Origin of the sequence: Candidatus Macondimonas diazotrophica, from assembly GCF_004684205.1 — a bacterium.
In the GTDB taxonomy this organism is placed as follows: Bacteria; Pseudomonadota; Gammaproteobacteria; order UBA5335; family UBA5335; genus Macondimonas; species Macondimonas diazotrophica.
In genome coordinates this window covers 171,918-229,588 of record NZ_SRIO01000003.1, presented here as the reverse complement: position 1 = coordinate 229,588, position 57,671 = coordinate 171,918, and the positions used below count along the sequence as shown (strand labels likewise).

Annotated in this window: 51 protein-coding genes (1 of these 51 only partly in view); 33 read left to right on the top strand and 18 right to left on the bottom strand. The window is 63.8% G+C overall.

All coding sequences use genetic code 11. From position 1 onward, the window contains the following. The 5 genes from E4680_RS03790 to E4680_RS03770 all read right to left on the bottom strand — a co-directional run. Positions 1–1,170 carry the start of an Hpt domain-containing protein gene (locus E4680_RS03790; RefSeq protein ID WP_167792367.1) on the bottom strand. The gene continues 3,951 nt to the left of window position 1, outside the view, so 1,170 of the gene's 5,121 nt are visible here — the first part of the coding sequence; the start codon lies at positions 1,168–1,170; the stop codon falls past the left edge of the window. A gap of 43 nt (positions 1,171–1,213) precedes the next feature. Then, the gene (locus E4680_RS03785) at positions 1,214–3,268 is read right to left on the bottom strand and encodes a methyl-accepting chemotaxis protein (RefSeq protein ID WP_135281044.1); all 2,055 of its coding nucleotides are present in this window, start codon (positions 3,266–3,268) and stop codon (positions 1,214–1,216) included. Between the two features lie 129 nt (positions 3,269–3,397). Then, positions 3,398–3,964, bottom strand: a complete 567-nt coding sequence (locus E4680_RS03780) for a chemotaxis protein CheW (RefSeq protein WP_135281043.1) — start codon at positions 3,962–3,964, stop codon at positions 3,398–3,400. 2 nt (positions 3,965–3,966) lie between these two features. Further along, positions 3,967–4,332 (bottom strand): response regulator, encoded by a 366-nt coding sequence (locus tag E4680_RS03775; protein WP_135281042.1) that lies wholly within the window; start codon positions 4,330–4,332, stop codon positions 3,967–3,969. Between the two features lie 13 nt (positions 4,333–4,345). Then, complete coding sequence (locus E4680_RS03770) at positions 4,346–4,798, bottom strand: response regulator (protein WP_422666661.1); 453 nt, start codon at positions 4,796–4,798, stop codon at positions 4,346–4,348. 97 nt (positions 4,799–4,895) lie between these two features. Here E4680_RS03770 and gshA point away from each other — a divergent pair, with 97 nt between their 5' ends. The 12 genes from gshA (at position 4,896) to acs (ending at position 16,647) form a co-directional block, all read left to right on the top strand. Beyond that, positions 4,896–6,194: a glutamate--cysteine ligase gene (gshA, locus tag E4680_RS03765; RefSeq protein ID WP_135281041.1), complete on the top strand. Its 1,299-nt coding sequence runs from the start codon at positions 4,896–4,898 to the stop codon at positions 6,192–6,194. A 65-nt stretch (positions 6,195–6,259) separates the two neighbouring features. Next, complete coding sequence (gene gshB / locus E4680_RS03760; protein WP_135281040.1) at positions 6,260–7,231, top strand: glutathione synthase; 972 nt, start codon at positions 6,260–6,262, stop codon at positions 7,229–7,231. 24 nt (positions 7,232–7,255) lie between these two features. Next, positions 7,256–8,236 (top strand): energy transducer TonB, encoded by a 981-nt coding sequence (locus E4680_RS03755; protein WP_135281039.1) that lies wholly within the window; start codon positions 7,256–7,258, stop codon positions 8,234–8,236. A gap of 65 nt (positions 8,237–8,301) precedes the next feature. Further along, positions 8,302–8,865 carry a YqgE/AlgH family protein gene (locus tag E4680_RS03750; RefSeq protein WP_135281038.1) on the top strand — a complete coding sequence of 188 codons (564 nt, stop codon included), beginning with the start codon at positions 8,302–8,304 and terminating at the stop codon, positions 8,863–8,865. A gap of 2 nt (positions 8,866–8,867) precedes the next feature. After that, positions 8,868–9,284 carry a Holliday junction resolvase RuvX gene (gene ruvX, locus E4680_RS03745; RefSeq protein ID WP_240696107.1) on the top strand — a complete coding sequence of 139 codons (417 nt, stop codon included), beginning with the start codon at positions 8,868–8,870 and terminating at the stop codon, positions 9,282–9,284. Next, positions 9,281–9,832, top strand: a complete 552-nt coding sequence (gene pyrR / locus E4680_RS03740) for a bifunctional pyr operon transcriptional regulator/uracil phosphoribosyltransferase PyrR (protein ID WP_135281036.1) — start codon at positions 9,281–9,283, stop codon at positions 9,830–9,832. The genes ruvX and pyrR overlap by 4 nt, the downstream gene beginning before the upstream one ends. After that, entirely contained in the window at positions 9,810–10,781 is a 972-nt protein-coding gene (locus tag E4680_RS03735) for an aspartate carbamoyltransferase catalytic subunit (protein WP_135281035.1), read from the top strand. The genes pyrR and E4680_RS03735 overlap by 23 nt, the downstream gene beginning before the upstream one ends. Continuing rightward, positions 10,778–12,058, top strand: a complete 1,281-nt coding sequence (locus E4680_RS03730) for a dihydroorotase (RefSeq protein WP_135281034.1) — start codon at positions 10,778–10,780, stop codon at positions 12,056–12,058. Before E4680_RS03735 ends, E4680_RS03730 begins: the two co-directional genes overlap by 4 nt. Beyond that, entirely contained in the window at positions 12,055–12,930 is an 876-nt protein-coding gene (locus E4680_RS03725) for a dihydroorotate dehydrogenase electron transfer subunit (protein ID WP_135281033.1), read from the top strand. Before E4680_RS03730 ends, E4680_RS03725 begins: the two co-directional genes overlap by 4 nt. A gap of 496 nt (positions 12,931–13,426) precedes the next feature. Next, a complete protein-coding gene (locus E4680_RS03720) occupies positions 13,427–13,861 on the top strand; it encodes a hypothetical protein (RefSeq protein WP_135281032.1) in 435 nt (144 codons plus the stop codon). A 107-nt stretch (positions 13,862–13,968) separates the two neighbouring features. Continuing rightward, positions 13,969–14,571, top strand: a complete 603-nt coding sequence (locus tag E4680_RS03715) for a DUF938 domain-containing protein (protein WP_205688740.1) — start codon at positions 13,969–13,971, stop codon at positions 14,569–14,571. A gap of 135 nt (positions 14,572–14,706) precedes the next feature. After that, positions 14,707–16,647, top strand: a complete 1,941-nt coding sequence (gene acs, locus E4680_RS03710) for an acetate--CoA ligase (RefSeq protein WP_205688739.1) — start codon at positions 14,707–14,709, stop codon at positions 16,645–16,647. Between the two features lie 46 nt (positions 16,648–16,693). On the opposite strand, the gene metC is transcribed toward acs, so the two are convergent. From metC to E4680_RS03690, 4 genes are read right to left on the bottom strand one after another with little or no spacing between them, the layout of a single operon-like run. Continuing rightward, positions 16,694–17,875 (bottom strand): cystathionine beta-lyase, encoded by a 1,182-nt coding sequence (gene metC / locus E4680_RS03705; RefSeq protein WP_135281029.1) that lies wholly within the window; start codon positions 17,873–17,875, stop codon positions 16,694–16,696. A gap of 26 nt (positions 17,876–17,901) precedes the next feature. Next, the gene (locus tag E4680_RS03700; RefSeq protein ID WP_167792365.1) at positions 17,902–18,900 is read right to left on the bottom strand and encodes a lysylphosphatidylglycerol synthase transmembrane domain-containing protein; all 999 of its coding nucleotides are present in this window, start codon (positions 18,898–18,900) and stop codon (positions 17,902–17,904) included. 17 nt (positions 18,901–18,917) lie between these two features. Beyond that, entirely contained in the window at positions 18,918–19,670 is a 753-nt protein-coding gene (locus E4680_RS03695; RefSeq protein ID WP_167792364.1) for an N-acetylglucosaminyl phosphatidylglycerol deacetylase, read from the bottom strand. Further along, positions 19,624–20,778 carry an N-acetylglucosaminyl phosphatidylglycerol synthase gene (locus E4680_RS03690; RefSeq protein ID WP_135281026.1) on the bottom strand — a complete coding sequence of 385 codons (1,155 nt, stop codon included), beginning with the start codon at positions 20,776–20,778 and terminating at the stop codon, positions 19,624–19,626. The genes E4680_RS03695 and E4680_RS03690 overlap by 47 nt, the downstream gene beginning before the upstream one ends. 318 nt (positions 20,779–21,096) lie before the next feature. Here E4680_RS03690 and E4680_RS03685 point away from each other — a divergent pair, with 318 nt between their 5' ends. Beyond that, on the top strand, positions 21,097–21,519 hold the full coding sequence (locus tag E4680_RS03685) for a GFA family protein (protein WP_135281025.1): 423 nt from the start codon (positions 21,097–21,099) through the stop codon (positions 21,517–21,519). A 36-nt stretch (positions 21,520–21,555) separates the two neighbouring features. On the opposite strand, the gene E4680_RS03680 is transcribed toward E4680_RS03685, so the two are convergent. Together E4680_RS03680 and hrpB are read right to left on the bottom strand one after the other, a co-directional pair. After that, entirely contained in the window at positions 21,556–22,749 is a 1,194-nt protein-coding gene (locus tag E4680_RS03680; protein ID WP_135281024.1) for an alkaline phosphatase family protein, read from the bottom strand. Further along, entirely contained in the window at positions 22,746–25,241 is a 2,496-nt protein-coding gene (gene hrpB / locus E4680_RS03675; protein ID WP_240696106.1) for an ATP-dependent helicase HrpB, read from the bottom strand. Before hrpB ends, E4680_RS03680 begins: the two co-directional genes overlap by 4 nt. Before the next feature lie 102 nt (positions 25,242–25,343). Between hrpB and E4680_RS03670 the strand changes: the two genes are divergently transcribed. The 6 genes from E4680_RS03670 to E4680_RS03645 all read left to right on the top strand — a co-directional run bounded on the left by E4680_RS03670 (position 25,344) and on the right by E4680_RS03645 (position 31,252). Next, on the top strand, positions 25,344–26,672 hold the full coding sequence (locus E4680_RS03670) for an O-antigen ligase family protein (RefSeq protein WP_135281023.1): 1,329 nt from the start codon (positions 25,344–25,346) through the stop codon (positions 26,670–26,672). Next, positions 26,669–27,592 (top strand): glycosyltransferase family 2 protein, encoded by a 924-nt coding sequence (locus tag E4680_RS03665; RefSeq protein WP_135281022.1) that lies wholly within the window; start codon positions 26,669–26,671, stop codon positions 27,590–27,592. The genes E4680_RS03670 and E4680_RS03665 overlap by 4 nt, the downstream gene beginning before the upstream one ends. Beyond that, a complete protein-coding gene (locus E4680_RS03660; RefSeq protein WP_135281021.1) occupies positions 27,589–28,383 on the top strand; it encodes a glycosyltransferase family 2 protein in 795 nt (264 codons plus the stop codon). The genes E4680_RS03665 and E4680_RS03660 overlap by 4 nt, the downstream gene beginning before the upstream one ends. After that, positions 28,380–29,537 carry a glycosyltransferase family 4 protein gene (locus E4680_RS03655; protein WP_135281020.1) on the top strand — a complete coding sequence of 386 codons (1,158 nt, stop codon included), beginning with the start codon at positions 28,380–28,382 and terminating at the stop codon, positions 29,535–29,537. Before E4680_RS03660 ends, E4680_RS03655 begins: the two co-directional genes overlap by 4 nt. After that, positions 29,524–30,225 carry a lipopolysaccharide core heptose(II) kinase RfaY gene (locus E4680_RS03650; protein WP_135281019.1) on the top strand — a complete coding sequence of 234 codons (702 nt, stop codon included), beginning with the start codon at positions 29,524–29,526 and terminating at the stop codon, positions 30,223–30,225. Before E4680_RS03655 ends, E4680_RS03650 begins: the two co-directional genes overlap by 14 nt. A 166-nt stretch (positions 30,226–30,391) precedes the next feature. Then, positions 30,392–31,252: a lipopolysaccharide kinase InaA family protein gene (locus E4680_RS03645; protein WP_135281018.1), complete on the top strand. Its 861-nt coding sequence runs from the start codon at positions 30,392–30,394 to the stop codon at positions 31,250–31,252. A 5-nt stretch (positions 31,253–31,257) separates the two neighbouring features. Here E4680_RS03645 and E4680_RS03640 read toward each other — a convergent pair whose 3' ends face one another. Then, positions 31,258–33,021 carry an alkaline phosphatase D family protein gene (locus tag E4680_RS03640; RefSeq protein ID WP_135281017.1) on the bottom strand — a complete coding sequence of 588 codons (1,764 nt, stop codon included), beginning with the start codon at positions 33,019–33,021 and terminating at the stop codon, positions 31,258–31,260. Positions 33,022–33,116: 95 nt separating this feature from the next. On the opposite strand from E4680_RS03640, the gene E4680_RS03635 reads away from it, so the two are divergent. Then, a complete protein-coding gene (locus E4680_RS03635) occupies positions 33,117–34,100 on the top strand; it encodes an extracellular catalytic domain type 1 short-chain-length polyhydroxyalkanoate depolymerase (RefSeq protein ID WP_135281016.1) in 984 nt (327 codons plus the stop codon). Further along, positions 34,097–34,537, top strand: coding sequence for a YkvA family protein (locus E4680_RS03630; RefSeq protein ID WP_135281015.1), 441 nt, complete (start codon positions 34,097–34,099; stop codon positions 34,535–34,537). The genes E4680_RS03635 and E4680_RS03630 overlap by 4 nt, the downstream gene beginning before the upstream one ends. A 182-nt stretch (positions 34,538–34,719) precedes the next feature. Here E4680_RS03630 and E4680_RS03625 read toward each other — a convergent pair whose 3' ends face one another. Further along, the gene (locus E4680_RS03625; protein WP_135281014.1) at positions 34,720–36,045 is read right to left on the bottom strand and encodes a GGDEF domain-containing protein; all 1,326 of its coding nucleotides are present in this window, start codon (positions 36,043–36,045) and stop codon (positions 34,720–34,722) included. Continuing rightward, positions 36,042–37,292, bottom strand: a complete 1,251-nt coding sequence (locus tag E4680_RS03620) for a GGDEF domain-containing protein (RefSeq protein ID WP_167792362.1) — start codon at positions 37,290–37,292, stop codon at positions 36,042–36,044. Before E4680_RS03620 ends, E4680_RS03625 begins: the two co-directional genes overlap by 4 nt. Positions 37,293–37,667: 375 nt before the next feature. Between E4680_RS03620 and E4680_RS03615 the strand changes: the two genes are divergently transcribed. From E4680_RS03615 to E4680_RS03600, 4 genes are all read left to right on the top strand, one after another. Continuing rightward, positions 37,668–39,611, top strand: coding sequence for a serine protein kinase (locus tag E4680_RS03615; protein ID WP_135281012.1), 1,944 nt, complete (start codon positions 37,668–37,670; stop codon positions 39,609–39,611). A 129-nt stretch (positions 39,612–39,740) separates the two neighbouring features. Beyond that, on the top strand, positions 39,741–40,889 hold the full coding sequence (locus E4680_RS03610) for a DUF444 family protein (RefSeq protein WP_135281011.1): 1,149 nt from the start codon (positions 39,741–39,743) through the stop codon (positions 40,887–40,889). 16 nt (positions 40,890–40,905) lie between these two features. Further along, positions 40,906–42,297, top strand: coding sequence for a SpoVR family protein (locus E4680_RS03605; protein ID WP_135281010.1), 1,392 nt, complete (start codon positions 40,906–40,908; stop codon positions 42,295–42,297). 66 nt (positions 42,298–42,363) lie between these two features. Next, the gene (locus E4680_RS03600; RefSeq protein WP_135281009.1) at positions 42,364–42,639 is read left to right on the top strand and encodes a hypothetical protein; all 276 of its coding nucleotides are present in this window, start codon (positions 42,364–42,366) and stop codon (positions 42,637–42,639) included. 111 nt (positions 42,640–42,750) lie between these two features. On the opposite strand, the gene E4680_RS03595 is transcribed toward E4680_RS03600, so the two are convergent. After that, a complete protein-coding gene (locus E4680_RS03595) occupies positions 42,751–43,299 on the bottom strand; it encodes an NUDIX hydrolase (RefSeq protein WP_135281008.1) in 549 nt (182 codons plus the stop codon). A gap of 98 nt (positions 43,300–43,397) precedes the next feature. Between E4680_RS03595 and E4680_RS03590 the strand changes: the two genes are divergently transcribed. The 5 genes from E4680_RS03590 (at position 43,398) to lpdA (ending at position 50,488) form a co-directional block, all read left to right on the top strand. Further along, positions 43,398–44,297 carry a PaaI family thioesterase gene (locus tag E4680_RS03590; protein WP_135281007.1) on the top strand — a complete coding sequence of 300 codons (900 nt, stop codon included), beginning with the start codon at positions 43,398–43,400 and terminating at the stop codon, positions 44,295–44,297. A 330-nt stretch (positions 44,298–44,627) separates the two neighbouring features. Next, the gene (locus E4680_RS03585) at positions 44,628–44,978 is read left to right on the top strand and encodes a CidA/LrgA family protein (protein ID WP_135281006.1); all 351 of its coding nucleotides are present in this window, start codon (positions 44,628–44,630) and stop codon (positions 44,976–44,978) included. After that, on the top strand, positions 44,975–45,697 hold the full coding sequence (locus E4680_RS03580) for an LrgB family protein (protein ID WP_240696104.1): 723 nt from the start codon (positions 44,975–44,977) through the stop codon (positions 45,695–45,697). The genes E4680_RS03585 and E4680_RS03580 overlap by 4 nt, the downstream gene beginning before the upstream one ends. A 294-nt stretch (positions 45,698–45,991) precedes the next feature. Beyond that, a complete protein-coding gene (gene aceE, locus E4680_RS03575) occupies positions 45,992–48,679 on the top strand; it encodes a pyruvate dehydrogenase (acetyl-transferring), homodimeric type (protein ID WP_135281005.1) in 2,688 nt (895 codons plus the stop codon). A gap of 27 nt (positions 48,680–48,706) precedes the next feature. Further along, the gene (lpdA, locus tag E4680_RS03570) at positions 48,707–50,488 is read left to right on the top strand and encodes a dihydrolipoyl dehydrogenase (protein WP_135281004.1); all 1,782 of its coding nucleotides are present in this window, start codon (positions 48,707–48,709) and stop codon (positions 50,486–50,488) included. A 288-nt stretch (positions 50,489–50,776) separates the two neighbouring features. Here lpdA and E4680_RS03565 read toward each other — a convergent pair whose 3' ends face one another. Continuing rightward, positions 50,777–51,103 carry a BufA1 family periplasmic bufferin-type metallophore gene (locus E4680_RS03565; RefSeq protein ID WP_135281003.1) on the bottom strand — a complete coding sequence of 109 codons (327 nt, stop codon included), beginning with the start codon at positions 51,101–51,103 and terminating at the stop codon, positions 50,777–50,779. A gap of 334 nt (positions 51,104–51,437) precedes the next feature. Here E4680_RS03565 and E4680_RS03560 point away from each other — a divergent pair, with 334 nt between their 5' ends. Next, on the top strand, positions 51,438–52,319 hold the full coding sequence (locus E4680_RS03560) for a peroxiredoxin family protein (protein ID WP_135281002.1): 882 nt from the start codon (positions 51,438–51,440) through the stop codon (positions 52,317–52,319). Here the strand turns inward: E4680_RS03560 and E4680_RS03555 are convergent. Continuing rightward, positions 52,232–54,565, bottom strand: coding sequence for a YgiQ family radical SAM protein (locus E4680_RS03555; RefSeq protein WP_135281071.1), 2,334 nt, complete (start codon positions 54,563–54,565; stop codon positions 52,232–52,234). The two genes, E4680_RS03560 and E4680_RS03555, sit on opposite strands and share 88 nt — an antisense overlap. A 694-nt stretch (positions 54,566–55,259) precedes the next feature. Here E4680_RS03555 and E4680_RS03550 point away from each other — a divergent pair. Together E4680_RS03550 and E4680_RS03545 are read left to right on the top strand one after the other, a co-directional pair. Then, positions 55,260–56,000 carry a hypothetical protein gene (locus E4680_RS03550; RefSeq protein ID WP_135281001.1) on the top strand — a complete coding sequence of 247 codons (741 nt, stop codon included), beginning with the start codon at positions 55,260–55,262 and terminating at the stop codon, positions 55,998–56,000. Positions 56,001–56,242: 242 nt separating this feature from the next. Continuing rightward, positions 56,243–56,962, top strand: coding sequence for a hypothetical protein (locus tag E4680_RS03545; RefSeq protein ID WP_135281000.1), 720 nt, complete (start codon positions 56,243–56,245; stop codon positions 56,960–56,962). A gap of 64 nt (positions 56,963–57,026) precedes the next feature. Here the strand turns inward: E4680_RS03545 and E4680_RS03540 are convergent, their stop codons facing one another. Then, positions 57,027–57,665 (bottom strand): L-threonylcarbamoyladenylate synthase, encoded by a 639-nt coding sequence (locus E4680_RS03540; protein WP_135280999.1) that lies wholly within the window; start codon positions 57,663–57,665, stop codon positions 57,027–57,029. Positions 57,666–57,671 lie beyond the last annotated feature (6 nt).

Below are 57,671 nucleotides of genomic sequence, written 5' to 3'. Positions count from 1 at the left end.
GCGCTCCATCCAGCGTTCGAGACGTGTGGATGCAAGCGCCATCTCGTGCATCAGATCGGGCCGATCGAGAATCGCGAGCGTCCCACACAGATCGCTCGTGATTCCCGCCAACACCTTGAGTTCTTCGGCCGGTGGATGCGCGCTGCGAGACAGCACATCCAGCGATTCCTTCACCATCTGCAAATCTTCGCGAATCGTTCGGGTGACACCCTCGATGGCTTCACTGCTCGCATCACCGAGTGCCAGCCGCAGTCGCTCCTGCTCTTCCGGCGAAACGATCCAAGCCGATAAATCGTAGGTCTGTGTCACCGCCTTGGCCTCGTCGGCGACCAGCGAAGGCGAGCGCGCCAAGAGATACAGCGCCTGCGCCGCCACGTGACGATGTGTGTCCTGCATCTCCGCCGTTTCGCCTGTGTCTGCCAGGCCACCCAGCATCCGCTCGATGCGCAGCACGATCGGGCGAACCTCGCTACGCGAAACGCTTCCCTCGGCCAGCGCCATCAACAAGCCGCCCAGGATCCACCAGCTTCTTGCGACGGCTGGCGTACTTGCGGCGTGTTGCAACTTCTCTGCAACCCGAACCAAGCCTTTCAGCGGCTGCGCCCAATCGTCATCCCGCAAAGCTGAAACGGTGGCATGCATCACGCCGCTGCGATAGCGCTGCGCCAAAGATCGGATGACGGCTCGATTCGTCTCGGTCGTATCCGGACCGGTCTGGATGATCAGATCCGCCCCGCCCGTCAACGCGAAAACTTCCGCGGCGCAGACCGTGGGTCGGTGCGTCGCCAATCGCAGCGCATTGATCGGAAATACCAGTAAGGAGGGGCATTCCGGCTCGCCCCGTGCCCGTAGCGCGAGATAAGCGGACAACGCAACAAGCAGGCCTGCCAGAGCATCGCCGAGATTGTCTGCATAGGCATCCGGATGCGCGCAGGCGGTCAATGCAACCAGCGCCTGTCCGGCGGAATAAGCCGGCCCCCGTAGCCCCGCAAAGTAAAAGGTGTCGCGTAACTGCTGCCAACCCTGTCGCAAAGTGTCCAGTGCTTCGACCGTGACATCGCCGCGCCCCATGGTTTCCAAGAGCCCGCGCAATTGGTCAAAGTGCTCTTGGATCGCCGGCAGCAGGGTCTCGATTGCCTGAATCTGCGCGGCATGCGGGCTCCGGGGCATTTGATCGCTCGTCGATGTCGATGCCGGTTGCATCACCTGACCCTCACGTGGGTAGCTTGAAACCCGCGACCGAACGTCGAAGCTCGGTCGCCAGCTGAGCCAATCGGCCAATCGCATGTCCGGTTGCGCGGGTTCCCTTGGCTGCCTGCACAGTCACCTCCCGAATGGCGCGCATACTGATCGACATTTCCCCCGCCTTGGCTGTCTGCTGTTGAGCAGCCTCGGAAATGCTGCTCACCAGGACCGAAATCTGGCTCGAGACACGTTCGATCTCATCCAATGCATTGCCGGCATCTTCTGCCCGCTGGGAACCGGACACCACACCGGTGGTGCTCTTCTCCATGGAGGCCACCGCTTCCTGGGTATCGGCCTGAATCATGCGCACCAAAGCCTCGATTTGCCGCGTGGCGGCAGCCGAGCGTTCGGCGAGGCGCTGAACTTCATCGGCCACCACCCCGAAACCCCGGCCTGCGTCTCCCGCGGCAGAAGCCTGAATAGCCGCATTGAGCGCCAGAATGTTGGTTTGTTCGGCGATATCGTTGATGAGCCCAACGATGTGACCGATTTCCTGCGAGCTTTCGCCCAGCCGCTTGATGCGCTTGGAGGTTTCTTGAATCTGTTCGCGAATGACCTGCATGCCTTCGATGGTGCGCTGCACGGCGGCGCTCCCCTTTCCGGCAACATCCACCGCATGTTGCGCGACGCGCGCTGACCGTTGGGCATTGTCGGAAACCTGTTCGATGGACTGCGCCATGCTCTGAATGGCCGAGGTCGTGCTCTCGATCTGCCCACTCTGCCGCTCACTGGCCACCAACAGCCGCGTGGCGACATCCTGAGTCTCCGTCACCGCTGCAGCGACACGTTCAGCCGTTTGATTGATGGTGCGCACCAGTTCCCGCAACTGCTCGACGGTGTAATTCACCGAATCCGCGATGGCGCCCGTGATATCACCGGTGACCGTTGCCTGGACACTGAGATCCCCTTCCGCCAGATCGCCCATTTCGTCGAGCAGATTCAGGATTGCTTCCTGATTCTTTTCGTTCACATGGCGGGCCTCGCCCAGCAACTGTCGGACCCGAGTCACCAGGCGGTAGACCACCAAGGTGACCAGAACCACACTGATGCCGCTCAGGATGACCAGCAGGAACGGTTGCATGAATCGCGTATCAATGGCCGCTTTCAGGGCCAGCTCCTGCTGCGTCAGGCCTTCCTGAACCGTGGCAAGACCGATCACCAGCTGCCGCGATGCACGGTTGGCCCGATGCAAGGCCAATCCATTGGCGGCTATGTAGTCGACCTGCTGGTTGAGGAGAGCGTAGCGATTCATCATTCGGGTCAAGGTCTGCCGCATCGGCCCCGCAGCGGGCAATGCAGTGATACCCAGGCCACGATTGCCTTCGGACAACGCTTGCAGGCCATCGCCGAAGTGCGCCAGTGTGTCCGTCAGTTGGCCCGGCAACGCTTCGGGGGCACCGACACCGTCGAACAACGCATCGATCCACTCACGCATGCGCTGCAGATCGAGCCCCAGGCGAAGGGTGTAGTTCACCTGTTCCTGGGACAGCCGGGCAATCCGCATCTGATCCAGCAAGGTGTCCAGATCCGACATCCAATCGGGCAATGCACCCTGAAACTCGGCTTGGTAGGCTCGGGCGCCCGGCATCACAGCACGCACCGCCGTAAGGGATTGAAGATGGGGCTGGGCTTTCGTCCACGCCTCCACCACGATATCGACACGGGCCTGAACGCTATCCGGTACAGGAGCCAGCCCGATATCGGCTTCGCCCTGCTTGAGGATCCGACTGGCCTTGGTGAAACTTTCAATGCTGCGTGCCAACTCGCTGAACGTCTGCCGATTGGCCAGTTCATCGCTGAACGCATTGGTGACCTCGAAACTGCGCGCGGCAAGGCGCTCCGTCAAGATTTGCTGTTCACTGGTCAGTTTCAGATGCTGCTCGTCTCGCCATTCCAGGCCCGCGAGGTAGGCCCAGCTGCCAAGGGTGAGGAAAATTGCAATCGCGAGTCCGCCCAGCAGATAGGACGCGATACGCCGATCCAAAGAGCGACCACGGATGAATGCAAGGGATGGTTCAAGCATGACGCGGGTGGACTCCCCTCGGGTTGCGACTAACTCACAGGCTCGCTTTTTCGGCACTCAGCCTTTGGCATCGGCAACCTTGATCGGGTCTTGATAGTCACCTGAGTCGATGGAATGCAGGATGCGCCATCAGGTTACCGGGTTGACATGCGCCACCCGCAGTAACGTGGGCCAATCGGGCACGCCTGCCCAACGGCCATCCGACAGAACGACGCCCCCACACCAGATTGCTGGCTGCAGCAATCGCGGCGTGGGACCGTCGTGGCGCAATCCCGACGCGAGGGACTGCAAGCCATGAAGTGTCTGAACGCCCAATCCGAGGATTTGGGAACCCTGCGCGAGACACACGATGAGTGGGGGCGGGAGACCGCCCCCACGCCATCCCATCAGCGCGGTCACGGCAAGCACTGGAACGAGCATGCCACGCAGATTGGTCACACCCTGGATCGCATCGGGTGCATTCGGAATGCGCGTCAACCGGGGCCGTCGAAGCACTTCCACGACCCAGGGTTGAGGCAAGGCCAGCAGCCAACCATCCGTCTCGAAGACAAGTGCTTGCGCCATCTCCGGGGACTCCACCTCGGGCCAGGACGCTTCGGGCGACGGACGGATTGGCCCGGCGTGGCACAGCCGATCCAGGCGACACAGCGCCGCAAAGGGATCGACAGGTTCAAGAAGCGCGGCCGTCTCCGGCACGTTCACGTTCCGAGCACCGCATTCATGCGGGGGATGATGTCGTGCTCATTGACCGGCTTGAGTACATAATCCACCGCCCCCTGACGCAAACCCCAAACCCGATCACTTTCCTGATTCTTCGAGCTCACAATGAACACCGGAATGGACGCCGTTTGTTGATCACGGGCAAGCTTGCGGGTCGCCTGAAATCCACTCATGCCCGGCATGACCACATCCATCAGAATGAGATCGGGGCGTTCTCTACGGGCCAGATCGATGGCCTGCACCGCATCGTGGGCAACCAGAATCTGGTAGCCATGTTTTTCCAGCAAACGCCGCAGCACGTGCAGTTCGGTCGGCGAGTCATCGACGATCAGTATCCGCGCCATTTCCCCGACCCTCTTATTGAAGCCCCCGCCCCGTCGATGTTGTTTCACCAGCCTTGAACGCGGAAATCGCTTCAAGCAGCTCCTCGCGCGAAAAGGGTTTGGTCAGATATCGTTCGGACCCGACCAGGCGGCCACGGGCGCGATCAAACAATCCATCCTTGCTGGAGAGCAGAACGACGGGGATATGCCGAAAATCCGGGTGGCGCTTGATCAGCGCGCAGGTCTGGTAGCCGTCCAGGCGCGGCATCATGATGTCGACGAACACCAGATCAGGGCGATGACGAACCACGAGCCCCAGCGCTTCATAACCATCCTGCGCGGTAATGACCTCGAAGCCCTCGCGCATCAGTAACGTCTCGGCCGTCCGACGGATGGTTTTGCTGTCATCGATCACCATTACCCGCATTGCGAGTCGGTTAGCTCCGCCAGCTGCCTGGTCATCGATTTCTATTTGCTTGTTGTCCATGGCCACACTCATCTTCGTGTTTCTCTGACGCATCACGCCGCTTGACCGATCGATTCAGTATCATGGGCGCCTGATTGGCATTTTCAGGAAGTTTCCGATGGCCTTTGTCGAACCGACCGATCTCCCTCATCTCGATCGCGTGCCCCACGATCAGGTCCGGCAACTCGAAGCTGCGCTGCTCGCCCAACAAAGCACGATCGAATACTGGTTTCGCCGCCAATGGCGGCACACGCGTCCCCCGCTGTATGCGTCGGTGGATCTGCGCAATGCCGGATTCAAGCTCACACCGGTGGACACCAATCTGTTTCCAGCCGGCTTCAACAACCTGGCACCCGGTTGCCACGCGCTCTGCGTGCAGGCGATGCGCCAAGCCATTGAACGCAACTGCCCGACCGCCAGCCGAGTGTTGATCATTCCCGAAAGCCACACGCGCAACCCTTATTACCTGGATAGCCTGGGAACGCTGGCCAGCCTGGTATCCCAAGCCGGCTTCGAGGTGCGTATCGGCTCGCTACGGCCCGACTTGAACGCTCCCGAACCCTTGGGTACGACAATCGCCCCTCATCTGCAGCTCGAGCCCCTCACGCGCAATGGTGCCCGCCTCGGCGTGAGGAACTTCGACCCTTGCCTGATCCTGCTTAACAACGATCTTTCAGGCGGCATGCCGCCGATACTGGACGGACTCGAGCAGAACGTTCTGCCCCCTACGGCACTGGGGTGGACACACCGCTCCAAGCAGCACCACTTCGCCCTGTATGCAGAAGTGGCCGACGAATTCGCCGCTCAACTGGGATTGGATCCCTGGCTCATCACACCCGACTCACGCTACTGCGGTCAGGTGGATTTCCAGAAACGGGAAGGATTGGACTGTCTAACGGCCAACGGGCAAGCCCTGTTCGATCACATCCGAGCGCGCTATGCCGAACGCGACATCGACCATCCGCCCTTTCTGATCGTCAAGGCCGATGCGGGAACTTATGGTATGGGCGTCATGAGCATTCGCTCGATCGAAGAACTCACCCAGATCAATCGGAAAACCCGTTCCAAGATGAGCTCGGCGAAGGAGGGACTTCCCATCAGTCGCGTGCTGCTTCAGGAAGGCATCCCGACTGCCGAAACCTGGGGTGTCGAGGCCGCCGTGGCGGAACCTGTGGTCTACATGATCGACGCCACGGTGGTCGGCGGCTTCTACCGCGTACACGCCCAGCGCGGCCCGACCGAGAATCTCAACGCGCCTGGCATGGAGTTCCATCCGCTGCCATTTTGCGAGCCGTGTATCTGTCCGGACCTGAATCGCGAGCCGGATGCCGGCCCGAACCGGTTCTATACTTACGGCGTCATTGCGCGCCTTGCCCTCCTCGCCGCCGCGCGCGAAATGGCGGAGATCAAGGCATGAGCCCGCCATCTGCCCAACGCCAGCCCGTTCGACGCATCGCCTGTACTCATTGCGGAGGGTGATCCATGAGCCTGCGTATCGGCGTGGTGATGGATCCCATCGCCACCATCAAGCCCGTCAAGGACACCACACTGGCGCTGCTGCTGGAAGCGCAGCGCCGCGGCTGGTCGATCCTGTATATGGAACTGGGTGATCTATATCTGGCCGATGGCACCCCTTGGGCGCACCAGCGTCCCCTGACAGTCCAGGACAGCACTCAGAACTGGTTTCATCTCGCGCCCGGAAACGATGTGCCGCTCGGTGAGCTGGATGTGATCCTGATGCGCAAGGATCCGCCATTCAATATGGAGTACATCTACGCCACGTATATCCTCGAACGTGCGCAACTAGCCGGAACCTTGGTGGTCAACCGGCCCGAAAGCCTGCGCGATGTGAGCGAGAAGGCCTACACCGCATGGTTCGCGGACTGCTGCCCGCCCACAGTGATCGCACGCGATATGGCGCGGCTTCGGCGCTTTGTCGTGGATCAGGGCGAGGTCATCGTCAAACCCCTGGACGGCATGGGAGGCGCGTCTATCTTTCGCACCCGTCACGACGACCCGAATCTCAGCGTCATTCTGGAGACCCTGACCGATCATGGCCGCCGCTTCGCCATGGCACAGCGCTACCTGCCCGCCATCAAGGACGGCGACAAGCGCATCCTGGTCGTCGACGGCCAGCCGGTTCCCTATGCCCTGGCCCGCATCCCGGCCGCTGGCGAGGCCCGCGGTAATCTGGCGGCCGGCGGCCGAGGCGAGGGCCGCCCGCTCACTGACCGGGACTACTGGATCTGTGAGCAGGTCGGCCCCATGCTGCGCAAGAAAGGTCTGCTGTTCGTCGGCCTGGACGTCATTGGGGATTCACTGACCGAAATCAATGTCACCAGTCCAACCTGCGTGCGCGAACTGGACCGGCAGTACGGCCTCAACATCGCCGGTTTGCTGATGGATGCGATCGAACGCCGGCTTGGCGAATCTGCCGCCATCGCTGCACCCTGAACCCGACCGGCCGATAACGTCCCCATGTCCTCCCAAACCACCCAAGCACCCGCCAGCCAATCTCCGACGCCGCCCGAGATCGGCAGCCACGATCGGCTCATCGGCACGCTGTTCTTCGCCGCCGTGCTTCACGGCATTCTGATCCTGGGGATCGGCTTTCGCGAGCACCCCGCCAGCCCTGACTTGAATCAGAAACTGGAAGTCACGCTGGTCCGTGGCGCACCGACAGCGGCACCGGAAACGCCGCAATTCTGGGCCCAGATCGATCAGCAGGGTGCCGGTGAGCAGGACGCACTGGAGCGGCCGCGCAGTGACCTGCCCAATTCACAGGCAGCCATCAACCATGAAGGAATTCCCCAAGGCAATGAGGCCCTCAACGAGCTAAGTGGGCGCGACACAGCCGACCCCAATACGCCGCGTGATGAGGCACCACGACCCGCCAGCCGCCAAGTCCTCACCACGACGGCACCCAATGCGCGCATGCTGGCCAGCGCGCCACAGCCGGCCGCTACCCCAGACGGCCAGCGCCTGCGCATCTCCCGCCTGATGCTCGAAGCCGCCGACAGCAACAGCGCGCTGCTGCCGGATCCGGAAGCGCGCACGCGAACGCCGGGCAAGCCTGCGCCCGAGATCCGCATCGCCGTCAACACGCGCTCGCACATTTATGCGCCTTACCTCTACCAGTGGCGCCTGCGCATCGAAGCCATCGGCAACCTCAACATGCCCAGCGAGATCACTCAGCAGGGACCCTTCGGGGACGTCACGATGGAAGTCGCGATCGGGAGCGATGGTAAACTCGAAGATGTCCGCGTGGTGGTGCCCTCACCGCATCGCAAATTGGATCAGGCCGCTTTGCGCATTCTCCAACTCGCCGCACCGTTCGAGCCATTCAGCGAGTCGATGAAGCAACACACCGAGCGCATCCGCTTTATCTGGAAGTGGCGCTTCCTGCCCGGCGAGGAAGGTCTTCCGGAAGGTGGGGGGGGCGTCTATGTCGGCAACTGATGCGTGCCGGCGCAAACGCTTTCAGGCCGCTTGTCAGGCTGTAGCAGACTGCCTACCATGAAGCCATGATCGAAGGCAGCTACCTCCAACACCATTTGCTGATCGCCATGCCCGGCATGAGCGACCGTAATTTTTCGCAGACAGTTACCTATTTGTGCGAACACAATGCCGATGGTGCGCTGGGCATCATCGTCAATCGGCCCAGCGACCTGCGGCTCTCGCAGCTGATGGACCAGATGCAGCTGCCGGGCCCAGAACAGCCCGAATGGGATACCGTCGTCTACCATGGCGGACCGGTGAACGAGGAACGCGGCTTCGTGCTGCATGAGGAACCCGGCCCTTGGGACGCCAGCCTGTTCGTGTCCGAAGCCATGCATGTGACGACCTCGCGGGACATTCTCACCGCCATCGCCAAGGGGCAGGGACCCTCGCGCTATCTGGTGGCGTTGGGCTATGCCGGCTGGGGTGCCGGACAGCTGGAACAGGAAATGCGGGACAACGCCTGGCTGGCGGTGCCCTCGAGCAGCAGCATTCTGTTCGACCTGCCTGCTCCGGAGCGTCTGGCCGCCGCCATCGGCCTGCTGGGCGTCGATTGGCGCCAGCTGAGCAGTGAAGCGGGCCATGCGTGAATATGACCATCGGCGCCGGATGGCGCACACTGCTGGGCTTTGACTATGGCACCCGGCGTGTCGGCGTGGCCGCAGGACAGACCGTCACCAGCAGTGCCTCGCCCCTGACCGTCCTGAACAATCCGGCCTCCGTCGACTTTTGGCAGCAGCTGGACAAACTGGTGGCTGAATGGCGACCCGACGGCTTCATCGTGGGCATGCCATTGCATGCCGATGGGAGCGTCGGCAGAATCGCCCAGGCCGCCGCCGCATTTGCCGGGGAACTGACGGCCCGCTATGGTTTGCAGGTGATTTCCGTGGATGAACGACTGACCTCCTGGGAAGCCGACCAGCTCGCCCGGGATCTTCCCGCCGCACGCCGGGATGCCGTGGCAGCCAGCCTGATTCTGATGACCTACCTGGAAGGACGATCGGCATGATCCTTTGGGATACCCCCCGGGTGCAAGCCCATATCGACGCCTTGTCCAACGCGATCGCGGCGCGTTACGCCGCAGCCACCGAGCCCCCCCTGCTGGTCGGCATTCATACTGGCGGCGCCTGGTTGGCTCAGGCCCTGCACCAGCGGTTGAAGGAAACCCTCAGCCTGGACGAACCCGCGGGGAGCGTCGATGTGAGCTTCTACCGCGATGATCTGGCGCGCAGCGGTGTCCCGGCCCAAGCCCGCCCATCCCAGGTATCGACCTCGGTCGATGGCCGCGAAATCGTGCTCGTGGACGATGTGCTCTACACGGGCCGCACCGTTCGGGCGGCCATGAACGAGCTGTTCGATTATGGCCGCCCCGCGGGTATCCGCCTGGCTGTTCTGGTGACCCGCAACGGCCGTCAATTACCCATCGCGCCGGACTTTCCGGCCGAAATGCTCTCGCTTGAAGCCGACGAACGCATTAAACTCGCCGGGCCCGATCCGCTGCAATTGCACCTGCTCCGGAGTTCGCCGTCTGCCCATGATGCGACCGACTACGCTTGAAAGCCCGCCGCTGCGCCATCTGCTGACCATCGATGGCCTGAGCCGAACACAGATCGTTTCCATTCTGGACCTGGCCGAATCGTTCCTGCCGGTCGGCGAGCGCGCGGTGAAGAAGGTGCCGTTGCTGCGGGGCAAGACGGTCGTCAACCTGTTCTTCGAGCCGAGCACCCGCACGCGCATGACCTTCGAGCTGGCCGCCAAGCGCCTCTCGGCCGACGTGCTGAACCTCGAGGTCGGCACGTCCTCGACGCGCAAGGGCGAAACCCTGCTGGACACGCTGCAGAATCTCGAAGCCATGCAGATGGACATGCTGGTCGTGCGCCACGCGGAAAGCGGCGCGGCGGATTTCTTCGCCCGTTATGCCGCCCCGCATGTCAGCGTGCTCAACGCCGGCGACGGCCGCCACGCGCATCCGACCCAGGCCCTGCTGGACATGTTCACCATCCGGCGCCACAAACGCGAGTTCACCACCCTCTCGGTGGCGATCGTCGGTGACGTCGCCCATTCCCGGGTGGCCCGCTCACAGATCCATGCCCTGCGCATCCTCGGCGTTCCCGACATCCGCGTGGTCGCGCCGCGCACGCTGCTGCCGGCCGCCATCGAAAGCCTCGGTGTCCACGTTTTTCCACGGCTCGAACCGGCCCTGCGCGACTGCGATGTCGTGATCGCCTTGCGGCTACAGCGGGAACGCATGCAAGGCACGCAATTGCCCAGCGAAAATGAATACTTTCGCCATTACGGGGTGGATGCCGCGCGGCTCAGACTGGCGCGTCCCGATGCCATCGTCATGCATCCAGGCCCCATCAACCGCAACGTCGAAATCGCCTCCGCAGTGGCCGATGGCCCGCAGTCGGTGATTCTCGAACAGGTGACCAATGGGATCGCTGTGCGGATGGCGGTCATGGCCGAGGTGCTGGGACGGGCGCCGGCACGAGCGATGACCGCATGAACGCGTTGACCATCACCGGCGGCCGCATCATCGATCCCGCCAATGGCGTGGATGCCCACCAGGATCTCCATCTGCTGAACGGCCGCGTGCTGGCACGGGGACCGGCGCCGGAAGGCTTCGTGCCCGAACAGCGCCTCGACGTTCAGGGTCAATGGATTCTGCCCGGCCTGATCGACCTGTGCGCCAGACCGCTCGGCGACTTTGGTCAGGAGCTGCGCGCCGCAGCGGCCGGCGGCGTTACCAGCTTGTGCGTTCCGCCGGAAATCAGTCCCTGTATTGACACGCCGGCAGTGGCCGAACGCTTGCTCGAACAGGCACGACGGGAAGGACGCGCGCGCCTCCATCCCGTCGGAGCGCTCACCCGCGCGCTGGCTGGCGAACAGCTCGCCGAGCTCGCCGCACTGCAGGAAGCCGGCTGTGTGGCCGTGAGTCCCGGACCCGACACGATCACGGACAGCCGTACGCTGCGCCAAGCGCTGGCCTATGCCTCGAGCCACGATCTGTTGGTCATGCTCAGTCCGCGCGATCCCTGGTTGCACCGCCACGGCTGCGCCCACGAAGGCGCCACCAGCACCCGGCTCGGCCTGCCAGCCATTCCCGGCGTCGCCGAGTCCATTGGCCTTGCGCGCGATCTGGCGCTGGTCGAACTCACTGGGGTGCGCGCCCATTTCTGCCGCCTGTCCAGCATGCTGGCCTTGCCGCTGCTGCAACAGGCCCGATCACGCGGCCTGCCGGTGACCGCCGATGTCGCTGCCCATCACCTGCATCTGTGCGATACGGATCTCGCCACGTTCGATACCTTGTGCCGAGTGGATCCGCCGCTACGCGGCGCTGCGGACCGCGACGCCTTGCGGACGGCAATTGGCGAACGCACAATCGATGCCGTCTGCAGTGATCACCATCCGCTTGGACGGGATGCCAAGCGTGTCCCCTTCCCCGACGCCACCCCCGGAATCGCGGGACTGGAAACCCTGCTGCCGCTGGTGCTCGAGGCCGTGTGGCAGGAAACCGTATCACTCGAGCACGCCATTGCCAGCCTGTCCGCCAACCCCGCGCGCATTCTCGGCCTGCCGCTGGGCACGCTTGCCGACGGCGCCTTGGCGGACGTCTGCATCATGGATCCCGAATACCGCTGGACGCCCGATGCCGAAATGCTGGTCAGCCAGGGCCACAACTCCCCATTCCTGGGCCACATGCTGCGTGGGCGGGTCACGCATACCCTGCTCGGCGGCCGGATCGTCTATCGACTCGACGCGAATACAAGGCACTGGTCATGACGGCATCCCATCGCGGCACCATTTTTCTCGAAACGGCGCGCATCCTCGCGCATCACGCCCCCGCCCCCGAGCAGTGGCTGCTCACGCTGGAAGCGCCCGCGTGCGCAGAGCGCGCCGAGCCCGGTCAGTTCGTGCACCTGCAGTGCGACCCTGCCTTGCCCATGCGCCGACCCCTGTCCCTTCAGCGCGTGAATCGTGAGCAAGGCTGGGTCGAAATTCTCTACAAGGTGGTCGGTCATGGCACGCGTCTGCTCACCCAGCGGGCGGTGGGTCAGACCCTGAGCCTGATGGGTCCCATCGGCCAGCCTTTCCGCCCCGATCCGGAACGGCCTCATGTGCTGTTGCTCGGTGGCGGCGTCGGCATGCCGCCCATGATCTTCCTCGCCGATCGCCTGCGCCGCGAGACCGGCTGGCGGCCCATGGCGTTTCTGGGCTCCGAACTGCCCTTCCCGTTTCCGACCCGGCCCTCGCGGCTACTGATCCCCGGGTTGCCGCCCGATGCCATCGGCACCTTGAGCCTGCTCGAGGACTGGGGCGTTCCCTGCCGCTTGAGCAGCACCCAAGGTCAACCCGGTTGTCACGCCGGCTATGTCACCGATCTCACGCGGCACTACCTCGAAACCCTTGGCGCAACGGAGCGCCGGAACGTGGCAATCTATGCCTGCGGCCCGGACCCCATGCTGCGCGCCGTGGCACAGCTGGCGCGCGCTTTCGACCTACCCGCACAGCTCTCGCTGGAGGAGTTCATGGCCTGCGCAGTGGGTGGCTGCGCCGGTTGCGTGGTGCCGGTACAGACCCCGCAGGGCAAGGCCATGAAGCGCGTCTGCGTCGACGGCCCCGTCTTCGCTGCCGACGCGGTCTATCCGGCTTGATCCAGAGACGCCCTTGCGCTACATCCTCCCAGGATTGCACGCCGGCAACACCTCGTCCGTCGGTGGCGAGCGAGCCGCCGATCCACGGCCTTCGTCGTGCTTGACGGCTACACGATTCAGCACCGCGCGGAGCTGGCGCATCAATGCATTCGCATGCACGGTCATCTGCCAAGTCCGCGGCAACCTGCCAGATGTTTCACGGGCGTCTCGAAAGGCTTCACATCCGCTAGCACTGTCTGGACGACGACAGGCTGTCGCCATGTTGCGATCGCTGGATCGGCGCAACCCGTGCGTGACACAAAGCAGCATGGTCAATGACTGAATTTGCTTGGGGGATAAAAAACATGTGCATCATGAATTCGAAAGCCTTGATTCCGGTCCTGACACTGACGGCCATGGTCGCTGCTCCCATCGCAATGGCCGCTGACACAACCGGCTGGCTCGGGGCGGGTCTGAGCAAGACACTGGGAAGCGCGGAGGCGATGACAAGGTCGCCTTGACCAGTCGTTACTGGCTCACTGAGCAAACCGGTGTGCAGGGCTCACTCTATTATCGGAGCGATGAAGCGGACGGGGGGTACGAAGCCGCGACCTACGAGCTGGCCTTGAAGGGAGTCTTCGCGCCGATCGTTCGCGAGAACGGGAAGTTCCTGCTCTCCTTGGAAGCCAGGTATGCGCATGTTGACGTGGAATACGACAGCAAGTACGGAAAACAGGATCGGAGTTCCGACGGCTGGTTCGTCTACCCCGCAATCGGCGTCGAATTCATGCTGAGCGGTCTGCCCGAACTGGGACTGAACGTCGAGGTTGGCTATCGTCATGCGCACCATGACCACAACGTCGACTATGGCAACGGTTCCCTCAGCTATGGTGATTCCAACACCGATAGCCAAGGAGTGATCGGCAGCGTGGGCGCCATCTACTACCTCTGACCGTGCTCCGCTCGTGCACAGGCCGCGCTCGAGAAGCGGCCTATCCACGCTCACCGCGGTGCGGCAGCGCTGGACTTGCATCGATCCACCGCCACGGCGACACTCGGCTGATGAGCGAAAAACCCCACGCGCCCGCCTGCGAGCGCAACCGCGAACCCATCCTTACCGTGCTGCGCCGCCATTTCGCGGACCGTCACCGCGTGCTGGAGATCGGCAGCGGCACAGGACAGCACGCGGTGTTCTTCGGCGCTGCCCTGCCGCATCTGGAGTGGCAGACCTCGGAACGCGCCGAGCAACACGAGGGCATCCGCGCCTGGTTGAGCGAGGCCGCGCTGGCCAATGTATTACCGCCGCTCCGGCTGGATGTCGCGACGGACGGCTGGCCGCCGGGCGGCTATGACGCGGCGTTCAGCGCCAACACCCTGCACATCATGTCCTGGCCCGAAGTGAAGGCCTGCTTCGCCGGGCTCGGACGTGTTCTCACCGATGAGGCCCGCGTGGTGATCTACGGCCCGTTCAATGTCGATGGCCAATTCACCAGCGACAGCAACGCCGAGTTCGATCGCTGGCTCAAGGCCCGCGATGCGCGAATGGGCATCCGCGATCTGGCTGCGGTCGATGCCCTCGCCAGCGCAATCGGCCTGCGCCTTGTCGAGGACCTGACCATGCCGGCCAACAACCGCTGCCTGATCTGGCAACGGGGTCGATGACCGACTGCCGACCAGCGCCAAGGCACATTCCCACCGCGACGTAACCGATCACGGCATCTGCGCTGCACGATGCTTGAGCCGGTCGTCCGGCGCGCGCCATACTGGTGCACAAGTCGCTTCAGACAGGGAGAACGCATCATGGGCTCGAAGGTGTATCCGGTTTTCGAACACGTCGCCAACACGGCACGCGTGGATGCTGCGCGCTACGAAGCGCTCTACGCGCATTCGGTGGCCGAGCCCGAGGCGTTCTGGGCCGAGCGGGCGCGCACCTGCGTGGACTGGATGCGACCTTTCGAGCGCGTGCTCGACTGGCACTGGGATGCTCATACGGTGCATACGCACTGGTTCGCGGACGGCTTGCTCAACGTCTCGGCAAACTGCCTGGACCGCCATCTCGACAGTCGAGGCGACAAGACCGCCATCCTCTGGGAGGCCGATGAACCGGGTCAGTCCCGGCGTCTCAGCTACCGGGAACTGCACGCGTCCGTCTGCCGGCTCGCCAATGCCCTGCGCGCCGAGGGCGTGGCCAAGGGCGACCGGGTTTGCCTGTATCTGCCCATGATCCCGGAAGCGGCCATCGCCATGCTCGCCTGCACGCGTATCGGCGCCGTCCATTCGGTGGTCTTCGGCGGTTTTTCCGCCAGCGCCCTGCGCGACCGGATCCAGGATGCCGACTGCCGGGTCGTCATCACGGCCGATGCCGCGCGGCGCGGCGGCAAGACGGTGCCCCTGAAAGCCCAGGTCGATGAGGCGCTGACCGAATGCCCATCCGTGCGCCGGGTGATCGTGGTGCGGCATACCGGCAGCGACATCGCCTGGCAGGAGGGCCGCGACGCCGATTACCAGACGCTGGTCGACGCGGCCAGCCCGGACTGCCCACCCGAGCCAATGGGCGCCGAAGATCCGCTTTTCATCCTCTATACCTCCGGCTCTACCGGCAAGCCCAAGGGCGTGCTGCACACGACGGGCGGCTATCTGGTCTATGCAGCAAGCACGTTTGCCGATGTGTTCGATTATCGCGAATCGGACGTGTTCTGGTGCACCGCCGATGTCGGCTGGATCACCGGTCACTCCTACGTGCTGTACGGCCCGCTGTGCAACGGCGCGACCACCGTGATGTTCGAGGGCGTGCCCACCTATCCCGATGCCGCCCGTTGCTGGCAGATGATCGACGAACACCAAGTGACGATTTTCTACACCGCCCCCACTGCCATCCGCGCCCTCATGGCCTTCGGCGATGCGCCGCTCGCGGGCAGTCGCCGCGCCAGCCTGCGCTTGCTCGGCACCGTCGGCGAACCCATCAATCCCGAGGCCTGGGAGTGGTACTACCACAAGGTCGGTCAAGGTCGCTGCCCCATCGTGGACACCTGGTGGCAGACCGAAACCGGCGGCATCCTGCTCAGCCCGTTGCCCGGCGCGACGCCGCTCAAGCCCGGCGCGGCCACGCGGCCGCTGTTCGGTGTACAGCCGGCGGTGCTGGACGAAACGGGCCAGGAAATCGTCGGGCCGGGCGAAGGCCGTCTGGCGATGAAGTTTCCCTGGCCCGGCATGGCGCGCACGGTCTACGGCAATCACGCCCGCTTCATCGACACCTATTTCGCCACCTTCCCCGGCTACTACTTCACCGGCGATGGCGCCCGGCGCGATGCCGACGGCGACTACTGGATCACCGGCCGGGTCGACGATGTGCTGAACATCTCCGGCCATCGGCTCGGCACGGCCGAGATCGAAAGCGCGCTGGTGCTGCATCCGGCGGTCGCCGAAGCGGCCGTGGTCGGCTTCCCTCATCCGGTCAAGGGTCAGGGTATCCATGCCTACGTGACGCTCATGGAAGGCATCGATCCCGATCCGGCGCTGGAGGCGGAGCTCAAGACGCTGGTTGCACATGAAATCAGTCCCATCGCCAAACCGGACGTGATCCAGCTCGCCCCGGCGCTGCCCAAGACGCGCTCGGGGAAAATCATGCGCCGTATCCTGCGCAAGCTGGCCGCCGGCGAGACCGACGGCCTGGGCGACACCTCCACGCTCGCCGATCCGGGCGTGGTGGATCACCTCAAACCACCGACCCGCACCTGATCACGGGACGCAGAACGGGGCCCCGCACCCGGCACGCCCCGCGCGTTCAGGAATCAACCGTGCCCCCCGCCCGGTTCCAGCGCTCGAACCCAGCCGCCAGATCGTTGATGAGATCCGCGGGCGCCTCAAGACCCGCATGGACGCGCAGCCAGGGCCCGGCAGTGGTCCACGCCGTCGCCGTGCGCGTGTGCTCCGGATGCACCGGCAGCAACAGACTTTCAAAGCCGCCCCAGCTGTAGCCCAGGCCAAACAGGGTCAGTCCGTCGACGAAGGCCGCCAGCGCCTCGGGTGTGCACGGCGCCATCTCGATGGCGAAGAGTCCGCTGGCACCGCAAAAATCGCGCTGCCACAAGCCATGGCCCGGATCCTGCGGCCAAGCGGGATAACGCACGTATCGCACCTCCGGCCGGGCGCTCAGCCACTCGATAAGGGTGAGCGCCGTGGCCTGGTGGCGCGCCAGCCGCACGGCCAGCGTCCGCAGCCCGCGCAGGCCGAGCGCACATTCCTCGCTTCCGGCGCAGTGTCCCAGTGCCACCGCGGCTTTCTTGATGCGCTCGTGATGCGCCGCGTTGACATTGATGATGCCCAGCATGGCATCGGCATGGCCGACCACATACTTGGTCGCTGCATGGATGGATACGTCGACCCCGTGATCGAATGCCTTGAAATGGAGCGGCGTGGCCCAGGTATTGTCGAGCGCCACGGGAATCCCGCGCGCATGCGCTAGCTGACAGATTGCCGGTATGTCCTGCACCTCGAAGGTGAGCGAGCCGGGTGATTCGGTAAAGATCAGGCGGGTTTCGGGGCGGATCAGGCCAGCGAGATCGGCGCCCGAATCCGATGCGTAGTAGGTCGTGCTGATCCCCATGCGTGCCAGCAAGCCGTCGCAGAAAAACCGCGTTGGCCCATAGACAGTATCGACCATGAGCAGATGATCACCCGGCTCCAGAAACGCCAGTAGCGTCGTGGTAATCGCGGCCAGCCCGGATTCGACCGCCACTGCCCGATGCGCGCCCTCCAGCGCCGCCATGGCCTCTTCCAGTGCAAAGGTGGTCGGCGTGCCGAAGCGGCCGTAGTAGGTGCCCGTGAAGGGCTGGCGCGAGGCGGCTTCCAGTGCCGCCAGGTTAGGAAAGAGCACCGTGGACGCGCGGTAGACCGGCGGATTGACCACGCCGTCGAAACGCGCGGGGTCGCGCCCAAAATGCGTCAGGGCGGTTTCGTCATGCACAGGCGGTTCTCCGGACGGCAAAAGGATCAGGGCCCCTCGCTCACGCGCCGCTGGAGATTGCGCACACCATGGCGACCGATCAGCAGCAACAGAACCGGGGCTCCTGCCAGAAGATGCCAGTAATAGGTGGAGAAACGCCAGAGCAGCAATGCCGTCGCCAACTGCGGCGCCGCCACGTATGGTGACAGCAGGAACGCCGAGCCCATCTCAGCCACGCCGGCACCACCGGGCAACATCCCGATCTGACCCGCACTGAGCGCGACCATCTGCACCAGGAACACGGTGGCCCAGGCCAGCGGCGCATTCAGTCCCCACAACACCACATAGAGCACGCTGTAGCGGGTCACCCACTGCAGTGCACAGACCACATAGATCGCCAGCAGGCGGAGCCGAGGGATACTCATCAATTCCTGGATGCGGCGGCGAAATTGCAACGCGAAACGGCCGATGCGACGGCGCGCCTGCGGCGTGACGCCCGTCATTCCGCCCAGTGTGTTCCCCCACTGCAGGATGCGGCGAAAGCGGATCACTGCTGCGATGGCGATGAGAACCAGCCCCAGCAGCAGGCCAACCGCCATCATGGCGCCGAACTCCAGGCCCGGCGGCCACAACGGACACCACCACGCCATGATCGGGATCAGTGCGAGGAAGAAGGTCAGGTCGATCAGCTGATCCATGGTGTAGATCGCCGCGCCCTCGGCGCTGCGCAGGCCATGACGGCTCAGCAGGGTAGCGTAAGCCACCGGGCCCGCCAGTCCCATGGGTGTGGCATTGACGACACACTCGGTCGCCATCACGGTCGCCAGCGCTTCACGCTGGCCCAGCCGAACGCGTCCCAAGGTCATCAGCCGAAGCCGCAACGCGCTGAAATTCCAGGCGATTAAGGCCAGAAACGGACCGAGGGCGAACAGCGGCCAGGGCACCTGCCACAACAGGCGCAGCGACGCGCCGCCGCCGTATCCGAGTGGCACGGCCAAGCCGGCCAGCACGGCGATTCCGAGCAGGATCCACGGATGGTGTCGCACCGCTTGACGCTCCTTTCTCAGCTCCAGCGGGCCACCCAGGCCGCTTTGGTCAGCGACTCGCGCTCGTGTACCAGTCGCTCCAGTGTCCGGAGCCACCAGCGCGCTACAGCCGGGTACTCCAGATCAGCCGGATGAATGTCGAGGCGGACTGACGGACGCTTTCGGCCACGCCACAACACCCAATCGTTGCGCACTCGCGACAGAACGCGTCGTGTCCGGCTGCGCACACTCCAGACCAGACTCACCTGGGGCTGGACCTGCCAGTCGGGCAAGCGATACAGACACCGCCGACCGGCCGCATAGCGCATCGGCAGCATGGGCAAGGCCTGCCGCGTGCCCCGGCTCATGAGCCAGGCCGGCGCCACAAAACCCTGCGCGGTCAACCCCACGTCGGCCAGCTGCTGCAGCCCATGCGCCACACGGCCCAGCGCGCGCGGCGCGCTCAGGGCCGCAAACTCGCCTTCCCGCGCCGTGTACAGGCGGCGAAGGATCCATTGCCGCGGCGACAGACCCAGCGGCTCCTTGTCCTGATGCCACACACCGTGAAACACGATTTCATCACCGCGCTCGCGACGCAGGCGCAATGCCGCAACGAACTCGGGGTGTGCCGGCAAGCCGCCTTGACCGTGATAGTCGGTCACCACCAGCAAGGAGCAGGGAATTCCGCTGCGGTCCAGCGTCTCCAGAAGGACGCGGTAACGCCCCCAGGTCTGCGGCGCGACATCATGCAGCACCACCATCAGCGTGCCGCGGGAGGGATTCGAAATCACCGCGTCCGGTCGCGGGGCGGGGGTCGACAAGCTGTTCATAGGTCTGCCTGAGTTGCTCCATCTGAATCGCCCAATCCCAGCGGGTCTGCACCCAGCACCGCGCCCGCTGCCGCATCGCAGCGTGATCCGCTTCGAACAGGGCGCGCACCGCTTCAGCCATGGGCCGTGCCTGTGGCGCCGCAGCCACGACACCCGCCTCGGGCGACACCAGTTCCGGCAGCGCGCCGCGGCGGCTGACCACCACCGGGGTCCCGCTCGCCATAGCCTCCAGCACGACCAAGCCGAAGGTTTCGCAATCGCCGGCATGCACGAAGACATCTGCGCTGGCCAGCAGGCGTGACAGCGCCGTACCCCGGACATAGCGCGACCGCACCGTGACGTTGGCTTGCGAGACCTTGGGCATGCCCGGACCAACCAGCAGCAGATGATAACGCGCACCCAGCAGGGCGAAGGCCTGCAGCAGCACCGGGAGATTCTTCTCCGGCGCGGCACGCCCCACGAATACGGCCAGATGCGTTTCGGGTGCCAGGCGGAGCCGCGCTTTGAGCGCCATCGGGTCCGAGAACTGCGGGTGAAAAGCCGTGCAATCCACACCCAGACCCTGGATGCCAAGATTCGGGATCTCGAGCCGCGCAAGGCACTCGAGCACGTAGCGACTCGGCGCAAGCACGCGATCGCAGCGGCTGTAGAACGCCCGCAGATAGCGACCGGTAGGCTCGCGCAGCACCTGACCACCGCAGCGACCGGCCAGCGACAGCACGTCGGAATGGTAGAACCCCACGACCGGGACACCGAGGCGCTGACCAGCCTCCAGCGCCGCCCAGCCCGGGATACCCGGGTCGGCGGCCTCGATCAGATCGGGGCGGGCCGCCTCAAGTGCCTTCAGCCAGCCAGCCTGCCGCCAGGGAAATCGATAACCATGGCTGAACGGCAGGGGCGCAGCAGCCACGTATCGGATGTCCCCGGCTCGCCGGGACCGGCGTCCCGGCACTACCAGGGTGTGTCGCCAGCCGGGCAGCCGCCCCAGCATCTGGCGCTTGACTTCCAGGTAACGACGTACGCCGCCACTGTCCGGTGCATAGAAAAACGTGATGTCAGCCAGATGCACCCAGACGCTCCTTTGGCGGATGGAGCCTCCCCGTCGGGCGGGAGATCGTGGTGATCATCCTAGAACTGCCAGATTGCAAAACTGCGACAATTTCGGCGGGGACGTGGATCATGCGCATCGCCTGATCCTTGCCCGCGGGACGCCGCTTCACCGGCCCCGATGCATTCGATGCAGCGCTCCGCGCCGTCAGGCCGGATGAGTGCTATGGTAGGCACTCACCCGACCTGACTCATGCGGCGTCCGTCAGCGCCAACCCCCTTTGGGGACCCGGTGACCGATGCCATCGTCTGACTCGCTCGATTCGAACCGGAGAAACCGATGAACCAACGAAGCGGTGGCTGCCTGTGCGGCGCGGTGCGTTTCACCCTCACCGGGGAGCCCTTGTCCATACGCATCTGCTGGTGCCGGGATTGTCAGCACCTCTCCGCCAACGGCTCGGTCAATGTGCTCGTCCCGGAGGACACACTTTCGATTCGCGGGACGCTCGCCGAGTACACCAAGAGCGCAGACAGCGGCAATCGGGTAACCCGCGAGTTCTGCCCCAGCTGTGGCACCCATCTGTTTGCCCGTTCCGCAGCGCGCCCGCATCTCAGGGTGCTGCGGGCTGGCAACCTCGACGAACCCGCGTCGATTCGTCCCCAGCTGAACATCTGGACTGCCAGTGCGCCGGCATGGGCCTGCATGGACCCCGCGCTGAGCGGTGTACCCCATCAGCCGGCGCCGCCACCGGAATCGTCCTGAGCAACGGGCGAAAGCGCCGGCGGAGGAAACGCCCGGTCACGGCGCGAAATGGATCAGCGGCACCTGCATCTCGGCCCGGCTCACGCCCCCATGCACACCCACCTGATCATGAGGCCGCTCACCCGGCACCTGATCGATGATCACCCACGGCTCGCGCAGGACCAGCACCAGATCACCCACCCGCTCATGCAGGCGAGGATGCACAGGACCCGGGCCGAACCAGCCCGCGTCGAGCACGGTATCGCGGTGCTGAATGATGGCCGCATCGGCGAGTTCCTCTGCCGCCAACGCCGCAACCTCCGCCGAACGCCCCGGCTCGACATAGGCGTAGGCCAGCCGGCGCTCGCCGCACAGAGGCCGCATCAGGGCATGTACGAGCCGGGGATGATCGCCCAAGCGCACCTGATCGTGCGGCGGGTTGTCGATGAAGCCGTGATCCGCGGTGATGACAAACTCCACATCGCGTCCCCCCATCCGCGCGACGAAGTCCTCGAGCGCCGCATCGAACGTGGCCAATTCGGCGGCCACCTGCCGGCTGCCGATGCCGCATTCATGGCCGAGCCGGTCGATCTCTCCATAGTAGGCATAGGTATAGGTGGGAGCTTCCGCGCGGCGGAGCACCGACTCCAGGGTCTCGAACAAGCCCGGCAGACCACGATAGGGCCAGCGCTCGGCACTGCCCGTATGGTGCCGATTGTACGGCGAGTCGCAGATGAACCAGGGTGACACCACATGACACTCGCGCGTCAGACGGTCGGCCAATGGGTCGGCCACGAACAACTGCTTGCACCACCGCTCCGCATCGGCATGGGGAAAGCGTTCGCCGCGGATCCACAGCGGCAAGGGGGCAATCACCTGATCCAGTTCGCTCGCATAGACGTGCCAGCCGGTGAGCCCGTGTGCCGCCGGGGCAAGCCCGGTCAGGACGGTGGTAATGGCACTGGCCGTGGTGCTGGGAAAGACCGAGGTGAGGCTGCCGACGCGATGAGCGCGCAGAAACGCTCCCCCCGATGCCGTCTCGAGCAGGCCATCGCCGAGACCGTCCACCAACAACAGCACCAAGTGACGTGCGGACCCGAATCCAGGCGGCACGTACCGCAACGGCGCATAGCCGCGCCCCGGCCCGCCGCAGGCAAGCTCGATGCTGGCCATCAGGTTGAGCAGGCTGCCCCCGGCATAATCGGGCCACAACATGGCAGAGCGCGCGCGCGCCGCGCTTGATCGCCTCATGGCAGTGCCTTCGGCTTGGCCCGTGCGGTGGGGGCCGCCGTCAGGGGATCATCCGGCCAGGGATGGCGAGGATAGCGCCCACGCATTTGCTTTTTGACCTCCGGATACGCTTGCTTCCAGAAACTTGCCAGATCGGACGTGATCGCCAGCGGCCGACCCGCCGGAGAAAGCAGATGAATCACCAGAGCCTGCCGGCCTTCAGCCAAGACAGGGGTGTCTGTCTGCCCGAACATTTCCTGCAGTTTAACGGCCAGCACGGGTGGATTCTGGATGTAATCGATCGGAGCCTGCCTTCCGGCCGGTGTCTGGAAATGAGTCGGCAGCAGCCCGTCGAGACGACGCATACCGCCGGGCGGTACCTGGGCCGCGAGCGCGGCATGCACCAGATCGTCATCGATCTGGCCGAGACTGGTCAGGCCAGCCAGAAAGGGTTCCAGCCAATTCGCCACGCCGTTCCGCAGCGCCGCATCGGTAACATCGGGCCAGTCGCCGCTCGGGTCCAGCGCCCCCATGCGGGCCAATCGCGCGCGCAGCAGCGCCGCTCGCCTGCCCCAGATCAACCGGGTCCAGCCCTCGCCCGCCAACCACGTCGTCCAGGCCGTTGCCAGAGCCGCCGGATCCGGGCGAGGCAGCGGCGACTCCTCCAGAATCAACGCGCCCAGCCGTCGCCGCCGTCGGGTCACCATGCTCTCGCGCATCGGATCGAACCCGGTGTCTACCGCTTCGATGATCCGCTCGCCGGCAATGTCGAACAGTGCGGTCGGCGAAATCGGTGCCGCCAGATGAATACGCGCTTCGGTCTCCCCGCCACCCAGCCGGGCGACGACAAGATAGGGCGCGTTGGCCAGTGAATCTGCGGGATCGAGCCGAGCGCGGCGTCCTGATAACAACCGGAAGAGCCCCGGGGTCTGGAACTGGGCGATGCGGTCCGGATAGGCCCAGGCCAGCAGCCGCCCCACACCGTCCTCATCCGGCGCCGTCTCCTCCGCATCGTTCACACCCAGCCGCTGAGCCAACTGGTCGGCAAGCCGCCGTAACGGGTCCATTCGCGCCCGGCCGCCCGCCTCGAAAAGAACCAGCCGGTCCTGAATGTCGGCGAAGACGGGCGCTTGACTCCGGCGCATCGGGTCGCGGCTTTCGATCAGTGCGGCAAGGCGGCACGCGAGCTGGCCGACGCCGGCATCCCGGGCACGCAGCAGCAGATGCGCGAGCCGTGGATGAACACCCAACCGGGCCATGGCCTGGCCGTGCGCAGTGATGCGTCCCGCGCCATCCAGCGCCTCGAGCGCCTGAAGCAGCTCGCGCGCTTGCGCAAATCGCGCCGGATGCGGCGCATCCAGCCACCGCAGCATCCCCGGATCAGTCACGCCCCAGAGCGCGAGTTCCAGTGCCAATCCGGCCAGATCTGCCTGACGGATCTCCGGCTCGTTTTGCCGCAGCGCGCCCTCGAACGTCGCTTGCGCGTAAAGCCGATAACAGACGCCGGGACCCTGCCGTCCGGCGCGACCGGCCCGCTGCTCGGCCGCTGCTCGCGAGACGGGCACGGTCACCAGACGTTCCATGGCGCGCGCCGGGTCGAACCGGGCGGTTCGCGACAGACCGGTATCGATGACGACAGCGATGTCCGGCAGGGTGAGGCTGGTCTCGGCAACAGCGGTCGCGAGCACGAGTTTCCGTTTCCCCGGGGCCGCAGGCATCAGCGCTGCCTGTTGTGCGGTGGGCGCCTGATCGCCGAAGAGCGGCATTACCACGACATCGGGGCCCGGGTTCGCCTCAGCCAGTGCCGTGGCGAGCTGCCGGATTTCGGGAACGCCGGGGAGAAACACCAGCACCCCGCCCGTCGTTTCCTTCAGCGCCCGATTCACGGCTGACACCCAGTCCGATGTCACCTGATGTCTCGGGGCCGTGGAAACCGGCGGCGGCCGATAATGTATCGTTACCGGAAACATACGGCCGGGACATTCGAGGATGGGGGCATTTCCCAGCAACCGGGCGTGCTCCCGGCCATCAATCGTGGCACTCATCGCCAACAGGCGCAGATCCTCGCGCAGCGCAGCCCGGCTTTCCAGCGCCAATGCCCAGCCGAGATCGGCCTGCTGACTGCGCTCATGGCACTCATCGAAAATCACCAAGCCGTAATCCTCGAGCGCGGGATCGCTCTGGATCAGGCGCGTGAAAACGCCATTGGTGACCACCTCGATGCGCGTGCGCGGCCCGATGCATTGGTCGAGCCGCACTCGATAACCGATCGTTTCGCCGACGACTTCACCCCGTTCGGCCGCCATGCGCCGGGCAGCCATGATGGCAGCCAACCGGCGTGGCTCAAGCACCAGAATGCGCCGCTTTGCCAGCCAAGGGGCAGCGAGAAGTGCCGGTGGAACCCGGGTTGTCTTGCCCGCACCGGGTTCGGCCTGCAACACCAGCGCACCCCGCTCGGCCAGCAGGCGGCTGATCTCGGGCAGCATCGGCGTGATCGGCAGGGAAGATGTCACGACAGCCTCGTCATGGCGCCATTGTACCCAAGCATCCAGCCTTAATCGGCTGCTGAATGGTGGTATCGTTGGCGGTTTTGGAATCACTTCACCCGAGCTGCGATGCCACCGACCGATCTCCGCACGTGGTTTCCCAACACCCGGCCACGGGCCTCCTCCGCGTTCCTGGAGCAGGCCGGCCTGGCCGGCTTGATCCTGTATGCGGCCATGCTCACCCTCCACAAGGACCTGTGCTACGTCGGCGAATGGCTGATGCTGCTCGCACTGGCCGCGAGCTGGACCATGGCGCGCGAGCGCTTGCTGCGCGACGGAATCTTCCGCCTGGGTCTGATCTGGGCACTCTACCTGGCCGTTTCCTGCATCATCGGCGAGATCTGGATCCCCGGGTCGCTTGGCGATCAGATCCTGGCTGCCCGCCGCTGGATGAAACTCGGCTTCATCGTTCTGGTGGCCTGGTGGCTGGGTGGTGACTGGCAGGCGATTCGAAGGCTGTACGCCATCTTGTTTCTGGCCTTCGCGATCGTGATGCTGCGTTATTTCCTGTACCCGCTCTACTGGGAAAAAGGCCTTGCCGGCGGTCGCCTGCGTTTCGGCATGAACCCCCAGCGCAGCGCGCTGTTCTTCGCCACCGCCCTGCTGGGATTGCTGTTTCTGGCGCGCGATGCGTGGGGCGCTCGCGGTGGACGGCGATTCGGGCTGCGGGTCGCGGCGTGGGGCGTATCGGTGATGTTGATGACGGTGGGATTGCTGTTCACGCAAACCCGGGGCGTCTGGATCGGGATAGCAACAGGGGTCCTGGCCACGATACCAATGGGATTGACCGCCATCCGGGCCCGCACGAATTATCGCGGGTGGACGCTGGCGGGCGGCGTGGCCGGGCTGGGGCTGGTGGCGCTGATCGGAGTTGGGCAATGGCCGCACATCGCCGAGCGCTTTGGTGAAGAAGCGGTGGTCGTCCAAGCGCTCGAGAACGGGCAGTGGGAATCAGTTCCCAATACATCCCTCGGCCGGCGCATTCACCTGTGGCACTGGGGTTGGACCATCTGGCAGGAGAGCCCCTGGTGGGGCATCGGCATCAACAGTGTACGTCCCCTTGCCATGTCCGGCGATCTCTCCCATCGACTCGGAGAGTTCGAGATTCCCCACTTGCATAACAGCTGGCTGGAATTGCTCGTCTCCACCGGCCTGATCGGCGTGCTCCTGTTTGCCGGCTTTGCCGTGCTGGCGGCGCGAGGCGGTCTGTGGGCCTACCGGAACGGTCACCTCCCGGGTCGGTTCCTGCTCATGCAATGGGCCATATTGATCATGTTTCTGGTCGCCAATCTGACCGAAGCGCACATCACCAAGTGGATTTTCTGGCCCTATCTGGCCCTCTTCTGGGGTAGCCTCTATTCTCCGGCTTTCTGGTTCCGGTCGACCACCACCTCATGAGCGCGCCTGAGCCCACATCGATCACCGTCATCATCCCGGCCCACCAAGCCGAACGTTTCCTCGCGCGCGCGCTCGACTCGGTCCGCGCACAGACCGACCCCGACTGGGCACTGGTCGTGGTGGACGACGGCTCCACCGACGGCACGCTCGCGCTGGCCCAGCGCCATGCTGCCTGCGACCCGGCACGCATCACGATCTTAACCCAGCCCAATGCGGGCCCAGGCGCGGCTCGCAATCGCGGCATGGCCACGGCGCAAAGCGCCTATGTCCTGTGCCTGGATGCCGACGATGCGTTGGTCCCGGAGGCGCTCGCGCAGCTGCGTGAAAACCTGAACAGCCATGGACCTGCCGACCTGTTGTTCGGGGGTCATGCCGTCGTCCGAACCGATGGCAGCCGCAAGACCCATACGCCGGACGCTCGATGGGGGACGCCGCTGGCCGATTTTCGGCGTTTTCTGTATGGCCAGGGCGTCGGGCCGACGCATGGCGCAGTACTCATGCGCCGCGAACTGGCGACCCGTCTGGCTTACCCCGAAACCATCCGCAACAACGAGGATGTGGTGCTGTTCGCCCAGATGCTGGCCTTGGGGCACACCCGCAGCCTGCCCGATCTGCTGGCGGTGAAATACCGCCAGCCCGCAAGCCTGCGCAACGACGTGAACGCGCTGTGCGCGGCCAGCGAACAGATCGCTGCGCTGCTGTTCGATGCGTGCCGCCTGGCGCCCGTGTTTCTCTCCGAACGCGCCGCCTTCGCAGCCGATCGGCAGTTGATGTGTTTTCGCATGCTCAGCCGCGCCGGCCGGCAACGCGAAGCGCGTCAGCACTTTCATGCCGCGATCCGGCTTTCCCCGCAGGCGGCGCTCCAACCCGGATTGCTGTTCAAATATCTGCGCAGCTGGGCCCGGAGACAACACGCATGACTGTCTCGGCTGAACGTCCGCTGCCGCTGTCGGTGGCAATCATCGCGCGCAATGAAGAAGCGCGTCTGCCCCGGTGTCTGGAAAGTGTTTCGGGCCTGGCGGCCGAGATCGTGGTCCTCGACTCCGGCTCGGCCGATGCCACAGTGGCCGTAGCCGAACGCTTCGGCGCCCGCGTCGAAATCACCGACTGGCCGGGCTTCACCGTCCAGAAAAACCGCGCGCTGGTCGCATGTCATCAGCCCTGGGTGCTGAGCCTGGATGCCGACGAGGCCGTATCGCCCGCCCTCGCCGATGCCATCCGCGCGCTATTTGCCGCCGGCGACCCGCCGCGCACGGGCTATTTCATCAACCGCCGCAACCGCTACCTCGGTGTGTGGCTGCGCCACGCCTGGACCCCCGAATGGCGGCTGCGGCTTGTGGCACGCGACCAGGCCCGCTGGACAGGCGGCCGGGTGCACGAACAGCTGACGGTCACAGGCCCGACCGGACGCCTGGCGGGGGATTTGCTCCACGAATCCTATGATCGGCTGGACGACCACCTGCACCGCACCATCGCGTATGCCCGTCTCGGCGCGGAAGATCTCATCGCCCGCGGTAAGCCCTTTCGCGCGTATAAGCTCCTGCTGTCCCCACTGGGTCGACTGATGCGCATCTTGTTGCTGCAGCAATCGTGGCGCGACGGTTGGCGCGGGGTGCTGATCGCGGCATCGTCGATGCTGGCGGCCTTTGCCAAACACGCCTTCGTTCTCGAACATCACCTGCGCAACACCGAGCGGAACCGCCGTCCATGACCCCCCCTCTGCACATTGCCTTTGTCCATCCGGCCTACCGCCCCGACGGCGGGGCCGAGCGCATCCTGGCCCGCATGCTGGCCGCCCTGGAAGACCACTCGGTGCAACTGACCGTGGTCACGCGGCGCTGGCAAAGTGCGCAGGCCGGACCGGGCATCAATGTCGTCCCCTGCAATCCGTTCCACCTCGGGCGGCTGTGGCGCGAGGCGAGCTTTGCGCGCGCCGCCTGCCGCACCCTAGGCGGCCTGCAGGCCGATCTCATTCAATCGCAGACGCGCATCCCCTGCTGCCATCTCTACCGGGCCGGCGGCGGCGTGCACCGGGTGTGGCTGCGCGAGCGCAACCGGGCGCGCGGCTGGCCGGGCACGTTCAGCCAGTTCCTGAGCCCCTACCATCGCTACAAACTGACCGAGGAAGCCCGGCTCTACGCCAGCCCGAATCTCCGCGCCGTGATCTGCAACTCACGTATGGTGGCCGAAGAAATCCGCCATGAGTACGGCGTCGATCCGGCACGACTGCGCGTCATCTATAACGGTGTGGACAGCGACCACTTCCGGCCCGGCGCCCTGCACGCCGAAACCTTGCAGATCCGTCCTCGCCTTGGAATCTCGCCCGAGGCACCGGTGTTCCTGTTCGTTGGATCGGGCTTCGAGCGCAAGAATCTCGCCGCCGCCATGACCGCGCTCGCCCGCATGCCGCGCGAGGACAGCCAGCTGATCGCCGTCGGCCAGGACAAGCACGCGAATCGCTATCGAGCCCTGGCGCGGCGACTGGGCGTGGCGCACCGCGTTCATCTGGTCGGCCCACAGGACGATGTCCGCCCGTGGTATGGCGCTGCCGACGCTCTGGTGCTGCCCACGCTCTACGATCCGTTTGCCAACGTGGTTCTGGAGGCCATGGCCAGTGGCCTGCCGGTGATCACCAGTCTCAAGTGCGGCGCGGTCGATCTCATCGAAAGTGGAAAAAACGGCCTGCTGGGCGACGCACTCGACCTGCATGTTCTGGCCGAGCACATGTCGGCCCTGTGCGATCCTGACATCCGCCGGCGCATCGGCGCCGCTGGACGAGAGACCGTGGTTGCGCTGACCCTGCCCCGCATGGCCGATCAGCTGATGGCGCTGTATCGGGAACTGTTGACGCGTGATCGCTCTTGAACCGATCGCTCTGCCGGGGAAACGGCAGGCCTGGATCAATCCAGACTGGCCGGACCGGGACGGTTTGATGCAGATCCTCGCGTCCAGTGAGATGACGCCAGCAGGCGCCCTCATCCACAAAGATGATCACGCCAGCCTGGTAACCACCGTCGTCATAGGGCCGCGCCGCTATCTGCTCAAGCACTACCGCCGCCAACCCTTCCGGCGTGAGCTCGGCCGGGCACTGCGTCGACCCAAGGCGCTCCACAGTCATGAGATGGCTCTGGCGGTCGCGGCGCTGGGAATTCCAACCGCCCGGCCGGCCGCCATCGTGACCGAGCCGTTCTGCACCGTGCTGCGCCGCGGCGCCTGCCTCATTACCGAAGCCCTGCCGGGCGTTACCGCGCGGACTTTCTTCGGCGATCCGGCGGTGTCTCCCAATGAACGCGCGCGCATCGCGGCCCGGATGGTGCAAATTCTCAGGCGCCTGCACACGGCCGGGATGGTCCACGGTGATGCCAAGGACAACAATTTCCTCATTGACGGCGACCGTGTGTATCTCATCGATTTCGATGAAACAGCCCGGCCGAGACGGCGACAGGAAACGCTGCGCCGCAAGGACTGGCGCCAGCTGATGCACAACTGGCGCGCCGATCCGGCGACCGCAGCCCTGTTTCAATCGCTGCTCGGCGCGACGAAGAATTCCTAGCTCACCATCCCATCATCACCCGCTGGCTTCATCTCGGCAGGGAGCGGCTCGGGTCCCGCGCTTGCCGCGCTCGTGCGCGCGACCCCCAATTATTAAGATATCCTTACGACAACAGGGCGTGCGGGAGTCCAGGTCTTCCCCGGCCCATTGCCACGAGGCGCGCGTGATGATCCATGACACCCATCAACCGGAGGCAGCTGGGCAAGATGAGCCTCAAGCCGCAGAAGCCCAAGGGCGATATCTTCTGGCCGTGCATGAAGCGCTGACCCGGTTACTCGAGGACGGAGACTCTCCGGGCTGGAAACGGGTCAGAAGCTCAAAATCCGCATTGGTGGCCCAAACCACGCAGGCGCCATTCTTCTATGCGAAGATCTTCTTCCCACGCCGCTGGTACGAAGGCGTCAAAACCCTTTTCCGCGGCGATCGGGCCTATCGCACCGATTGGCGTACTCATGCACTGCGCAGCGCGGGGTTTTCGGCGCCGGCCGTCGTGCTGCGCGGGCGAGTGGCCAACTTGCCGTTCGTCATTACTGAAGCCGCGCCCGGCATGTCACTGGCAAAGTATCTGGACCAGCGTGCGCGAGTGCCCCGACTGGCCGGCCAGCCGCTCGCCGACTGGCGCGCTGCGCTGCGCAGCCTCGGCCGGGAAATCGGCCGATTGCATCAGGCTGGTTTTTTCCATACCGAGTTGCGCACGAGCAATATCCAGATCGAGTCGCGGCCACAGGGTGCGGCCCGTTTTTCCTTTATTGACAACGAAGGGACGCGGCGCTTCCGGCACATTCCCCGGTGGCGGCGAGTCAAGAATCTGGCGCAGCTCAACATGGACCATCCACACATCAGCCGAACCGACCGCATGCGTGTCTTTCGTGCCTATCTCGATGCGATGGGCCAAGGCCATGCGCGAAATCAGCTGGCCTGGGAAATTCACCAGCGTACCCAACGCCGGCTCATGGAAAACGCCAGTCGCCGTGCCGCCGACGGATCGCAGCGCTCGGATCGCAACGCCGCATCGATCCGCCCCTAGCGGAATCAACCGAGGCGCTGCAGCCGGTCCCAAGCGTCCAGTGGCGGCAGTTCCTGCAGCTGCGTGCTGTCGGCAAAGGCGCGCAGCCGACGGAACACCCGTTCACGAACGAATCCCTCGGGCTGATTCTTGTCGACCACGTAAGCCGTCCATTCGGCGTAGGCATCGGTAAAGGTCATCACCGAGTAGCCGTGGTGGCCGAGATCGGCAAAGCGGATGTGCGGATTGAGCGCGCCGAGCAGTTGATTCCCGATCGGAACATCGATTTTCGGGTTGCGCGGATCACGCTTGAGCGCCGTATTGATGGCGTCGAGACCGCCGGCAGAGGTGATCGAGGTGGTCATGAACTCGACGCCGATGGTATTGGCCGGATCCTGATTGTTGGCCTGGCGGTAGTCCACTTTGAGATGGGCCACGATGTGCGAATGAAAATCCCCGCTCAGCACTACCAGATTGGGCCGGCTGCCATCGCGCATGGCCTCGGCCAGATAATGGCGCTCGGCCTGATAGCCATCCCAGGCATCCAGATTGAGCGGGATCCGCCGATCCGCTCTTCCAACGCTGAGTTCCGCCATCAGCGTCTGGTTCCCCCAAACGCGCCAGCGGGCGTTGGACGCGAGTGTCTCCGTCACGAGCCAGTCGCGCTGAGCGGTGCCGAGCATGGTTTGATCGGTATTGGTGTAGTTGCGGCAGCCGATCGGGACATAGCGCTCGCGCACGTCTCCTTCGCCGCAAGGGTGAGGTGAGCGGTAACTGCGGCCATCCAGCATGAAGAGATCCACCAGCGTGCCAAACGAGAAACGCCGATGGATCGCGTAGAAATCATGGGGGTGCGTCGCTGCCGGATTGACGGTGACGCGGGCGGGAATGAACTCCAGCCAGGCCTTGCGGGCATCCATGGCCAACCCCTTCAGCAAGTTGGGATCGTTGCCATAGATCGGATCCACGGTGTAGGGATGATCGGGCGCGCCCAAGGTGTCGCGGGCGGCGTCCCAATAGCAGTCATTGGCCGTTTCGTGATCGTCCCAGACCGCGATGAATGTGTGGTTCTCCATGCAGCGCTGCAGGTCGGCATCGCTGCGGTAGGTGCGATGGAGATGGCGATAATCCGCCAGATCGAGCGCCACGATGCCGTCGCTCGGCAGCAAAATGGTGCGGTCGGCGAATGGCAGCGACTGAAAGCGGGGGTCGCCCGCCGTTTCATAGATGAAATCGCCCACGTGCACGACGAAATCGACATCATCCCGGTCAGCCAGTTTGCGCAGCGCCGTATAGTAGCCGTTGGTGTAATCCTGACAGGTCAGTACCGCCAGCTTGATCTTGTCCGGCGTCATGCCCGCCGCCGGCGCGGTGCGGCAGCGTCCCGTCGGGCTGACCGCTTCGCCATAGATAAACCGGTAGTAGTAGCGGGCATCGCTGCCCAGCTGGCCGTCGAGATCAACCTTGACGGTATAGTCATCCTGAGGTCCGATCAGGTTGCCGGCGACCGTCCCTTCCATGACGATGTGGCGAAAGAAACGGTCTTTGGCGACCTGAAAGCGAAGCGGCTCGATGGCGCGGTAGAAGGCCGGATCGATGCGCGTCCAGAGGATCACCCCGGTGGGGGACGGATCGCCGGAAGCCACCGACAGCGAAAAGACCTGCCGGTTGGCCGCCTCGCGCGCTGGAACGGTCGGCGCCGTTGCAGCATTGAGCGTCCTGTGAAAAGTCAAGGCATACGGGGCCACCAGACCCAGTCCCAGCAAACCCAGCACCTGTCGACGATCCATGATTCCTCCCACTTTTCACCGCTGCGCCCGGGAATTGTTTGGCCCGAGCATCCTCTAACACCCCAACACTGCCAGGAACACCTTAAACCGCTCCTATGAAACAATGTTTAAAACGTCGGCCTTTGTGGACACTTCTGATCCTGATGCTGTGTAGCGGATGGGCGTTCGCCAGTGATCTCGACCCGTCTGCCCGGAGCGAACTGCATCGAAGCTTTACGCTGACACATGAGGGACGTGCTCGGCACTATGAGGTGCAACTCCCGTCGGAGACCGCGGCCGGTCCCATGCCGGTGATCCTGGCCATCCACGGTGCCACCGGCTCCCTTGAAACCTATCGTAAAGTGGCCAATCTCGAACCGCTTGCCCACCGGGAAGGGGTTCTTGTGGTTTATCCCCAAGGCAACCGGCGTGGAAACGTCCTGCTGTGGAACGCGGGTGCATGCTGCCTGCCCGATCTGAATCCCCCGGACGATGTCGGCTTCATCCTGCGCGTACTCGATGATGTTGCGCAGCATTTCACCATCGACCCACGGCGCGTGTATGCCGTCGGCATGTCCAACGGCGCCATGATGACCTATCGACTGGCGACCGAAGCGCCCGAGCGCTTCGCGGCCGTTGCGACGGTCGCCGGTCCCATGGCGCTACGGCACTTCAAACCGCGCGCGCCGATCTCGATCATGCACATCCAGAGCGTCGACGACCCCATTCTTCCCTTTGGAGGCCGACGTTTCCTGCCGGTCCCCCTGCCGAGCGGCCTGAAAACGATCCAGCGTTGGGTGCAGTATGCCCATTGTCCATCAGAACCGGTCACCGAAACCGTGCGCCATGCACCGCCGGGTGAACCCCGGTCGTGGCAAGCCACCCGGAAACACTGGACGCCGTGCGACGATGGTACCGAAATCGTGCTGTGGAAACTCGAGGGCGCTGGCCACGTGTGGCCTGGCGGTTACCAGCCTCCCCATCTGCGCACCTTGGCCGGCGAGGAATATGATGTCATCGATGCCAGCCGGGAAATCTGGCAGTTCTTCAAGCGCCATCATCGATCGGCTGCATCGTCCCCGGGAGTTTTTGAATCATGATGCGTCCCCAACGACTGCTGGAGCGTGTCCAGCCCGCCGCTGCGTCGATTGTCGGTCAACGCCACCGCCTCACTGAACTCATCCGTACCGCGGCCAGAACCGCAGCCCGGGCGCTAGATCGGTATCCTGCATTCGCTGAAATCAGCGAATCGCTGGAAACCGCACTCCGTCTGCTCAAAGCCTACGCACAGGGCCGCTACCGGGAAATCCCCTATCGGTCGATTCTCGCATTGACGGCCGGGCTGATTTATCTGGTCATGCCGCTTGATGCGGTGCCCGACATTCTGATCACCATCGGATTCATGGATGACCTCGCCGTGTTATCCGTGGTCATCCGCCAGATCAGTCATGATCTGGAAGCGTTCCGGGCCTGGGAATCGGCACAAGAGGGCGCAACGCCAGCCAAGCCCTTGCACCTGCCGCGCGTTGTGGAATGAACGCGGACGCAGTGAGCGCCATCGGCTGCCCGGCTGGACGCTGAATCATCGGGTCTCACCGATGGCCATCACGCGCCGTTGATTCCCGCCGAGCCACCGTCGCATCGGCAAAGCCGCCTGATCGTATGGTTGATATCGGCATGCGGACCCCGCGGTCTCGCAAGCAGAGCGCCCTGCATCGCTCAAGCTCCCGTCGGCGCGCTGACCTCGAACACCGCCTGTGCCACACGGTTTCGCCCCGCCCGCTTGGCGGCATAGAGCGCGCCATCAGCCATTCGAAGCAGATCCGTTTCCCCCCCGCAGTCCTGTCCTTGCACGTCCGCCACGCCGATGCTGACGGTCACCCGGCCCAGCGGGGATTCGGCGTGGGGAATGGCGGCATCCCAGATCATGCGGCGGATGCGCTCGGCAACACTAAACCCGCCGGCAAGCGGCGTAGCCGGCAGAATGATGGCGAATTCCTCGCCGCCATAACGCGCCACGAGATCGCCGCTGCGACGAATGGCGCAGGCGATGGTCGCCGCGACTTGTTTCAGGCAGGCATCGCCGGCCAGATGGCCATAATGGTCGTTGTACTGCTTGAAATAATCGATATCCAGCAACAGCAGTGCCATTGCATCGTAGGGCACAGGGGCGGGTGCGCTCTGATCGGCCAACTGAGCGCGCCGGGCGCGCCGCCATTCTTCGTGCAACGCTTCATCGAATCGGCGACGGTTTGCAACTTCGGTCAGGCCATCGACCATGGATAAGCGGCTCAGACGGCCGTTGGCAAGCTCCAGTGCACGGCTTTTTTCGTCGAGTTCCCGCGTCTGCCGTTCGATCAGGCCGTGGTTGTCACGCTGTGCACGCAGCATCGCCGCAATGAGCCGCTTCTTGGATTGGGCGTTGCCGTTGGTGATGGCCCCGATCAGCCAACTGACGAGCCAGGCGCACCAAAAAAGGGCAAACAACAAGCCATCGACCTTCCCCTCACCCGGCGCAAGCTGATAGGTAACCCAGACGATCGCCTGAACGATTGCCCCCACGAACAGGGTCGAACCAAAGCCAGCGCCCAGGCCCAGGAACGCGGTTGTGGTCGGCACCAGCAAGGTCATGAGCATGACGCCGAACAGCGAAAAGCCATCCCACCAAACGAATCCGAGCGCCAGCAAGCCATGACCCAGAACGAATCCTCGATCGGCGCTACCAAAGGACCACATCATCCGCTGGCAGAGACTGGTTCGAAAGTAGACGTACTGGGCGATCGTCCAGGCAATCGCCAAACTCATGAACACATCCTGCGCTTCCTGCGAGAGGTTCAGGAGCCGGTAGCGACGTGCGAGGAAAACCAGCACGAAGAACAATGCCCAAGTGATCACGGCCAGCGGAATTCCACGCATCGCTTCTCGCCGATGCCGGGTGAGTATCGCTTCGTTCTTGCCCAGGTCCCCACCCGGTAAGGCCGGTTCCGTCACCTCGTCCATCCCCATCCGGGCCCTGTCATTCCGCCCCTGTTCAGTCTCGCTCATCGTGTCGCCTCGTGACCCACGCACTCGGCAAGGGCCATGACGCAGCGGTTCCGTCCGCCCCGCTTCGCTTGATAGAGCGCGGCGTCCGCTGCGTTGATCAGTTCTTCAGGACTTGTTGCAGCCTGTTTGTCGGCCGCGGCGATGCCCAGGCTGATGGTCACATGATCACCGGTGGTGGAATCGGCATGGGGAATGGCCAAGCCGGCAATCGCCTGGCGAATCCGCTCAGCCACCTGGCAGGCACCTTCGCGGGGCGTGCCGGGGAGCAGCACGGCGAATTCCTCTCCACCATAACGCGCCACCAGATCACTGGAACGGCTGATGGCGCTGCTGATCGCCTGTGCGATACGCCGCAGACATTCGTCCCCCACGGGATGCCCGTAGCGATCGTTGTAAGCCTTGAAGTGATCCACATCGATCAGGATCAGCGCCAGATCTTCCAGATCAGCCGGTTGGCGAGCGGGCTGGGTTCCGAGGCTGGCCCGGTTGCGGCGTCGCCACTCCTCCACCACCGCCTCATCGAAGCGGCGCCGATTGGCCACGTGTGTCAATCCGTCCATCACGGACATCCGCTGCAGCGCGTCGTTGACGCGTGCCAGCTCGGCCGTACGATCGTCGAGACGGGATTTCTGATTCTGAATGATCTCGGTGGCGACACGTTGCTGGCGCAACAGATCGACCACCATGTACTTCTTGCGGCGATGAATTCCGTTGACCGCGGCGCCCACACACCAACCGACCATCACCACCGCAATGAACAGGAAAAAAACTGGGGGAGACAAGGTCATCGGCAACGGCGGCAATAACCAGTAGGCGGCCATCAAGACGACACACATGACGATGCCGTAGGCCAAGGTGGGACGAAACCCGAAGTTGAGCCCAAGATAGGCTGGACCTGCCGGCATGCCCATCGCCATCAGCAACGCGAACTGGTAACTGAATCGATCCATGACCAGATAGATCGCCACCAACACCACGTGGATTCCGATGCTCATGCCCCCGACTGTGTTGAACCGGAGGCCGGTCGTTAGGCACAGGGACGTTCGGAAATAGAGATCATGGACCAGAAGCAGGGTGGCCACCGCAGTGTAGATGGGAAGACTCTGCTGCCATTGCAGATTGCTCATGCCAAATTGCAGAGTCAGCCATTGCAGCAATGCGATGGAAATCCAGATCGGCACGCTGGTCAGCGACGCGCGCCGTGCGAGACGGCGTTTACGGTCCAAGTCATTGTCGCTATCGGTCATTCGACACAATCCATCACAGAACGGCACCCACCGGCCTCGGTCGAACAGGTTAGCGGGCATATCCGGCGGGATCTTTAGGATCGATTTCGGGGAAGAGGCAAGGCACCTGCGGCTTGGCCCGGACATTGCTTGATATTTCATGCAGGCCCCATCTTCAGGGTGGCGCGGCCAATGCCAGACCCGGCACGCCGGGTCATTGCTCAACCTCGCGTCGAGCCAGTCGATGCATTAAGGCAAGCCCCCGTCACCGGCCTTGAATCTCGGCACAGATGCACCAGAATTGTGCGAACCGGTTCCGGATTTCCTGGAACACCGTGTCAGATCAACCGTCTAAAGGGCCAGCATCATTGCCGCATCTCAGTGCAGGAGATTGCCATGCCCAGCAAGTCCACCGAACCTGATTCACGCGCCCTGATCGCTTCCCTGGAAGCTTATTCACGGGAGCACAAAGCCATTCGCTGGCGTGGAAACCTGCGCCAATTCCTGGCCGAGGTTCTGCCTGCTTCACCGCATCTGCTCGCGCGCAACAGTCATCAGTACATGTGGGATATGCTGCGCTGGAAGCATCGCAGCATGACCGGCGATCAAAACCCGGATTCCGCTCCCACCGGCCTGTTTCAGCAGGAGCTGTACGGAGTGGACACTGCGCTGACCCGCGTCGTGGATTACTTCAAGGCGGCCAGTGCGGGAACCGAAGTCGGACGCCGTCTGCTGCTGCTGCTGGGCCCACCCTCGGGCGGTAAGTCAAGCATGGTCATCCTGATCAAACGCGGGCTGGAGGAGTACAGCCATACGGACGAAGGCGCGCTGTATGGACTCGAGGGTTGCCCCGTGCACGGCAATCCGCTGCACCTGATTCCGCACAGCCTGCGCCCCTCGTTCCGGGACACTTTCGGCATCGAGATCGTCGGCGAAGTCTCGCCCTATACGCGTGAACGACTGGAGCGCGAGTTTGCGGGCGACTTCATGCAGTTTCCGGTCGAGCGCATCTTTCTGGCCGAAGCCGACCGCATGGGTGTTGGCACTTACGCCCCGCATGATCCCACCACCGCTGACATCGCTGACCTGGTAGGGTCGGTCGATCTGTCCAAGGTGGCCGAAATCGGCGATGAGGGTGATCCGCGCGCATGGTCCTGGTCGGGCGCCGTCTACGCGGCCAGTCGGGGCATGCTGGAGATGATCGAAATTCTCAAGGTCAAGCGTGAATTCCTTTATCTGTTGCTGACCCTGACGCAGGAAAAGAACGTCAAAGTCTCTCGCTTCCCGTTGATCTATCTGGATGAGACGATCATTGCCCATACCAACCTGGCGGAGTTCCACAAGTTCATCCAGGAAAAGGAGAACGAAGCGCTGCTCGACCGCATGGTCATCGTCCAGGTGCCCTACACGCTCGATTATCGCGATGAATCACAGATCTATCGCAAGCTGATTGCGGGGGCCAGTGCTTTCTACAATGTCCATATCGATCCCCATGCCCTGCAGGTCGCCGCGGTGTTCGCTGTGCTGACGCGACTGGAAGAAACCGAAAAGCTCGAACTGGCGCAGAAGGTGCGCCTGTATGCCGGTGAGAATGTCGAAGGCATGGGCGGCGGGGAAATGGAGCGTATGCGCGCCGAACATCCCGAGGAAGGCCTTTCGGGCGTCAGTCCACGGTTCGTGATCAATGCGCTTTCCAATGCGATTGTGCGTAACAAGGTCTCCAGCCTGACCACCATGGAGGTTCTGCTGGCGATCAAGGACGCGATCGATTCCGACGCGCGCATGGATCCGAAACAGAAGCGGCGCTGGATCGACTTCCTGGTGGCGGCTCGCAAGGACTTCTACAACCGCTGGGTCAAGCAAGATGTCCACAAGGCACTGTTCGCCTCATTCGAGGAAGAAGCCCAGGGGCTACTCGACAAGTATCTGGATGAAGTCGAAGCCACACTTGATCGGCGCGAACTGATCGACCCGGTTACCGGTGAGAAACGCAAACCCGATGAGCGTTTCCTGCGCCAGGTCGAAGAAAAGATCAAGATCTCCGACTCCGGCAAGGAATCGTTCCGTCAGGAGGTCGTGCGCAAGGCCATGGTGGCCTACAAGCAGGGAGACAAGTTCACGCTCGACAGTCACGCACGTCTGCACGAGGCCATCGAGCAATACCTGTTCGAGGAACGTCGCGACGTGCTGCGGCTGGTGAGTTCGACCAGCCGCCCCGACGATGAGGCACGCAAGAAGATCAGCGCGGTTCAGGAACGCCTGGTCAAGGAGTACGGCTATGACGACTACAGCGCGGAAGAAGCGCTGAACTACGTCACCACCCTGTTGTCCCAAGAATAATGGCCAGTAATGGCCTGTTTCTTGAATGGTTCTTGCTGACAAAGCAATGCAGAGAGACGGACAAGGACGGCCTGAAACGTTCATCTTGCCATATGGAAAGGGCGCCGCCCTTTCCCATGGGGGAGATCCATGCCCGACCATCATGAACATCTTTGGTATGACCTGTTTTCCCGTGGCGCTCGCGACTGGCTTCGCCATAATGCCAAGATCCGAGCCTCGGTGCGGGAGCAACTGCCGCGCCTGATTGCAGAAGCCGATATTCTCTCGACCGACGGCAATCGCCGCGTGCGCATGCCGGTCCGGTTTCTCGAGCACCATCGTTTCAAGCTCAGCCAGGATCAGGAACAGTCCGGCGTCGGTCAGGGCAAGGCGTCCCCGGGCGATACGCTCGGCTCACCCGTGCCACAACCCGGCGGAACGGATGAGGGGGGTGGCGGCAACGATCAGGGCGGCGTCGAGTTCGTGGTCGAGATGAAAGTCGATGAAATCGTCGACTGGATCTGGGAAGAATTGAAACTGCCTGAACTCGAACCGCGTGCGAGCAGCATCCTGGAAGAAGAGGACTGGACGCGCGAAGGCTGGGATAAACGCGGTGCTCGCGCACGCCTGGACCGCCGCCGCACGATGAAAGAAGCCATCAAGCGGCGCGCCGTTCAGCCGGAACCCGCCGCGCCCTTCACCAATGACGATCTGCGGTATCGGCAGATCAAACGACGCATGCGTCCGAACACGCAGGCCGTCGTGTTGTTCGGCCTGGATGCTTCCAGCTCCATGGGCGAGCGTGAACGTGTGCTCGCCAAAACGTTTTTTTTCTGGGTCCTGCAAGGCATCCGGCGCCGCTACAGCCAATTGGAAACCGCCTTCATCGGTCACACCGTGGAAGCCTGGGAGTTCAGCGAAGAAGAATTCTTTCAAGTCAGTGGACAAGGCGGAACCGTGGCGTCAACCTGTTTTCGCAAGGCGCTGGAAATCATCGAGGCCCGCTATCCACCGGCCCAGTACAACGTGTACTTCTTCTATGCCTCCGATGGCGAGAACTTCCAGGATGATCACGAACTGGCCGTCAACAGCTTGCACGCCTTGTCCGAACTGGCCAATTTCTCCGGCTATATCGAAGTCGCGACCCCCAGCCCGATGCAGCGCTACCTGGAAACCTCGCGGGTCTTCGATGAAGTGGTTTCGGATCCCCAGCGTGGTGCACGTTTCAGCCTGACCCAGGAAGAAGATATCTGGGAGGCAATCCGGGCCTTCTTCGGAACCCAAACTCAGGCTGCTTGAGCGAGAGGCGCATTTCATGAGTCATCGTCCCTTGAGCTACCAGAACGAAATCGAGGCTCTGGCTCAGTCCTATGGGCTGGACTACTTCCCGGTGCAGTTCGAGCAGGTCCCGCCCAGTTTCATGGTCGAGGTGGCCGTTTACGGACTGCCGGTACGCATGCCGCACTGGTCCTTCGGCGTCCGTTACATCTATCAGCTCATCCAGCATCGCATGGGCCATTCGCACATCTTCGAGGTGGTCATTCCCGGTAATCCCGGTCACGCCTATCTCGCCGACACCAACCGCGAAACGGAAAACATCCTGGTCACCGCCCATGTCCTGGGGCATGCCGACTTCAGCAAGAACAACCTGCTGTTTCGGCGCGTACAGGAACAGGCCGGCTACCACATCGTCGAACAGGCCGCCAATCACGCCCAACGCATCACCATGGCCATCGAAGAACATGGCATGGAAGCGGTAGAACGCGTGCTGGACGCCGCCTTTGCGCTTGAACAGCATATCGACACCCATCAGGACCTGCGGCGTCCGTTGTATGCCGATATCGAACGTTCAACACCGCCCACGTCCGCGGGGCCGAGTGGCGGCGCGTCTCAAGACGCGTTTCGCGACCGCTTCGCCCACTTGCCGGGCAGCATCGCGCTGCCCGAGCGTTCACCCAGAACCGCAGCGTCGATGCCTCCCCATCCCGAGAGCGATCTGCTGTGGTTCATCGCCCACTACGCACCGGATCTCGACGGCTGGGAACGCGACATCCTTCTCGCCGTGCGGGAAGAATCGTTCTATTTCAAGCCAATTTTCGCCTGCCAGATCATGAACGAGGGCTGGGCGTCCTATTGGCATGCCCGCCTGCTGCGCGAGGCACGCTTCTTGCCCGACGAGATGTACGTGGATGCAATCAAGACTCATTCGGACGTGGTCCGCCCCTACGCAGGCGATGCGCAGATCTCGCTGCAGGTCAACCCCTATCACCTCGGCTTTAGTCTGTGGGAGCACATCATCGAACACCACGGACTGGATGTCGCCCGCCAGATCATGGCCAGCGAAGATGACTTCGGTTTCATCCGCAATTATCTGGATGAGGATCTCGCCAGGCGCTTGGATCTGTTCCATTACACCACGCGTCGCCGCGGACGCGAGGCGGTGGTTCATGACCGGGATATCGATGCGCTCAAGGAAACCCTGCTGGCCCCCAAGTATCACTATGGCGCGCCCCATGTTCAGGTCACTGAAATGCGCCGGGACGGCACCTTGGTTCTTCAGCAGGACCATGCGCTCGACCAGCGCGGCCTGGAAATGGATTCAGCCCGCAAAGTGCTCGAATACATTCACGCCATCTGGCGCCGCCCGGTGGTCCTGTACTCCGTAACCGGCCAGGGTAAGGAAGCGCGGCTTGCAGTCGGCGAGTGATGCCGGAACGACTTCTGGTATGCTAGCGGCCGCATTTCCGCACTAAACTGTCCAAGGAAGGGACCCATGCTGCAATCGCGTACGTTCTGGCTCATTCAGGGAATCGGGATCGTTCTCTTTCACCTGCTCGCGCTCGGCGTGATGATCGGCTCGGGGCAAGGTTTCGATCACCCGCTCGGCATGCTTTGGGGAATCATCCTGCTGATCCACGCCGGCGAAATCATCCTGGCTTTCATCGCACTCAAGGGCATGGGCGTGCCGCCACTGACCGTGGTCGTCAAGACGCTCATCTTCGGCTTCATCTGGTGGCTCCCTCGCCGGCTCGGTGTCTATCAAGCCTGAAATGGGCGGCTTAGCCCGCCGAACCTGGGCGCGGCAGGAGTGGGGTCGACGGATACACCCCCCCTGCCGTCCCTGACATCTTGGGCACAGCCCCGCGTCCGACTGCACGATTTAACCCCGCTGGGCCGCGGGCGGCAAAGTCAGCAAACCGGCCAGACAGGCGCGCATCAGCGCCGCCAGTGTCTTGCTGTCGAGAATTTCTCCAGAACGAATCATGGCTGATAACGCAGCCGGGGTGACCCAGTGCACTTCGAGATGTTCGTCCTCGTCCGGACACGAATCGCCGGACGACAGGTCGCACGCGGCGTACAGGTGGATGACCTCGTCACAAAACGCGGGACTGGGCCAGATCGGCCCCAGATCCACCCACCGATCGGCATGAAGACCGGTTTCTTCGGTCAGCTCCCGGCGTGCAGTCACCGCCAGTGCCTCACCATCGTCACGCTTCCCAGCAGGGATCTCCCACATCCAGGCCCCCATCACCGGGCGATATTGACGCAGCAGGCACAGGCGCCCGCTGTCATCCACCGCTACCACAGCCGCCGCGCCAGGATGTCCCACCCAGTCGAGTTGCACCGACTTCCCATCAGGCAAATCGAACGCTCGGGTCTGAAACCGCAGAAACCGGCCCTTGATCTCATGCTCATATCCGTCTGCCATCGGCCTCTCCCTTGGGTTGGCCCGCTCGAAATCTTTCCTGGAAGTGTGACACCTTTTATAATTCCTATAACCCGCAATAATGAGAATGAATCCTTACAATGCTTGATATCCCTGTACTCAAGACCCGCTACGCCGCAGATGCTTGGGGCGAACGTCTAGGCGCCGCACCTCTGGCGTGGCACGATGCTGCCCCACTCTTGGAGGTCGAACTCCCCTTCCGGCCCAGCAACATGAACATGGCCGGGCGCACCCATGGCGGCATGCTCGCCAGTTTTCTGCACGATGCGGCCAAGCTGCTGGTCTGGGGCCAGGCGGAAAGCGAGGACGCCGCGCTGCCGCAGACGTTGGATTTTCAGATCGCCTACCTTGCCGGTGGCGGCCGCGAAGGGCTGAGCGCGCGCGCCACGTTGTCGCGGCGCACGCGGGAATTCAGCTTCGTACATGTCGAAGCGATCAACGCAGCGGGTGAATGCATCGCCCGCGCCCAGGTTCTGTTCCGCAATGCACCGACGGGCAGCGCGGTCACACATCCGAATCAGCCGCAGGACCCCTTCACCGCGCTGGCACAGCCCTCGGAGGCCGCCCTCACCCGTTTCGGCCCTATGGTGAAGCTCTTCAACCAGGCCATGGGTCGCGCTCACCCCGGCTGCACCACGGAGTGGATGGGCGATGGCCTGTGCCGGATGCGCCAGGATGACATTCCGGAGCACCGAGACTGGAACGGCCAGATCTCTCCGGGCCAGATTCTGACCCTGCTCGACAATACCGGCGGCGGCGCTGGTTGCTCGCTGGCCGATGATCTGGGCATGGCGGTGACGCTCAGCATCCAGACCGCCTTTTGCGAGCCTGCAGCGGGCGAGGCGCTCGTCGCGCACGCCACAAGCCTGCGCCGTGAAGATGGATTAACGCACAATCTGGTACAGATCTTCGGCGCTGAGAGCCTCCGGCTCAAGGCCTTCGGCACCATGACGCATCTGGTCCGCCCCAGCAAGCGTTAGCCCCCGAAGCCGCGTCCTCTGGATTTCTGGCGATTTTTCGGGCAGGCATTTCGTGCGCTTGATGCCGCATGCTCGAAAGACCGCCGTCCTAACGCCACCCGCGCCGCTCGAACATTGCGGCGACCGGGAATTGTCTTCGGCCATGGACGGCCGGAATGCGGGTTTCGGTCATATCGGCCCGCCTGAACATCAGCCACGGTTCGGGCGCGGCAGCACCGTGAACACATCTCGGCACCGAAGGTCGGCGGTCCCCATGGACATGGGTCCGATCCGATCCGGACGTCCGCCCTCACAGGGGTATCCCGGCTTGCCCGAAAAGGATCTGATTCGATGGACGGCCTGCTGGCCCTGATCACCCTGCTGGGGTTCACCCTGGCAGGACAAGTGCTGGCCCATGTGAGCGGCCTGCCCGTTCCGGGTGCCGTGATGGGCATGGTCCTGCTGCTCACCGCGCTGATCATCCGGGGACGGGTTTCCGCCGAACTGGAACGCGTCAGCGCACTGACCCAGCGTCATCTGTCTCTGCTCTTCGTGCCCGCGGGCGTCGGACTCATGACGCATGCCGCCGTTCTCCGCACCGAGGGCATCGCGCTGCTCGTCACCCTTGTGGTGAGCACGCTGTCGACCCTGGTGTTGACTGCGCTGGTGCTGAAGCGATTCATGCGGAGCGGTTCGGCTTGAAGAACCTCTGGATGTGGCTGTGGCAAAACCCCGGCACCGCCATCCCCACCGCGCTGCTGCTCACCCTCGGCAGCTATGCCATGGCGCTGGGCTTCTACCGCCGCGTCGGCCGTCCCGCCCTGTTGCATCCGGCAATCACCGCCATGGCGATCATCATCGGCGTGCTGGTTGTGGGCGATATTGATTATGCGCACTATTTCGAGGGCGCCGCCTTCATTCATTTCTTGCTCGGCCCTGCCACGGTTTCGCTCGCTGTCCCGCTCTATCGCAATCTCGATCACATCCGCCGCATCGGCTGGGCACTCCCGGCTGCGCTGGTGACCGGCGCCGCCTTCGCGGCCGCCAGTGCCTGGACGGCCGGTTACTGGCTCGATCTGGGGCCGGTCACCCTGCGTTCCCTGCTGCCGAAATCGGTCACCACACCCATCGCCATGGGGGTGGCCGAATCGCTCGGCGGATCCCCGTCATTGACCGCGGGGATCGTCCTGCTCACCGGCGTCATCGGCTGCGTCTTCGCGCCGCTTGCCTATCGGCTGCTCCGCATTCGCAGCCCCGCCGTGCAAGGATTCGCGCTGGGAGTTTCCGCACACGGCTTCGGCACCGCCAAAGCGTTCGAAATCAGTCCGCTGGCTGGCGCTTTTGCGTCCCTCGGCCTGGGTCTGACCGGTCTGCTGACCGCCCTGTTGCTCCCAGCCATCGCGCGCGCGCTGGGGCTTTGACGAGCCCGGAGAACCGGCTTTCCGGGCCATACCGAAGCGATCCTTCCCGGGCCTCGCCGGCGCAGCGGATTAACGCTCCCGACCCTGTCCCGGGGATCCTTCAGCCCGGAGCATTGTCCCACCAGAACCGGCGGATCGGCAGCACGTCCCACGATCGCACAGGGGTTCGCCATCGCTCACCACAGAGCAGCCGCACGCTGGCAATCGTCGCGGCGCTGGCGCTACTATCGTGGGCAGCCTGCCTTGCCGAATCATGTTCCAACCGGTTTGACGCATGAACAAGAAGGAGACGCCATGGCCAAGCCCGCCGACGTGGACCCCCAGGAGACCCGGGAGTGGCTGGATGCCCTGGAAGCGGTCATCGAGCGAGAAGGGCCAGAGCGCGCCCATGTTCTCCTGGAAGCACTGATCGATCATGCCCGCCGCTCCGGCGCTCACATCCCATTCGATCCCAATACCGCCTATCTCAACACCATCCCGGCTGCGCAAGAGCAACGCAGCCCCGGTGACGCCGACATGGAATGGCGGATCCGGTCGCTGGTGCGCTGGAATGCGCTGGCGATGGTCGTAAAGGCCAACAAGTTCAATCCCGGCATCGGCGGACACATTGCCAGCTTTGCGTCGGCCGCCACACTCTATGACGTGGGCTTCAACCACTTCTTCCACGCGCCCAGCGAAACCCATGGCGGCGATCTGCTCTATATCCAGGGGCACTGCACGCCGGGCATCTACGCGCGCGCCTATCTCGAATACCGCCTGCACAAGGAACATCTGCACCGCTTCCGTCAGGAAGCGCTCGCACCCGGCCTATCGTCCTATCCGCATCCCCGCCTCATGCCGGGATTCTGGCAGTTCCCCACGGTCTCGATGGGACTGGGTCCCATCATGGGCATCTACCAGGCCCGCTTCATGAAATACCTGCAGCATCGAGGTCTGGCCGAAACGGATAACCGCAAGGTCTGGGTCTTCTGCGGCGATGGTGAGATGGACGAACCCGAATCCTTGGGTGCCATCGGCCTGGCGGGACGCGAGAAACTGGACAACCTGATCTTCGTGATCAACTGCAATCTGCAGCGTCTCGATGGCCCGGTGCGCGGCAATGGCAAGATCATCCAGGAACTCGAGGGCGATTTCCGGGGCGCGGGCTGGAATGTCATCAAGGTCATCTGGGGGTCCTATTGGGATCCCCTGCTTGCCGCTGACACCAAGGGCCTGCTGCGCCAGCGCATGACCGAAGCGGTGGATGGCGAATACCAGAACTACAAGGCCAAGGGCGGCGCCTACACGCGCGAACACTTCTTCGGCAAGTATCCCGAGCTCAAGGCCATGGTCTCGCGCATGACCGACCAGGACATCTGGCGGCTCAATCGCGGCGGGCACGATCCACACAAGATCTACGCCGCCTACGCCGCAGCGGTACAACACACAGGCCAACCCACGGTCATTCTGGCGAAGACCGTCAAGGGCTATGGCATGGGTGAGGCCGGCGAGGGCCAGAACATCACGCATCAGCAGAAGAAACTGGGCGAAGATGCGCTCAAGGCCTTCCGCGACCGCTTCAACATCCCCATTTCAGATGCCGAGATCGCAGAAGCGCCTTTCTATCGGCCGCCGCCAGACAGCCCGGAGATCACCTATCTGCAGGAGCGGCGCCGCGCCCTGGGTGGTTATCTCCCCTCGCGCCGACGAGAAAGCGAGCCCCAGGCCATCCCACCCCTGTCCACCTTCGATGTTCTGCTCAAGGGCACCGACGGACGGGAGATGTCCACCACCACCGCCTTTGTGCGCATGCTCAGCACCTTGAGCCGCGACCCCACACTCGGGCCACACATCGTCCCCATCGTCCCGGACGAAGCCCGCACCTTCGGCATGGAAGGCCTGTTCCGCCAGATTGGCATCTACTCCCCCGTGGGACAGCTCTATGCGCCACAGGATGCCGATCAACTGGCTTACTACCGGGAGGACACCAAAGGCCAGATCCTCGAGGAAGGGATTACCGAAGCTGGCGCCTTCTCATCCTGGCTGGCGGCGGCGACGGCCTACAGCAATCATGCGATGAGCATGATCCCGTTTTTCATTTTCTACTCGATGTTCGGCTTCCAGCGCATCGGCGACCTGATCTGGGCCGCAGGCGACAGCCGCGCCCGGGGTTTCCTGCTCGGCGGGACGGCCGGACGAACCACCCTGGCCGGCGAGGGCCTGCAGCATCAGGATGGCCACAGCCATATCCTTGCTCTGACCCACCCCAATTGCATCGCCTACGATCCATGCTACGCCTACGAACTGGCGGTGATCCTGCACGACGGCATGCGACGCATGTTCGAGCACCATGAGGATGTCTTCTACTACATCACCGTGATGAACGAGAACTATGCACACCCGGCACTTCCCGACGCGGTGGCGGACGATATCGTCAAGGGGATGTATCGCCTGCGCCAGAGCAACCACGAGGGGCCACGTGTCCAGCTGCTGGGTTCGGGCACCATCCTGCGCGAAGTCGAGCGCGCCGCCCAGATCCTGGAAGAGCGCTTCGGTGTGGCAGCCGATGTCTGGAGCGTGACGAGCTTTACCGAGCTGGCACGCGAAGGCATGGCCGCCGAGCGCTGGAATATGCTGCATCCGGTTGAACCCGCGCGCAGCTGTCATGTGATGGACTGTCTGTCGGATACCCAGGGACCGATCGTTGCCACTACCGATCACATGCGCGCCTATGCGGAGCAGATCCGGCCTTACGTTCCTCGGCGCTACCGCGTTCTGGGTACCGACGGCTATGGCCGCTCCGACACCCGAGCAGCGCTGCGGGAGTTCTTCGAGGTCACCGCCGAGTATGTCGTCCTCACCGCCCTCAGATCCCTTGCCGAGGATGGCGAGCTGATGACCGAGGCCGGCACCGAGGAGGGCGAAAAGCCCATGGACCGGCTGGCCCAGGCGCTGACCGAACTGGGCATCGATCCCGAGAAACCGGCGCCCTGGACCGTCTAGCGCCCTGCCATCCCGAGGAGAACGCCCGTGGCCCAGACCCAGGAAGTGACCGTCCCCGACATCGGGGATTTCGAGAATGTCGACGTGGTGGACGTGCTGGTCAAACCCGGCGATACCGTCACCCCCGAACAGCCGCTGATCACCCTCGAAAGCGAAAAAGCCGCCCTGGATGTCCCGGCGCCCGCCGCCGGAACCGTCCAGGACATCCTCGTCAAGGTCGGCGACAAGGTTTCCCAGGGCACCCCGATCGTCGTGCTGGCCACCGACACCGAACCGGCCGAAGCGCCCAAAGCCGAAGACAGCGCCGAGACGCCGCCTTCCGCTGACACGCCCTCAGAACCGGCATCGGCGCCGCCCGAACCCAGCCCGGCGGGGCGCCCGAATGCCGCCGCAGTGCGAAAAGGCGCCGGCTCGTCCGTGCTGGTCATCGGCGGCGGACCCGGTGGCTACACCGCTGCCTTTCGGGCCGCCGATCTGGGCATGAAGGTCACCCTCGTCGAACGCGAACCTACCCTCGGTGGCGTCTGTCTCAACATCGGCTGCATTCCGTCCAAGGCACTGCTCCATGCTGCGCAGGTGATGACCGATGCGCGCGCCATGGCCGATCATGGCATCCGCTTTGGAGAGCCCGAAATCGACACCGATGCGCTGCGTAACTGGAAGGACGGGGTCGTTGGCCGGCTGACCGGCGGGCTGGCGCAGCTGGCCAAACAGCGGGGCGTCGAGGTTATCCAGGCCGAAGCGCGCTTCGCCGGTCCGCACTCGGTCACCCTCAGGAACGGCGAGCGTGAACACAAACTCGACTTCGAACAGGCCATTATCGCCTGCGGCTCGCGCCCCGTGAGCCTCCCGTTTCTGCCCGAGGACCCACGCATCATGGATTCCACCGGCGCGCTGGATCTGCCCGAGATCCCACCGCGGCTCCTGATCATTGGCGGCGGCATCATCGGCCTCGAGATGGCAACATTCTACAGCGCACTGGGCAGCCGGGTAACGGTGGTTGAAATGGCACCGCAACTGGTTGCGGGCGCCGATGCCGATCTGGTGCGCATCCTGCAAAAATCGCTCTCACGCCGGCTGGAGGCGATCTACCTGCAGACCCGGGTGAATGCGGTGGAGGCCGAGCCGGATGGCCTGGTCGTTCGCTTCGAAGGCGATCAGGCGCCGGAGGAACAACGTTACGATCGGCTTCTGGTCGCCGTGGGCCGGCGACCGAACGGCGACCGCCTCAATCTGGAGGCCGCGGGCTTGACACTCGATGCGCAGGGCTTGATTCCGGTCGATGATCGCATGGCCACATCCCGGGGGGATATCTACGCGATCGGCGACTGCACGCCGGGCCCCATGCTGGCTCACAAGGCCACCCATCAGGGCAAGGTCGCGGCAGAGGCCGCTGCGGGTGAAAAGTCGGCCTTCCTTGCCCGCGTGATTCCCTCGGTCGCCTATTGCGACCCCGAGCTGGCCTGGTGCGGTCTCACCGAAACCGAAGCGAAAGCCGCACATCGCGACATCGGCAAAGGCGTCTTTCCCTGGGCCGCAAGCGGCCGGGCGCTGGGTATGGGACGCGACGACGGCCTGACCAAACTCATCTTCGATTCCCGAACCGGCCGTGTGCTCGGCGGCGGCGTGGTCGGACCGCATGCCGGTGATCTGATCGCCGAGCTGGCCCTGGCAGTCGAGATGGGCGCCGATGCCGAAGACATCGCTCTCACCATCCATGCGCACCCGACCCTGTCGGAAACCATCGCGTTCGCTGCCGAATCCTACAGCGGCACCATCACCGACCTGATGCCGCCGAAGAAACGCTGAACGTGCCAGCCAGAGCGCATCGAGACGCAAAAGCCGTTCGCTGCAATTGGCCATGGGCCGCAAACGCGGGTTTCGGCCGGTTTGACGGGTAGCCGACAGGCCGTTGCATGACTTCCCTGAGCCTGGAGCGTTCGGCAACGACACAGATCATGTGGAAAAGGCGCCGTTGGCGCGGCCGATGTTCCGGCCTGCTTACGGGGAGAGGATGCGGGTTATCCGCAGTGGAGGCAGCCGCTGCGAACCGCTGCAGGGAGATCGCGCTCCCTACAGCAGTCTTGTCGATGCAGACTAGTCTTTCTTTTCAGCAAAAGGCTCGAGCTGACCGAAACCGGTCGGCGAGGTGGGGGACGGCGTTTCTTCGCAAGTGCCTTTGGGTACCATCTTCCAGGCATCGCCCTGATAGTCGACCTTGGACGAGCCGGCGCAGGAGGTTCCCGGCCCGGCCGCGCAATCGTTCTTGCCCTTGAGCGAAACGCCGTAGCATTTTTCCTTGCCCGCTGCTGCGCCGTGATCCGATCCGGCCGTGACCGGCCCGGCGGTGAGCGCAAGCGCCGTACCCAGGGCGGCGGCCAGGGCGGCGCCGGAAAGCTTGGCGGACTTCGTGGACTGACTCATATCTGCTCCTTGCATGGATGAACACATCCGGTTGCGTTGAGTAACTCAAGACAAAGCATAGCCCAATCTGGGACTCAGCGGCCGGATCGGTTTGGACTTCCGACCAGCCGATGCGTTCCGCTTTTTCAAAGCCGCTCCGGGCATCCGCGCGCGATTTGTGTAAGCCTGCGCTATCCTCCGGCGACCGAGTCTTAAGCCCCGTCGCGCACAGATCGTCGACGCGCCCACGGTCGGCCACATCAGGCGCCGGGTGGTTCCCGGCCGCGGTTCCCTCGCACGCCGGACACGACGCGCCTGACCAGAGCAAGGAAACACGCAAGCAAGGAGCGCAACCATGACGCAAGCACAACTCAAACGTTGGTTCATCACGCCCTACATCGTCGTGATGGTGGGCGTTCTGGGCCATATTCTCAGCGTCCTGTGGCGCCAGGGCCCGGATCTCGCCTGGACCGGAGCAGCCCTGGCCGGGCTGGCCAGTGTGGGGACCTTCGCCGGCTTCATCCTGATGGGTAAGGCGCGCACGCGACCGAAGCTGCCGACCCTGACTTGGGGCGCCGGTCTTGGAACGTTTCTGGCTTTGCTCGGCGTCATGACCGGCGGCAGTCTGCTGGCCCTGATCTACGCCGGCGGTGTTTACGGACTGGGTGGATGGGTCTATGTCTACTGGTATTCACGCTTCGGACGCCAGCCCAGCGAGCGACTTCGCCCGGGCACTGTCCTGCCCGATTTCGAGTTGATCGAAAACAGCGGGCAGCGACTGCGTTCACGCGATCTGCGCGGAAAGCCGGCCATCCTGCTCTTCTTTCGCGGCAACTGGTGTCCGCTGTGCATGGCCCAGGTCAAGGAGATCGCCGCGCAATATCGGCAGATTGCCGAACGCGGCGCCCAGATTCTCTTGATCAGCCCGCAGTCCATCGCCCACAACCGCAGCTTGGCGGCACGCTTCGACGTCCCGTTCCGCTACCTGCACGATCCGGCGCTGAACGCCGCCCGGGCGCTCGGTATCCTGCACCGGGACGCCTTGCCGGTCGGCATGGCTGCACTCGGCTACGACACCGACGCCGTCCTGCCGACCGTGATCATTGTCGATGCCGAAGGCTGCGTCCGCTTTGCCGATGAAACCGACAACTACCGGGTTCGTCCCGAGCCGGAAACCTTCCTGCGCGTGCTTGACGGCTTCCTGGAACGGCCCGGGTCGCGTCCGCCGTCCCCGTAGGCCGCTGATCCGGTGGTGGGCCGCTTGCGCGCCGCGCTGGGCGGGAGTGCTCCCTCACGCGGCGGCAAGCCTGTGTGCTGGGTGAGTACGCGACCTTTCACCGGCGTCGCGTTCTTGCGCCGGGGACTGTGGTATCCCCCATCGGTCGCCGGCTGCCAGGTGGGAATGAGATGGCGCTTGCCGTTGCCGATCAGATCCGCCCGCCCCATGGCTTTGAGCGCCTCGCGCAAGCGCGGCCAATTGGCCGGATCGTGGTAGCGCAGAAACGCCTTGTGCAGCCGGCGGCGCCGCTCACCCTTGACGATGTCCACCGGCTCACTATCCCGACCCACGCGGCGCAGAGGGTTGCGCCCGGAGTGGTACATCGCCGTAGCGGTCGCCATCGGGCTGGGATAGAAGGTTTGCACCTGGTCGGCGCGAAAGCCGTTTTTCTTTAACCACAACGCCAGATTCATCATGTCCGTGTCGGTGGTCCCCGGATGCGCGGCGATGAAATAGGGAATCAGGTACTGCTCCTTGCCGGCTTCCTTCGAATATTTCTCGAACATCTGCCGGAAGCGCTCGTAGCTGCCGATGCCGGGCTTCATCATCTTGGACAGCGGGCCGTCTTCGGTGTGTTCGGGGGCGATCTTGAGATAGCCGCCGACGTGGTGCGTTACCAGTTCCTTCACATACTCCGGCGAACGCACCGCCAAATCGTAACGCAGCCCCGAACCGATCAGCAGCTTCTTGATCCCCGGCAGCGTGCGCGCCTTGCGATAGAGCCCGACCAGCGCCGAATGGTCGGTCTCCAGATTCTCGCAGATGCCCGGATAGACACAGGAGGGCTTGCGGCAGGCGGCCTCAATCGTCCGACTCTTGCAGGCAAGCCGGTACATGTTGGCGGTGGGACCGCCCAGATCCGAGATCACCCCGGTGAAACCCGGCACCGTGTCGCGGATCGACTCGATCTCCCGCAGGATGCTGTCTTCGGAGCGATTCTGGATGATGCGGCCTTCGTGCTCGGTGATCGAACAAAAGGTACAGCCGCCGAAACAGCCCCGCATGATATTGACCGAAAAGCGGATCATCTCCCAGGCCGGGATGCGCGCCGCACCGTGGCGCGGATGCGGTGCGCGCGCATAGGGCCGGTCGAAGACATAATCCATCTCCTCAGTCGACAGTGGCACGGGCGGCGGATTGATCCAGACCTCGCGGCTGCCGTGACGCTGGACCAGGGCCCGCGCGTTGCCGGGGTTGGTTTCCAGATGCAGGACGCGGTTGGCATGAGCATAGAGCACCGGATCATCCCGCACCGCTTCGTAATCCGGAAGACGGATCACGCTGCGCTCACGCGGCGGCATGCCGTGCTTGCGGGCGCCAGCGCGCAGCGCGCTGAGCGTCACGGATGCCTCGCCATCGGCCATCCGCGCCAGCGCGCCCGGAGAGGAGACTGCGGCATTCGCCGAGTCCGGCGCCTCGGCGCAGCTCGCCGGCCCGGCGCCGAGATAGGGGTTCACCCGCGCTTCAGTCTTGCCCGGCACATCCACGCGCGTCGAGTCGATCTCGAACCAGTCCAGCGGTGGCTCGCGCCGCACGAAAGCCGTGCCGCGCACATCGGTGATGGTGTCGATGGCCTCGCCGCGTGCGAGGCGATGGGTCAGCTCCACCAGCGCCCGCTCGGCATTGCCATAGAGCAACAGATCGGCCTTGGCGTCGAGCAGGATGGAGCGGCGCACCTTGTCCTGCCAATAGTCATAGTGGGCGATGCGGCGCAGGGAAGCCTCGATGCCGCCAAGCACGATGGGCACTGCCGGATAGGCCTCGCGGCAGCGTTGGGCGTAGACGATGCTCGCCCGATCCGGCCGCGCCCCGCCCTCCCCGCCTGGGGTGTAGGCATCATCCGAGCGGATTTTCCGGTCCGCCGTGTACCGGTTGATCATGGAATCCATGTTGCCGGCCGTCACGCCGAAATAGAGCAGAGGCGGGCCCAGCGCCTGAAAGGGGGTGGCGCTCTGCCAATCCGGCTGGTCGATGATCCCCACCCGGAAGCCCTGCGCCTCGAGCACCCGGCCGATCACCGCCATGCCGAAGCTCGGATGATCGACATAGGCATCGCCGGTCACCAGGACCACATCACAGGCCTCCCAGCCGAGCGCGTCCATCTCCGCCCGGCTGGTCGGCAGAAACGGCGCCACGCCGAAACACTCGGCCCAGTGGCGCGGCCAGTCGAACAGACGCGGGGAAACAGGGTTCGCGGAAGACATGGGGCGCAGGCTCTCGGACGACAGGAATCGGCGGGAAGGGTTCATGTGGCAACCTTCCGGCCCCTAGTTTATCAGCTCATCCGGCGAAGTCCGCAGCGCAGCCGTATCGCGATTGGATCCGACCAGGCCCGACGAAACCAGAGTCTGCGCACCAGAATCGATCGTATGCGCCAGGGTTCGCACAAGATTGGCGCAGTCAGGCCCGTCCCCAGTCTGGATATCCCAATCTACGGTCAACACGTCGTCATCCTTCTGAAACACGCCTACCTTAAAGTGAGCGCCTTCAGCCAAGGAGCCTGAATGGCGGCCGGGCCTCCGGGGAAATACGACATGGCCCGGATTTTGCTCCGCTTGCAGCCGATACCTGCGAGTACGGATCGACGACGACATGCAAAATGTCGTCATTTTGAGACGCTTGCACGCGGAGAGCCGCATCGTCTAGGCTCCACGACGCTCAGACTCGGTGCTGCGTGGGTGACTGAAGGGCAATTTAGAAACCGGATATCCTGCCCGCCAGACGCTGTTGAAACACTCTGTTTCGGCGGCGTGGGGCAGCAGCCAGCTCGAGGCCGGATAAGTCGGGCACCGAGAACGATCCCGAAGACGGGTGCACCCGTCTTCGGGAAGTGAAGAGGGAAGAGTCGATCCGGTCGCGGATCAGTATCGTTAATGTTACTCCGAGGAGTTTTGCCACATGTCCAACATGAAGTTCACTGCCTTGGCCTCGCTGGCCGCCCTGGCCGCTCCCATGGCTGCCCAGGCTGAAATGGTCGAAATGACCGAAACCCAGATGGCCGATGTCTCCGGCCAAGGCGTTCTCAGCGCCATCGCCTTCAACTCCTATTCGCCCGTTGTCCCCCAGGACTATCTCCCCACGTTCATTGATGGGGACGGTTTGATCCTGTGGCCCGAGTTCAACGACAACTTCCAGCCCTTTGTCGCCGCTGGTGCCACCAATGACCAGCTGATCGACAATGCGGAAGATTTTGGCGAAGGCATCGCCGACATCGCGTTCATGGGTCCGTTCCGCGCGCTGGATCTGGCCGCTCAGGGCAAGAGCACTGCGCTGGACTTCCTGTTCTTCCCGATCTCCGCGCCGCTGGATGTGGCTGGCAACGTCTTTGACGCTCTGAACGACGGCGTCGTCTTCACGGCTTCGCGCATCCTGACTGCTCCGCTGAACGCGGTATTCGGCCCGGTCAACCGCTATGTGGACGGCGTGACCGGCCGCTTCGAAGCGACTGTTGACGGCGCTGCCTACGCTGCCATTGAAGTGAAGGGCGCTCTGATCACCAACGCCTTCGCGGGCGCTTCCGCTGCGGCGGGAGACAGCGGCCTGGCCTTCACCAGCCGCGTGTTTGGCCGCATTGCCCAGGCTCAGGCTGGCTTGACCACCCAGCGTCTGGACGCCATTTCCGGCAAGTACGGCTATTGATCCTGCCGCGCCCCGTGGGGCGCTGATGGATCGTTTGAAAAGGCCGCCTTCGGGCGGCCTTTTCTTTGAATCGTCCCACCTTCGATCCGGGCTCGATTGTCCAGTCATTCTGGAAAGCGTGACTCAAGTCTCCCTGGCCCCTGCCGATGCACTCGCAGACGCAATCCACAAGGGAAGAACCCAAGGCCAGGAGCGCCGATTGCGTCTCCCACTGGCCATGACTTGAATCTCAGGAGATCCCGATGAAAACCTCTGGTCTGAACACCTTGGGGGCGCTCGCCCTCACCATCGCACTGCCGCTCACCGCCGAGGCCGGCCTGATCCGCATCGCGGATTCTGAATTGTCGGCCGTGAGCGGGCAGCTGACCGTCAACATCGACGCCAGCACCAATGCCACCACGACGGCGACCACCGCCGCGCTGATCAGCAGCAATCCGCTGCTGCTGCCGATCACCCTGCCACTGGCCGCCATTAACGGTTTCACCAACGGCGCGCTGAACAATGCAGGCGTATTCGGCGCCGGTGTCGCGAACATTCTGGCAGCGCCGCTGTTTCGGCCACTCGTCCTGGCCGATCAGGGCGTGAGTACGGCGCTTGATTTCCTGTTTCTGCCGATTTCTGCGCCCCTGGATATCGCGGGCAATGTGTTTGCGACGCTCGAAGGCGGCGCAGTCGGAACCGCGACCGCGATCCTCACCGCGCCGCTCAACGCGCTGTTCGGTCCAGCCAGCCGGGTCATCGATGGCACCACCGGACGTGCCCAAGCGACTGTTGATGGCATCGCCTATGCGCTGATTGAAGTCACCGGGCCCCGCATCGCCAATGCCTTTGCGGCAGCCTCGGTGGCAAGCGGCGACAATGGTCTGAACTTCACCAGCCGGGTCTTCGGCCGCATCGCCCAAGCTCAAGCGGGCCGCACCGCCATGCGACTCGATACCCTGGAAGCACGCAACGGCTATTAATTCCTTGATTCAGTGTGCCACGTCGATCCTGGCCGCCTACGGGCGGCCTTCTTTATGCCTCCGATCAATCCGGGATCGAGACCAGCCCCAGCGGCTCCAGAGCCCCCTTTCCAGCGCGCACCACTGCTGGAGCATCGCCAAACAGATCCACAACTGTCGTCGGCTCCAGTCCGCAAGCGCCGCCGTCCAGAATGAAGTCCAGGCGCTTACCGAAGCGGGCCGCAATCGCATCGGCATCGGTAGGCGGATCAACCTCGCCGGGCATCAGCAAGGTACAGCTCATCAATGGCTCCCGCAGCATCTCCAACAGACCCTGGACCACCGGATGGTCGGGAATGCGGATACCGATGGTGCGTCGTTTCGGATGCTGCAAACGACGCGGCACCTCCCGGGTAGCCGGCAGCAGAAAGGTATAAGGTCCGGGGGTCACGGCACGCAACAGCCGGTAGGCTGCCGTATCCACTTGCGCGTATTGCGCAATTTCAGACAGATCCCGGCAGACCAGCGTGAAATGATGGTCCTTGCCGAAACCACGCAGATCCCGAATGCGCTCCATGGCCTCCTTATCGCCCAGGTGACAGCCCAGGGCATAGCAGGAGTCGGTCGGATAGGCCATTACGGCACCATCGCGAATGCGCTCGGCGGCCTGCTTGAGGAGGCGCGGCTGGGGATGCGTGGGATGAATGCTGATGCACTGCGTCATTCGAAA

What these genes read in the sequence shown, in the direction of transcription:
- E4680_RS03785 (WP_135281044.1), bottom strand. Translation starts at nt 3,268, where the DNA reads ATGCTTGAACCATCCCTTGCATTCATCCGTGGTCGCTCTTTGGATCGG.
- E4680_RS03775 (WP_135281042.1), bottom strand. Translation starts at nt 4,332, where the DNA reads ATGGCGCGGATACTGATCGTCGATGACTCGCCGACCGAACTGCACGTG.
- E4680_RS03770 (WP_422666661.1), bottom strand. Translation starts at nt 4,798, where the DNA reads ATGGACAACAAGCAAATAGAAATCGATGACCAGGCAGCTGGCGGAGCT.
- gshA (WP_135281041.1), top strand. Translation starts at nt 4,896, where the DNA reads ATGGCCTTTGTCGAACCGACCGATCTCCCTCATCTCGATCGCGTGCCC.
- gshB (WP_135281040.1), top strand. Translation starts at nt 6,260, where the DNA reads ATGAGCCTGCGTATCGGCGTGGTGATGGATCCCATCGCCACCATCAAG.
- E4680_RS03755 (WP_135281039.1), top strand. Translation starts at nt 7,256, where the DNA reads ATGTCCTCCCAAACCACCCAAGCACCCGCCAGCCAATCTCCGACGCCG.
- E4680_RS03750 (WP_135281038.1), top strand. Translation starts at nt 8,302, where the DNA reads ATGATCGAAGGCAGCTACCTCCAACACCATTTGCTGATCGCCATGCCC.
- ruvX (WP_240696107.1), top strand. Translation starts at nt 8,868, where the DNA reads ATGACCATCGGCGCCGGATGGCGCACACTGCTGGGCTTTGACTATGGC.
- pyrR (WP_135281036.1), top strand. Translation starts at nt 9,281, where the DNA reads ATGATCCTTTGGGATACCCCCCGGGTGCAAGCCCATATCGACGCCTTG.
- E4680_RS03735 (WP_135281035.1), top strand. Translation starts at nt 9,810, where the DNA reads ATGATGCGACCGACTACGCTTGAAAGCCCGCCGCTGCGCCATCTGCTG.
- E4680_RS03730 (WP_135281034.1), top strand. Translation starts at nt 10,778, where the DNA reads ATGAACGCGTTGACCATCACCGGCGGCCGCATCATCGATCCCGCCAAT.
- E4680_RS03725 (WP_135281033.1), top strand. Translation starts at nt 12,055, where the DNA reads ATGACGGCATCCCATCGCGGCACCATTTTTCTCGAAACGGCGCGCATC.
- E4680_RS03685 (WP_135281025.1), top strand. Translation starts at nt 21,097, where the DNA reads ATGAACCAACGAAGCGGTGGCTGCCTGTGCGGCGCGGTGCGTTTCACC.
- E4680_RS03680 (WP_135281024.1), bottom strand. Translation starts at nt 22,749, where the DNA reads ATGAGGCGATCAAGCGCGGCGCGCGCGCGCTCTGCCATGTTGTGGCCC.
- E4680_RS03670 (WP_135281023.1), top strand. Translation starts at nt 25,344, where the DNA reads ATGCCACCGACCGATCTCCGCACGTGGTTTCCCAACACCCGGCCACGG.
- E4680_RS03665 (WP_135281022.1), top strand. Translation starts at nt 26,669, where the DNA reads ATGAGCGCGCCTGAGCCCACATCGATCACCGTCATCATCCCGGCCCAC.
- E4680_RS03660 (WP_135281021.1), top strand. Translation starts at nt 27,589, where the DNA reads ATGACTGTCTCGGCTGAACGTCCGCTGCCGCTGTCGGTGGCAATCATC.
- E4680_RS03655 (WP_135281020.1), top strand. Translation starts at nt 28,380, where the DNA reads ATGACCCCCCCTCTGCACATTGCCTTTGTCCATCCGGCCTACCGCCCC.
- E4680_RS03645 (WP_135281018.1), top strand. Translation starts at nt 30,392, where the DNA reads ATGATCCATGACACCCATCAACCGGAGGCAGCTGGGCAAGATGAGCCT.
- E4680_RS03640 (WP_135281017.1), bottom strand. Translation starts at nt 33,021, where the DNA reads ATGGATCGTCGACAGGTGCTGGGTTTGCTGGGACTGGGTCTGGTGGCC.
- E4680_RS03635 (WP_135281016.1), top strand. Translation starts at nt 33,117, where the DNA reads ATGAAACAATGTTTAAAACGTCGGCCTTTGTGGACACTTCTGATCCTG.
- E4680_RS03630 (WP_135281015.1), top strand. Translation starts at nt 34,097, where the DNA reads ATGATGCGTCCCCAACGACTGCTGGAGCGTGTCCAGCCCGCCGCTGCG.
- E4680_RS03625 (WP_135281014.1), bottom strand. Translation starts at nt 36,045, where the DNA reads ATGAGCGAGACTGAACAGGGGCGGAATGACAGGGCCCGGATGGGGATG.
- E4680_RS03620 (WP_167792362.1), bottom strand. Translation starts at nt 37,292, where the DNA reads ATGACCGATAGCGACAATGACTTGGACCGTAAACGCCGTCTCGCACGG.
- E4680_RS03615 (WP_135281012.1), top strand. Translation starts at nt 37,668, where the DNA reads ATGCCCAGCAAGTCCACCGAACCTGATTCACGCGCCCTGATCGCTTCC.
- E4680_RS03610 (WP_135281011.1), top strand. Translation starts at nt 39,741, where the DNA reads ATGCCCGACCATCATGAACATCTTTGGTATGACCTGTTTTCCCGTGGC.
- E4680_RS03605 (WP_135281010.1), top strand. Translation starts at nt 40,906, where the DNA reads ATGAGTCATCGTCCCTTGAGCTACCAGAACGAAATCGAGGCTCTGGCT.
- E4680_RS03600 (WP_135281009.1), top strand. Translation starts at nt 42,364, where the DNA reads ATGCTGCAATCGCGTACGTTCTGGCTCATTCAGGGAATCGGGATCGTT.
- E4680_RS03595 (WP_135281008.1), bottom strand. Translation starts at nt 43,299, where the DNA reads ATGGCAGACGGATATGAGCATGAGATCAAGGGCCGGTTTCTGCGGTTT.
- E4680_RS03590 (WP_135281007.1), top strand. Translation starts at nt 43,398, where the DNA reads ATGCTTGATATCCCTGTACTCAAGACCCGCTACGCCGCAGATGCTTGG.
- E4680_RS03585 (WP_135281006.1), top strand. Translation starts at nt 44,628, where the DNA reads ATGGACGGCCTGCTGGCCCTGATCACCCTGCTGGGGTTCACCCTGGCA.
- aceE (WP_135281005.1), top strand. Translation starts at nt 45,992, where the DNA reads ATGGCCAAGCCCGCCGACGTGGACCCCCAGGAGACCCGGGAGTGGCTG.
- E4680_RS03565 (WP_135281003.1), bottom strand. Translation starts at nt 51,103, where the DNA reads ATGAGTCAGTCCACGAAGTCCGCCAAGCTTTCCGGCGCCGCCCTGGCC.
- E4680_RS03560 (WP_135281002.1), top strand. Translation starts at nt 51,438, where the DNA reads ATGACGCAAGCACAACTCAAACGTTGGTTCATCACGCCCTACATCGTC.
- E4680_RS03555 (WP_135281071.1), bottom strand. Translation starts at nt 54,565, where the DNA reads ATGTCTTCCGCGAACCCTGTTTCCCCGCGTCTGTTCGACTGGCCGCGC.
- E4680_RS03550 (WP_135281001.1), top strand. Translation starts at nt 55,260, where the DNA reads ATGTCCAACATGAAGTTCACTGCCTTGGCCTCGCTGGCCGCCCTGGCC.
- E4680_RS03545 (WP_135281000.1), top strand. Translation starts at nt 56,243, where the DNA reads ATGAAAACCTCTGGTCTGAACACCTTGGGGGCGCTCGCCCTCACCATC.
- E4680_RS03540 (WP_135280999.1), bottom strand. Translation starts at nt 57,665, where the DNA reads ATGACGCAGTGCATCAGCATTCATCCCACGCATCCCCAGCCGCGCCTC.